Here is a 41,902-nt window from a genome sequence, read left to right as displayed (position 1 = left end):
CCAGTCAGGATAATTAAATTTGAAAATTCAAAAGAATACTTTTCTTTAATTTTAATAACAATATTTTTTTTTGTAAAAATTTGATAAAGTGTATCAATTGCAAAAAATTTATAAGCAGGATTACCAACCTGTAGTGCTAACATAGCAACATAAAAAGGTGCTAATTCTGTTTCCAGAGAAGTAATATCTATTAAGATATCTGGAAATATTTTTAGGAAGTTGTCATTAACTTCTATTTTTAAATAATTCTTCAGAATTTGAGTAATTTCTAAAGATTGACGGATGTGTTTAGTAGGTTTATCACCACTAGCATTCGTCTCATTTTGAAGAACACGGAATTTTATAAGATTTTCTGGAATTATATAAATTTCGTACTTCAGACAAAGACGTATCCAAAAATCTAAATCTGGGAGTTGAGCAAAGCGTTCATCATAGCTACCAATATGGTCATAACATTTTTTTCTAATCAAAACGCTGGGATGACATAAACAATTTAACCTGAAAAAGAAATAATTGAGCCACTCAAATCTTGTTCTATTAGGCTGGATAAAAATATGTTTATAAAAGTGGTTTTCATCCTGAAAATCATTACCATATTCGTCTATAATCTCTGCGAATCCAAAAACAGCGCCAATCTCTGGATTTTTATCCAAAAAGTTAACCTGTTTCTCTAGTTTTTCAGGAGCAAAAATATCATCAGAACTTAACATTGCTATAAATTCACCTTTAGCTTCGCTAATACACTTATTAGCAGCTACACAAGCACCCTGATTTCGTTCAAAACAAAATAGCCTAATTCTGGTATCTGTAAAACTTTTAATAATCTCCACAGTTTTATCCGTAGAACCATCATCTGTAATAACTAGTTCAAAATCTTGATATGTTTGATTTAAAACACTTTGAATTGCTTCACCTACAAATTTTTCGTGATTATAAGATGGAATAATAACTGTAACTCTTGGCATAATCTATTTCCCTGAGATTTCTAGTAAAATACTACAAATTTTTTCTACTTCATAAGTACTTAAATCACCATACAATGGTAATGATAAAACTTGTTGAGAAATTGCATTCGCTATTGGCAAGTTGACACTGCTTGCTGATGGGAGCTGTTTATAACATGGATAGTCACTACACAAAGGATAAAAATATTTTCTAGTAAAAATATTGTATTCTTTAAATTTTTCATAAACGTAGTTTCGTGAACATCCAAATATTTCTTCTTCAATCCTAATTACAAAATATTGATAACTCTTGGTGCAATTGTAGTTTTCTGGTAACAGTTTAATTCCTGGCACATATTCTAAACATTCTTTATATTTACTAATCAATGCTTTCCTTTTATTTCTTTCATCTTGTATATAATCAAGTACAACTAGACCAATAGCTGCCTGAATTTCGTTCATTTTTCCATTTATTCCAGGCATTACTACTTCTTCTTCATTTTTAATACCAAAATTCTTTAAGAAATCGATCCTGGTTTTGAGGTTTGGATCTTTAAACATTAAAGCACCACCTTCAACAGTATGAAATAGTTTAGTAGCATGAAAGCTCATCATTGATATATCGCCAAAATTCCCAATTCCTACACCATCAATTTCAACGTTAAATGCATGTGCAGCATCATAAATTACCTTTAAGCCATATTTATCAGCTATCTCTTGAATTTTCATAACATTGCATGGTGATCCATACACATGTACGCCCAAAATTGCAGATGTTTGGGGTGTAATCATTGATTCAATTTTATGGGCATCAATATTCATAGTAACTGGATCAATATCACAAAATATGGGTTTGATATTATTCCATGTCAATACATGAGGACTTGCTGGAAAAGTGAAAGGAGTGGTTATAACTTCACCCGCAAGACGTAAGCTTTGACAAGCCGTTATGAGTGCTATTGTTCCATTATTGAATAACGAAAGATATGGAACATTCAGCATATTTACTAGTTTACTTTCAAGTAAAGAATGCTGTGGACCATTATTCGTTAACCATTTGCTATCCCATATCTCTTGTAATTTTTCAGTAATTCTATCTAAACTTGGCAGAATTGGTCGCGTTACATAAATTGGTTGCTCAAAAGATTTATTTTGAATACTTATGATTTGCATTATTATTTAAATTTTCCTGTAGAAATTTTTTGTAGTTATTCAAAACACCTATTCTATCTCTTTCTCCTATTTTGCGATTACCAACATATATCCCCCAAGCATCTAGGTTTTTTGTAACAACTGAGCCTGCACCAACTGTAGCTCCTTCGCCAACAGTCACACCTGGTAAAATAACGCTATTTGCACCAATTACACAAAATTTTCCTATGTGTACAGAGGCTCTTTTAGTATTTCTGTATTTTTCATCAATTGTAGGATTGCCAAAACCCCATTCTTGAAAATCTTCTGAGCCAGTAAAAATTCTTACACCAGAAGATATACCTGAAAAATCCTCCATTGTAAAACACTCACCTCCCGTTATTGAAGCGAAAGATGCAATATGTACATAACTACCTATTTTAATAGTTTTTTTAGCGTATATAAACACAAAATCGTCAATTATTATATCGCTACCAAATTCTATATTTTCTAAACCTATTATCTTTGTATACTCGAAAGTTTTAACACCTGCAAGCCTATAATTTTCAAAAGATATTTGCATAATATTTTTCATGAGATTTAGATTTATTTTCGTGTTTCACATATCAATAAATAATCATTTCGAGTTTCTCGATTTCTAAGTTCTTTCGTGTCACTACAACCCCATTCAACATTTTTCACATACATAAATCCAGCCTCATGTAATCGGCGATGTAATTCTTCACTGTCATATAGATACTGATGTCCCCACCATCGAAAGGCGATATTAATCATTTCAGCTCGTGTTTGAATGAACTGATACTCTGGCCATCTAAGCCAGTCTTGATCTCGCCAATTTTCAGAGGTTGCTTTTTTAAGCAATACATCGAGAGACGGCATAGCTACACGTAAAACACCTCCAACTTGAAGTACACGATAACACTCATTAAGAAAAAATATACCTTGTTCCACAGGCAAATGTTCTAGCATATGTTCGTGATAGATCATCTGGCAAGAGTTATCTTTAAAAGGCAGTCTATTACTGACATCCCATATTAGGTCAACTGTGTTTAATGTTGTGTCTATATCTATATTAAGCCAGCCATTAAATTTGACTTTTCCACAACCAAAATGAAGCTTATAGGATTGAAGAAGCTGATTTAATAATATATTTGTATTCTTTTTGTAGCATTCAATATTAGTGTCAAAGACAAAACTAGAAGCTATTTCCTGGATTTGTTTACGAATTATCCAACTCTTTTGGAAGTTAGTCAAAGTTGCTTGCCTTTGAGCTTCTTTATCTAGAATTTCAATCAATTTTTCTGTCCATTCCGCTAGTTCTTCAGGATCTTCCTGAGCCACAGTTGCAAAAACCCAAGTTGCTTGAGCTTCTTCTGGCCGATCCTGTAGAAGGTAGGCTAGTCCTAAGTAGCAGTAATGTATTATATTGTCAGGCTCAGTTTGTATGACCTGTTCATAAAAGCTTAAAATCTGATCATATTGTCCCTTTAATAAAAATTCTTGGGCTTGCTTTTGCCAATTTAATTCTTCAGTTTTCATTTGAAATGAATTAGCCAACCTGTCAGTTTTTAAGCCAAAATATGTAAATATTAAAAAGAGTAATTTGTCTAAGTGATTAGTTATCTTTTATCTTGCAGGGCAAAAAAGTATGCTTGTTTTTATTGAGCGCAGTTCTTAATCCTTCGGGTTATCTTGCTTCTTAATCTGCTCTAATACAACTTTGTAATCTTGCCGATCAGGGTGCAACTTCACCAGCTTCTCCAAAGGTTCCATCGCACCCTTAGCATCCTTCAAGTGCAACCGCACTATAGACAGTTTCTCTAAAGCGAGTTGGTTTTCTGGTTCCCGTTGTAAAATCATCTCGTAGCCCCGTGCCTGTTGCTGTAATTCTGACTCAACAGAAAAAGACGCAGTTACTGGCTTAGGTTGACTAGCCTGTTGGATTGCCGGAATTACTGCAAACACCGTGGAACCAACAAACGACACTAATGACACTATCGTGACGATCTTTTGTCGCCGCTCAATCTGCTTTTTGCGGGAAATTAAGTATTCATCCCCCGAATCAGTCATGCTTCACATACTTGCTGCGGTAAATACTTAGGTAGTAGCAAGCCTCCCGTTATGAGGTTACCCATCTCCCCAACGAAACTAACATCTTCGCTAAAAATTTTTTACACAAAATTCAAATGCTGACTCTGGAGACAAGGAAGCTTTTATGGTGAGCTTATGCTGTACCGACAATTTTGCTATGCGATCGCTCCTATCGTTACAAAGCAAAACCCTTCAAGTCTTATTCATTGGACGAAAAATTAAGATTATATAAAGATTTGCGATGATTCAGCCTAAAGTCAGATGTTTGCGATATTGTAAATAACGTTTAAATAAATAGAAACAGTAGATATTTCTACTCAATTGCAAATTTACCTGTTAGTCAAAAACTTTCAAACTAGCCTGTGTCCATAGTTCTTCAACAAGCACACATTATTTTTTGTGATTAAAACAAATAGAATTTTCCCAGTCGTCCTCAATCAGACTACATAGTGCAACTTCCCAGACGAGTAATTATTTTTCTCGGCGTCCACAATAGATATCTTACAAAAGGTACTGTTGCACTCTAGTGGTTAAAGGTTACAAGGAAAAAGAAGATGGCGAAAGGTTAAAGCGAAAAGGGGAAACAGAAGCATTCTTTACCCCTTCATCCCTTAATCCTTATCCCCTAAACCTTGGCCCAGCTTCTGCAAAAAGTTTAAGGACTGCTTGGTGGAATTGGAGTTTTGTGGTGGTAATTACCGTACAAAAGGGAATTTACCAGTAATTTAGTAGAGTTTGTTATGGTATAGTTAGAAAGTTAAGACTAGCTTTACCAAAATTACACCACTCTACGATCCGGCAACAATTGCAGAATGGGAAGCAGTTTTAATTAAGTATTTACCAACAAAATCTGAATTCAATCGAGGTTATGACTCAGCAAGTGATTCACCCAATGGTGAAATTGCAGCGCAACGTGCAATCACTCATAGAATCGAACATTATCAAGCCAAGCGATAGCATCTGGAAAATCGCTTTGCTCTACGGTAATGAATGGCAGCACTGGAAACAGGAACTGCTTGACTTTGGCTTTAGTATGCAAGACCCAGTTAGTGAATTGCTAGCTGTAGAAACTTGGGATGAAGAGTAGGGCATGGGGACTGGGGATTGGGTACTGGGAATTGGGGATTAGAAAACTTTTTTTAATCCTTAGTCCTCAGTCTCCAGTCCCTAATCCCTAATCCCTAGTCACCAGTCCCTAGAATTAACTGCTAATACTTCAGTACCCAATCCCCAGTACCCAATCTCCAGTACCTAGTCCCCTTATTGACAAGCAGCTAAACCCCCAGCTAACTCCTTTGCAGTTTGATAGCGATCGCGTGGCAATGGTTCCGTAACGCGATCAATCACATCTCTTAATTGGGAACTAATGGTGGGAACTTTTGCCACATCAAACCTAAAGTTTCGCCCTCGTTGGCGGTAATACTTGAAAGGGTTTTCACCTGTGAGCAGAAAAATCACCGTTGGCCCAATTGCATACAAATCAGATTGAGTCAAAGGTTGTCCTCGTTCTTGTTCAGGAGCGCAGTAACCTTCTGCACCAATACGAGTACCGGGCGCTGTGCCAATTTCCTTAACTGCACCAAAATCTAGCACCACTATGCGATTTACTGAACTTCGCACCATTAAGTTGGCGGGTTTAATATCGCGGTGAATCAGTGGCGGCTTTTGGCTATGAAGATAGTCTAAGATATCGCAGGTTTGGATCATCCAAGCGATCGCTTGGCTTGGCGTAACTGGCCCAGTAGTATAGACACGTCTCTCTAAATCTTGTCCGTGGATTAGTTCCATTGCCAAGTATTTTTTTCCGCCTTCTACAAAGAAGTCGTAATACTTGGGAATTCCCGGATGGTTAAGGGATTTGAGAGTATACGCCTCCCGCTCAAATAATTCTTGAGCTTTGGCAATTTTTACCATATCAGCATTCATTTGCTTCAACACCAGCAATTGTGGCATACCCGCAATCTGACCAGCCGCATCCCAAGCGAGATAAGTAGTGCCCATACCTCCTTGTCCGAGAGTTCGCAACACCTGATAATGGCGAATTTTCTGTTGTACTGAGAGAGGTTGGCCGCAGTGGATGCAAAACAGATTGTTTGGGGAGTTGCCTTCATGGGTGCAAGTGTATCTACCTTGGGCTGAGTAGAGTGTTGCAACGGCGTTCTCTTCTGTTTCTTGCATTTGTTGCGATCGCACACCAGTTTCTAGTACTGTTACATCCTGAATTTGGAATTGCAGTATTGGGCCTCCCTGTGCCAGTTGCAACAGTGAATTATCTGGTAACGGACTCTGAATCACAAGGACACCGTTGAGGAAAGTCCCATTAGTACCTTGACTAATCAGCCGCCAACCACCGTCATTGTCGGCAGAATCTACTTGTCTCAGTTCTAGATGATGCCGCGAAACTAAACTATCAGTTAAAACAACATGATTATCTGCCGCTCGACCAATCCGAATTATGGAAGAGTTCTCAAAGCACCACTGCTGGAGGGGCGTTTTCTGTTGCGGTTCTAACAGAGTCAGACTAACCACAATACAACCTACAAGTTAAGAGGATTAGGGATTGGGGATTGGGGATTGGGGATTGGGTATAAAGAATTTTGTCCTAGTTCCCAGTCCCCAGTCCCTAGTCCCTAGTCCCTAATCCCCAGTCCCCATTTTTTCAACTTTCCAAATTTGGGCGTACTTTTGCCCGGACAATTATACCAGTAATATTGTCGTGACCATTGTGTTGGTTCGCCAACTCAATTAAGTCTGTAACGCCCCGTTCTAAGTTAACGCCAGAAGAACTAAGTAAGGGTTCTAAGTGAGTCTGCCAATGGGTTTCTATTAAATCATTATCTGATAGACCGTCCGATGCCAACAGCAGAAGAGTATCTTCATTGATCTCGAAAAAGCCCACATCGGGATTAATCGAGTTTTCGTCACGAGGCCCCAAAGCTTGGGTGAGTTGGTAGGCATCCGGGCGGGCGTAAGCTATGCTTGCTTCCACTCCGCGTGTAATTTCCCGTTGCCCAACTTCGTGATCTACTGTGACTTGTTCTAGTCCCCGCTTGCGCGTTAAGCGATAGAGACGGCTATCTCCCACATGAGCAACTGCTGCTTGAGTGTCTTGAATTAACAGCATTACCAGAGTTGTACCCATGCGCCCAACTCCAGAACGGGCATCTTGTTGATTGAGCTTGTAAATCGCCTCATTAGCTAAAAACACTGCCTCACGAATGCTATCTTCCGTTGGCAGTTGGTTGGTAATCCAGTGTTCTTGAAAGTATTGCCGTAGGGTGTTGACTCCTAACTCACTGGCTATTTCGCCGCCAGCGTGTCCACCCATACCATCACAGAGAATATACAAACCATGCCCTTGCAGAACTCGACTTTTGGGCAACTCCAGCTTTTGAATTTTGGTTTCAATGCCAAAGTAGTCTTCGTTATGATGACGTTGACGCCCTACATCTGTGCCTCCTGCATCTTCTAAGCTACTTAACTGCATCGTCAGCACAACAGTTGGCATATCATCAATTTTGCTAATGATATCTTCCGGCTCATCTGATTGCGGCATAATGGGCACAGCAGTATTTTTCTCCTTTTTTGGGGGTAAAGTTGCGGTTCCTAGTGCTTCCAGTTCAATAGAGATTTCCTCCAAACGCGATCGCACTTGTGCGATCGTCTGAATCTTACCTACCTCTAAATCCCCCAACATCTGGACTACAGGGCCAAATTGAGTGCGTTGAGATTGCCTAAATAGCGCTTGCCAAACCCGCCCCAAAGCTTGAATGCTTAACGGTTGCTCTGGCATAGCAGATGTTTCGGCTTCGGCATCTTCTGGCGACTCGGTGACAGGCAAAGAATTAGATGATTCCACATACAACCTTTGTAGCGCCAGCGTTTGGTCTTCATCCAATCGCAAATTCGACAAATCTAAAAGGCTTTGACGACAACCTACTGGTTCCAATAATGCCCAAAGTTGGGTCATTTCATAACACCAGTGTAAAATTTTTAACGAACTCGTTGTTTCTTCTTGCCATAAATCGAGTAAAAGCTGCCAATGTGAGCGGTCTTCGATTATGACTACTTGCATATTTCCCTGCTGCCATGCATCGTGAATCGGCGGTATCCCCGCCTGACCTTGGCATTCTAAGGCAATATAAAGTTTCGCAAGGTGAGGAATTCCACTTGCTTCCACTGATGGCGTTAGCAAATCTGATTGCTGAGTTGCTAGTATTGCCTCAATGGGTGATATTTGATACGGCTGGCAGTCTAGAACTCTCACACCTACATCAGCAATGGTGGCAGTTTCCGTTTGAGCAGGTAGCGGATCTAATAATTGATAGCGCTCTTGGGAGTCTAAATAGGAGCCTAATGCAATCTGAGAACTATCAAATAGAGGAGATGAGGAAGATATTGCTCTCTCATCTCCCTCTACTCCCACATCTTCTCTTTGATCTTCTTGATCTTTCTCTACTCCCAAAGCTTTCGCAGTCGTTTCCTTAGCAATAATTGCCCAAAACACTGTTCCACATTCCGTGCCACAGTTATGACAACGTAGTGCATTCACAGGTACATCATCGGTACTGCATTCAGGACAGACCTTGTGGGTCAGGGACGTGCCACAGCTTTGACAAAATTTATTGCTATTGGGGTTTTCAAATTTACACTGAGGGCAAATCAGCATAGTGGAAGTTCCTTTATTCCCGTTCCAAGGTGCTTCTAGCCACTAAGATCCAAGGTGCCACAATTGGCTGTCCCTGACTACAGTAGACCTACAAGAGATTGTAGTTTATCAATGAATTTTGGTGGCAGTATTAATTGTGACGCATATTAGATAAATATTTCATATATTGGCAGGCAATTGCTTATAAATGGGGAATGAGGAATGGGGCATAGGAGGACAAGGGGACAAAGGGACAAGAGGACAAGGGGGAATTATTGAATAAGTCTCTCGTCTCTCCCTTGTCTACCCCCTCTTCCTTCCCCAATCCCCAATCCCCTATTGTCAAGAATCTGGCAATTGCGGAGGGTCAACGTTAAACCATTTTAGATAAATTTGCTTGTAAGTGCCATTGGATAACAAAGTCGCTATACCTTTGTTAATTGCATCTAGATGGGGGGAGTCAATAGGAGTAGCAATCCCGTAGTATTCTTGGGTGAGCAGGTCGGCAACAACTCTGATGCCTTGGAGTTTGCCATTTTTAATCGCATACAAAGTAGCGAAAGCATCGCTAACGACAGCATCAACATTGCCATTGAGCAAGTCTTGGAAAAATTCTGGCCCAGAATTAAAAGTACTAATTTTGGCGTTGGGGATGGTTTTGGCAAAATCTGCCCCAGTGGAACCAATTTGTACAGCGATTTTTTTACCTTTGAGACTATTGAAGTCTTTAATATTTTGATTGTCTTCGCGGACAGCGATCGCTAGTCCGGCTTTAAAATAAGGTCGTGAAAAAGCAATTGTTTTCAGGCGTTCGGCGGTAATCGTGATTCCACTAATTGCTGCATCGACTCTTTTGGCTTGCAAGGTCGAGATCATGCCTTCAAAGGGCAGACTTTCAAACTGGACTGCAAAACCTGCTACTTTAGGGATGCCTGCGGCGGGCGACGCCAACGCATTCATCAAATCAATATCAAAACCTTCCAAGTTCCCGCTAGCCCTTTGGATTTCAAAAGGGATAAACGTAGGGTCTGTAGCAACCTTGAGAAGTTTAGCATCTGGGTTAGTAGTGGGATAGAAACTTTTACAGGCAATAATCAGTAGTAGACAGCCTAAGCTTAGAATTAGCTGCTGCCACTTGAGGTTAATTAATTTCACTGTAGTAATTCCCTTCTATCAGTCAATATTCACGATACTTGTGATCATGTTATAAGGAAGAATACATCCGTCAGCAGCCAGAATCCACCATGAATTCTGGGCGACTAACGAAAGTTTAAGACCCCTACTTTCTTGAAAAGTGATGCTCATGCGGATGCTCGTTCCTCCCTATCGCTATACAGATCAAAGGCTTCCTCCGATCTGACTTTTCGCTAATTGCCTTCTTGTGTGTTCTGTATTCTGACTTCCAATTTTGAACTTTTTATGGCTGCCACTACCCCTGCTTACCGAATTGCTGATTTATTCGCCGAACGAGCTAGAAACATCGCACCACCAACCTATAGTACAGAGTTAACCAAAATCGCCACTGTCAGCTTTACATACGGTCTAGCTGATCCAATTCTCTTTCCTCACGCTCACTTGGCTGCTGCAAGTGCCACTGTGCTGGCAGAAGAGGCTCCGATCGCTCTCAATTACGGCCCACCTTCAGCTCAACTATACGAGCAAATTATCCTCCGCTTGCAGGCTAAAGGAATTACTACTGATCGCGATCGCCTGATCATTGGCTATGGTTCTGGTCAGATTCTGGGCTTGCTACCAGATGTGTTTGTCGAACCTGGTGATGTGGTAATTGTGGAAGGCCCAACCTTCCTGGGAGTAGTTGTTAGATTTGTCCACGCTGGCGCACGCATAATTACCGTTCCTGTAGATGAGTTGGGGATGGATGTAGATGCTCTAGAAGTAACTTTGAGCGACTTGAAGAAGCAGGGCATCCGGCCCCGGTTTATTTACACCATCCCCACCTTTCACAATCCCACAGGCACTACTATGCCGTTATTTCGCCGTCAAAAACTGGTAGCATTAGCGGCTGAATATGGCGTGGTGGTAGTAGAAGACGATGCTTATAGCGATTTGCGCTTCCAAGGAGAAACTGTGCCCTCCCTGGCAACCCTCGACAAGGAGGGGTGGGTATTATACGTGAGTACCTTCTCGAAAATTATTGCGCCTGGTATCCGCCTGGGATGGGCTTGTGGCGATCCAGCGATTATTGAGCGGCTAGCAATGTTCAAAAGTGAGGGGCCTGTGGGGCCATTTGTCAGTCATGTGGTCGCCCGCTATTGTGCCACAGGCAAACTAGATAATCACATTCAAGAGTTAATTGCCTGCTACAAGCATAAGTGCAATTTGTTGTTAGAAGCGATCGCTCAAGAGTTTCCCAGTGATATAGTTGCTTTGCGACCAGATGGTGGCTTTTTCGTTTGGTGTAAATTGCCGCCAGACATTAGCGCCAAAGCACTCCTAACTGCTGCCAATGAACAGGGCATCAGTTTTCTGCCAGGGACTCGCTGCTACACCAATGGACAGGGTGATGATGCCATCAGGTTAGCTTTTAGCTTTCAGCCAACACAGAAAATTGTTGAGGGAATCGCTACATTAGGAGCAGTGTTGCGCGGATGGCAACGATGAGCGTACCAATTTTAGATTTTATGGAAAGTCCAATCGAGGGAAATCTTCGCTCAGACTTTCCAATTTATGAGCGGTAACAATTCGCGAACCGCTCTCCCTTTTCCACATCCGATGAAAAGTCGCGCTTAGTACCAGTTAGTGCGGGTGACGACGGTTCCGGTGCCGCAGACTAGGGCAGCGCGGGAGAGGCGACCACTGAGGTTATTGCCGACCTTCGTGTAGGCAAAGTTAATGCCCGGATCGACGGTCTCGCCAACATAGTCCCAGCTGCTGGGGTTGGGGTTACTACTGCGGGTGCGATCGAGGTAGACCTTGCAGTAGGGCGGCGCGTTGTCGATTCGCGCGAATGAACCGCAGCCGTCGCTGTAGAAATACTTCAGTGTGATGGTGCTTCCAGTCCAGGTTGCTTTCTTGCTCTGCAACAGGTTGTAACGGCAGGGCGTAGACTCCGGGTATTTACCTTCGTAGGTATAGTTTGGATAGCCCGGACTGTTGAACGGCGCAGCCTGAGCGGCGGTCGCAAACGCTAGCGATGTGGAGATGAATAGGCCGACAACCCTGGTGATTGTTCTGATCTCCATGAGTGATTTCCAAATTTAATTTTATATTTATTTACTAGATTAATTATTTATAGGAAATAGGCAGAAAAATTTCCAAATATGTAACAAAAATCTAAAGTAATTAACTCTCTTTAATTTCTCTGAAAAAATAAAAATGAGAGCCTATTTTTCAACTGTAAATAAAGCGATAATTAAAGTGTTTATTTTCTAACAGAATCCTAAAATCAAGGTTTTTAGTAAAAGTTTTATACTCAGAACCAGCCCTTTCAAGGTGAATCAGCATTTTTTGGGGAATTTATTTAACTGTATTAGTCGCAGATAACACAAAAATAAGAAGAATTCTTGTCCAAAAATTTTATCCGTCTTGAAAAGGCTAATTTTGAATCTTTAAAAAATTTGCTCCAAGCGCTGGAAATCGCGCTGGACTTCATACCAGAGACTTTTATTATGTGGGTCTGTTTTCAAGGCTTTTTTGAGATAAATTCTGGCTTTGAGTAGTTGTTTTTCGGAAATTAGCGCCCGTCCCCAAATTTGATAGGCGATCGCTAGCCATTGACGGACTTCTGCATCTGTTGACAAACGAGCTGCTAAAGCTTCCGCCAGAGCGATCGCTTGCGGAAATCGTCTTTCTTGCAAAAATCGCTGCAATTGATCGTAAGTCTTCCACTTCAGCCGTTCTTCTATTTCCAATACATTAGGCGGCTTTGGTTTCCCTGGTTCTTGGCTTGTCACCGTTGTTGTCGGTGTTTTCTGCCTATGCGTTGCCTTAGCGTCATCACGCACACCATATGTTGACACCTGAGTTGAATATGTCACAGTTTCCTCTGGCAGTACCACCGTCAGCAGGAGTTTGTACGCCTCTGTCAACGCAATAAACTTATCTTTGGCTTTGTTGTCATCTGGGTTGATATCGGGATGATATTGCTGCGCCAATCGTCGGTAAGACGCTTTGATGTCAGCAAAAGAAGCTCCCGATCTCAAACCTAGTAAACGGTAGCAATCTCCAAGATCCATCTTGAGCTATGAGCTATCGAATATCCAGCAAGAGGTTATCAGCTATCTGCTTCACGCCTGAACTATTAATAATAAGGGCTAATTTGCTATTTTTAAGTTCAATGTTTACAGTTTGTTTGGGGAAGGGAATGGGGAGTGGGGATTAGAGACGCGATTAATCGCGTCTGTACAGGAGTTAGAAGTTAGAATTCTTCTCCTGCTTCCTCATCCCCCCTACTCCCTACTCCCTACTCCCCTGTTATTACCGAGGTTCGGTCTTCAATCACACGGTCAATTAAACCGTATTGTTTTGCTTCTTCGGCAGACATGAAAAAGTCACGATCCATATCTTTTTCTATCTTTTCTATGGTCTGACCGGTTTTATCGGCATAAATACCATTGAGCTGGTGACGAATCCGCAGAATCTCTCTAGCTTCAATTTCGATATCGGTTGCTTGTCCACGGGTGCCACCTGAAGGCTGGTGAATCATAATCCGTGAGTGAGGCAATGCTAGCCGTTTGCCCTTGGTGCCAGCTGCCAGCAGGAAAGACCCCATTGAAGCAGCTAAACCTACGCAAATAGTCACTACATCTGATTTGATATGTTGCATGGTGTCAAAAATAGCCATGCCAGATGTAACCATCCCACCTGGGGAATTGATGTATAAATAAATATCTTTACCTGGATCATCTGAGTCCAGATACAGCATTACAGCGATAATTTGATTAGCAATTTCATCATCAATATCTCGCCCCAAGAAAATAATCCGTTCCCGGTAAAGGCGATCGTAGATGCTAATCCAATCTGTATATTGTCCACCGGGCATCCGGTAAGGAACTTTAGGAACGCCTATAGGCATAATTTACTCCGTTCTTAATAATTTGCGGACGGTAGGAGAGTTAGGAATAACTCATAACTCCTGTAAAGACGCGATTAATCGCGTCTCTCAGCACTCACTAAAGGACACTGGCAGGGAGTGGGGGATTGGCGAGTTCTTCTTTTTCAAAAACTCTGTCAATCAGTCCGTATTCCTTTGCTTCATAGGGTGTTAGATATAACAGCCGATCCATGTCTTTAATAATTTTTTCTGGGGGCTGTCCAGTGGTGTTATGTAAGATATCAACTAACGCCCCTTTATTTACCAAAACTTCCCTGGCGCGAATTTGAATATCCGTTGCTTGACCTTGGGCGTAGCTCTTGGGCTGATGCAGGATAATCGAGGAGTGAGGCAAACTAGCGCGGCAACCTTTTGTACCAGCACTGAGGAGCATCGCTGACATACCCATTGCGGAACCGACGCAGATGGTGTGGATCGGAGGCTTGATATATTTCATGGTGTCATAAATGGCGAAGGCTTCGGTTTCAAAGCCAATGGGTTCGCCACTGTAACCGGAAGTGCCGGTAGAATTGATATAAATTTTAATCGGTTTTTCGGGGTCGTCGGATTGCAAAAACAGCAATTCGGCCACGATTAATTCCGTGACAGCAGGTACCAGTGGCATCCCAATATAGACAATTCGCTCCTTCAATAAGAGGGAAGGTAAATCTGGCGGTGGTGTCCGGTAAAAGTTATCGCCGTAATATGGGGCTTGAACAGCCTTGATTGGGGAAATGTCCATAGCAACTGATCGCCTGAAACTATGCCGTTAACTGTAATACATCCTAGCGCGATGCACGCTTCCCTCAAGGTGCGGATTTCTCCCTAATGCTGAAGGCGGCTTTGCATCTGCCAATGCTTGGCTTCTAAGATATTCTGATTATATTAGTGTATTTGTGTTGGATAGGTTTTCCGTAGAGCTAAAGTGGTGCTTTGAAGTTATTTTTTAGTATGTATATCCGGAATAGGGACTTTGAGTTATGAAGGTTAATTTGCACCCTGCCTTGAATGATGGTAATTTGGACGCAAATCAACTGAACAGTCAACGTCAGTTGGGAATTTCGATTTCCGCGATCGCAGAAAATCAAGACCGCAATGTGCCCCTGAATTTATGCTTAATTCTCGATCATAGTGGTTCTATGAGTGGGCGATCGCTAGAAACGGTCAAAAAAGCAGCGAATCGTCTGGTAGATAGACTTAATCCCGGCGATCGCCTCAGTGTTGTAGTTTTTGATCACCGTGCCAAAGTCTTAGTACCTAGTCAAAGTGTTGAAGATCCAGAAAAAATCAAACAGCAAATTAATCGCCTCGCCGCCGATGGTGGAACTGCGATTGATGAAGGACTGCGGTTGGGAATTGAGGAGCTGGCGAAGGGTAAAAAAGATACTGTTTCCCAAGCCTTCTTATTAACCGATGGGGAAAATGAACATGGTGATAACAATCGCTGTTTGAAATTCGCCCAATTGGCTGCTAGCTATAATTTGACTTTAAATACTTTGGGATTTGGTGACAACTGGAACCAAGATGTTTTAGAAAAAATTGCCGATGCTGGCTTAGGTACTTTATCTTATATTCAAAAACCCGAACAGGCAGTGGAAGAGTTTAATCGCCTGTTTAGCCGTATTCAAACGGTGGGATTGACTAATGCTTATCTGTTATTCTCCCTGATGCCTAATGTCCGGCTAGCAGAACTCAAACCTGTGGCCCAAGTTTCCCCAGACACAATTGAGTTACCACTGCAACAAGAAGCTGATGGACGTTTCGCTGTACGGTTGGGAGATTTAATGAAAGATGCAGAACGGGTAATCTTAGCTAATATTTATTTGGGACAATTGCCAACAGGTGAACAAGCGATCGCTCATGTGCAAGTCCGCTACGATGACCCAGCCGCCAACAAGGTAGGTTTAGTTACACCAAATATCCCCGTTTATGCCCATGTAGTCAAAAATTATCAAGCAGACCCGAATCCCCAGGTGCAGCATTCTATTTTGGCATTAGCTAAGTATCGCCAAACCCAGCTAGCCGAGACGAAATTGCAACAGGGCGATCGCTCTGGTGCGGCGACGATGTTACAAACGGCTGCTAAAACTGCCTTGCAAATGGGAGATACTGGTGCAGCAACGGTGTTGCAAACTTCTGCCACCCAGCTACAATCTGGTGGAGATTTATCTGAAAGCGATCGCAAGAAAACCAGAATTGTCTCCAAAACAGTTTTGCAAGATACCCCTCCTCAGTAAACTCAGGTTTAGATGAAAGTTAAATTGCTCTCGGCGTTAAATGACAATAATGTTGATGTGGCTCAAACAAGTAGCCAACGTCAACTAGCAATGACGATTTTTGCGCTCGCTGGTGAGTTTGACCAAAATCTGCCTCTTAATCTCTGCTTGATTTTGGATAGAAGTGGTTCCATGCATGGACAACCAATTAAAACGGTGATCCAAGCTGTGGAAGGATTAATCGATCGGTTGAAAGTAGGCGATCGCATTTCAGTTGTCGCTTTTTCCGGTTCTGCGGAAGTGATTATCCCTAACCAAACCATCGAAGACCCCGAAAGCATCAAATCTCAAATTAAAAGCAAACTCAGCGCTAGCGGCGGTACAGTCATCGCTGATGGTTTGGAACTGGGAATTACAGAACTGATGAAGGGTACAAGAGGCGCTGTTTCCCAGGCGTTTCTCCTAACGGATGGACATGGTGAAAGCGGTTTGCGGATTTGGAAGTGGGAAATTGGGCGAGATGACAATAAGCGCTGTCTTCAACTCGCCCAAAAGGCTGCCAAACTGAACCTAACTATTAACACTTTCGGATTTGGCAATAGCTGGAATCAGGATTTGCTAGAAAAAATTGCTGATGTCGGTGGTGGGACTTTAGCTCATATTGAACGTCCTGAACAAGCTGTGGATCAGTTTAGCCGACTGTTTGGACGGATTGAGTCGATTGGGTTAACTAATGCCTACTTGCTGTTATCTCTAATGCCCAATGTCCGACTAGCAGAATTGAAACCCATTGCCCAAGTTGCCCCAGACACAATCGAGTTACCATTGGAAGCCGAAGCTGATGGACGTTTCGCTGTACGTTTGGGAGATTTGATGCAAGATGTAGAACGGGTAGTTTTGGCTAACATTTATCTAGGACAATTGCCAGAAGGTAAACAAGCGATCGCGCATCTGCAAATCCGTTATGATGACCCGTTGGTTAACGAACAAGGCTTACTTTCGCTTCTCGTGCCAGTGTATGCAGATGTAGTGCGGGCGTATCAACCAGATTCTAATCCCCAGGTACAACAGTCTATTTTAGCATTAGCAAAGTATCGCCAAACCCAGTTAGCCGAGGCGAAATTGCAACAAGGCGATCGCACTGGTGCAGCCACAATGCTACAAACAGCAGCCAAAACCGCTTTACAAATAGGAGATAAAGGGGCGGCGACAGTGTTGCAAACTTCTGCCACTCGCTTGCAAGCTGGAGAAGAACTTTCCGAAGCTGACCTGAAGAAAACTAGGATTGTATCAAAGACCGTTTTACAGGAATAGTAAAAATTCAGCGTTGCTGATTAACAAGATGAAAGTTTCGCGCCAAAGCGTAAAGCGAGAAAAAATATTTTATTCCTCAATTGAGCAACAAAGTAGTTGCATATTTCTAACTTATTGATTAACAACTACCGAAGAGTTTGACTTGTGCTGATCCAGAAGATTGTCCAAGAATTGCAAGACATTCCTGAAGACAAACTAGCAGAACTTTATGACCTAATTCACTACTTTCGGCTAGGTTGAAGTCAAGAAGGTACACAACCCCGCACCCCTGGTTTATTGAAAGGACAACTCGGCGATGCTTTCTTTGAACCACTACCAGAAGATGAACTCCAGCAATGGGAATGAGCTACCTCATCGACACCCATATCCTGCCACAATGCTACAAATTTTAATTTATTTACACGTAGTTACTTAAGATTTTTTCTGTTTTTTCATTAGCGGAGTTAATTAAACATAAAGTGAATCGGCTGAAAAATTAAATATAAATACGTGATTGAAGTAATATTTAGGTATTAAATATATACAGTAACCAGCTATCGAAGGATTTTTGCTGAATGAAGCGATCGCTACGCCCGCCGCAAGCATCGCAAGCCAACGACTCAACGATATACCAAAATGAATGTGGAAATTACTTAAATAAACAAACTGGGGTTTGAGAAAGCGATATCTCTTTTTACTTGCGGAAAACACCTTTAGGAGAAAGCAAACTGGGGTTTGAGAAAGCAATATCTCGTTTTGCTTGCTAAATCTACTGAAATGAGAAAGCAAACTGGGGTTTGAGAAAGTAATTAAGCATTTTGAGTAAGCAATATGCCTTTTTGCTTATTGAATATGAAGTTTTGAGAAAGCAATAAGCCTTTTTGCTGATTAAATATAAATTTAAGTTAAATTTGTGTTCCTGATAGACGATTGTACTCCAAGCAAAATTTGATAGCAGGTAACAGGAAATAAGGCTTCTGCCACTAAAATAGAAAAATCATTCACGAGCGTTGTAGTTATGGATAATGAAGTTGAACTACTTGAATACTAGCGAGAACTCACACCCCAAAAGCAACAACTTTGCTTTAAAGGTGGGTAAACTTCCGCTACAGTGTACTAGTAAAATTCTGCTAAAAGTGCTAAATGTAAATGATTGGGAGCTTGAGAAGTATACATGAAAACCACTGGTATTCATCATGTAGCAATTATTTGTTCTGACTACGTTCGCTCAAAAAAATTTTATGTAGAAGTTTTAGGCTTTTCGATTATTCAAGAGACTTTTCGTGCCGAAAGAAATTCTTATAAATTAGATTTAAAAGTTGCAGAAAATACTCAAATAGAACTATTCTCTTTCCTAAATCCTCCAGAACGAGTCAGTAATCCAGAAGCTTGTGGTTTAAGACATCTTGCTTTTGAAGTTGATGATATAAAGCAAACTGTTGATTACTTGAAATCTCATGATGTTGAAGTAGAAAATATCAGAGTTGATGAGATTACAGCTAAGAAATTTACTTTCTTTAAAGATCCAGATAATTTGCCATTGGAGATTTATGAGGGTTAGAGGTTTCAGAGATATCTTGCGTAAGTCCTACCCCTTACACAGAGAGCTTTTTAGGTTTTCCATAAAATCCATTTTGAGATAATAATCCATAACCTGATATAGCAATCTTATTTGGTTGTAAAATTAGTTGTAGAGGCAGGTAATAGGCAATAGGCAATAGATTTTTTTCACGAATGACTTAGGATTGCTATCTATAGCAATCCGATTTGATTCGGTGAATTACTCGTAGAGACTGGGGACACAACGACTGCGCTCAGTGCATCGCTCAATACTAGGAAGAAGGAATAAAGGTATACTGAGTTTTTTTCACGCAATCAAATATGAGTCTTATACTATAAACTCCTCTCTTGAAAAGTTTTGCATAAGAATTAAGTATGACAAACGTTGAAGATATTATTAATAAGTGCGATACTGGTTTGAGCAAGGGTCTCAATTTGCAGATTATTGCTGTAATCAACACAATTGTTCCGAATTTACTTGTCAATTTTGACGATCTAGACGTAGATGTGTCAGGTGATCAGATTAACCCATATCTGCAACCTGCTGCTAAACAGTCACTACGTTTGGCGATTAAAGAACGTGGAAAACAACTCGTTGTTAACTCAGCTTATCGAACGGTTGCCCAGCAGTATCTTATACGTAAACAGTATGAGAGGAATCTGTGTGGAATTACTGCTGCTGCTTATCCTGGTTCTAGTAATCATGAAGGCGGTTTAGCATTGGATGTAGAACATGCTGATGATTGGCAACAGTTTTTTGAACGGCACAATTGGTATAGGCTTGGTCGAGATTTTGACTTTCCTCACTATGACTACAAATTTCCTGCTGCTACTCGCAGAGATTTAGGCAAAATTGGCATCACAGCTTTTCAGAAATTGTGGAATCAGTTTAATCCCAAAGATCGCATTCTTGAAGATGGTGATTATGGGCCTCAGACTGAAGCACGACTGGCAAATTCACCTGCTGAGGGCTTTAGAGCTATTCCTGTTAGGACATTAGGATTAACAAACCCACCTATGCAGGGCGATGATGTCAAAAAAGTGCAAGCAGCATTGCTAAATGCTAAAATAGCGAAAATAGATATTAAAGTCACTGGAATTTTTGATGTTGCTACTGAAAATGCAGTTAAGCAGTTCCAAGAAGCAACAAAGCGTTTAAGTGTAGATGGTAGGGTTGGAGAAACGACGTTGATAGCGCTGGGATTATAGCTGAATATTTGGTTGTGCTTGGATAATATTTTTTATGCAACTACTGACAAAATTTGGACAAAAAAGTTGATAACAGCTTTGATAATTTATTTTTGAGCTTCCTCAACTTGTCCCATTGGAATCATTATTTAATATGAGTATCATTTCCTTGAAGCATCTAATTATAGGTGCAAGTATTAGTTTACTTTCCCTACTGTCTAGCTTGAGCGTCCAAGCCCAACAAGAGTCACAAACTATTGAGCTAAAAGTTCATAGCGAAAGCGATCGCAAACAAAGCTGTCCAGACAAAGTTATAGTTACTGAAAAAGCTCGTCCTTATCAAGAAGGTGGTTTTGCGACAGATGGCTCTGTTGACCTGAGTGCATACGCAAGTAATATCTCTGTCAATGGTAGTAATAGATTTAGCGTTACATGGGTTGGTAAGCTAAAGCCAAAATATGCCAAATGTTTGGCATCTGCTGGAATAACAAAGGTTGATGGCAAAGACTACTCTGGAAACACCAATTATTTACGGACGCATTTTTTCAAAGGTAAGGTTTACTTCATCCTGGATTTGGCTGGCGGGCACGACGCTAATGACTATCCTCTGATCGTTCTTAAGAAGAGTTTAAATAATGGCAATCCAGCGTGGAGTTGGGGTGGAACTGATTAGAGTTACGAGTTAGTATACCAGGGATTCAACGCCAATTTAAGTAATATTTTGTCTGGATAATTGTATCATGTCCGCTTGATTAGTTATGATTCCAGACATCTAGTTTTTTGAGCTTTTCACGTTCCACCGTCAACATAAAATGGGTTGTTTTCACTAATAGAAGGCCAACATTCAGAACAGACAAAAATCCACTTGTTACCCTTTTGATATTTCACCCTATACAAAATCGGTGCAGTCAACCTGCACCGATGGCTGCGCCGACGCTGCGCGTACGCACAATTAACTCTAATTGCACCTGGCATTTCCCTCACGCCAATGCAGAAGCTTGGGGTTTGGCAAAAATCATTCTTCCTGCGGTGGTTTGCAAAGCACTGGTGACTACCACCCGCAATTCACCACCCACATAACTACTACCTTCTTCAACAACAACCATTGTGCCGTCATCTAGGTAGCCAATACCTTGACTGGGTTCTTTGCCTTCCTTGAGAATTTTCAAATCAAGGTTGTCGCCAGGTAAATAACTAGGACGAACGGCGTTTACTAAATCATTCACATTTAAAACAGGTACTTTCTGAACGCTGGCGACTTTAGACAAGTTGTAGTCGTTGGTTAGCAGTGTGCCGCTAATTTCTTGAGCGAAACGCACTAACTTGGCATCCACTGTGGGAATATCTTCGTAGTCAACTGCATTAATCAGGATGCGATCAGAATATTCTTCTTTAATGCGGTTGAGAATTTCTAGTCCTCGTCTTCCCCGCACCCGCTTTTGGTCTTTACTAGCATCTGCTACTTGTTGAAGTTCTTGCAAGACAAACTGCGGTACAAGAATTTGCCCTTCCAAAAACCCTGTTTCTAGTAACGCTTCAATGCGACCATCGATAATGCAGCTGGTGTCTAAAACTTTGGTATTAGCGGGTTTTAGCGTTCCTTCCACTACCATTGATTCGACGGTGTTGGGATTAATGAAGCGCAATAAGCCTCGCCCGTGGGTATCTGCCAAATTCATCCCAGTGACGGAGAGGATAATACTGCCGACAACTGCCACTAGTGGCTTAATAAATCCAAAATCTGCCGGTATAGGTAGTAAAAATAGTGGGGCTAGCATGAGGTTAGCTAGTAATAGCCCAATCACTAAGCCGATCGCACGAGTTAAGATCACTTCCAGAGGCATTTCTTTGATTTGTGATTCTAGGCGACGATATGTCGTCTGGAAACTCAGCCCGATCGCACCACCAATAATAGCGGCAAAGACGGCAACAACTAAGCGTAAAGCTTCAACATTTGTTACCTGATCTAGCGTGCCATTGGGTAGTAGTTCAATGCTGTAGAACGCTATTCCCGACGCTGCTAGGATAAATGAGAAAATAATAATGGCGTCAAGCATGGTTGTCTTGTTTTCCTGCAACTGTGTTAACCGATAAAGTTAAGTATTTTTTATTTCATCGGTAAGATAAACTCATCAATATTGACTTACACTAAGGGTTTAGTAGGGCAATATCTGCAATTATTATAACTAATGGCTTTTATCTTCATATTTTTCATTGTTTCGTTGTAAAACGACAAAAACTTGTAATATTCTACTTATTTTCATTGTCTCTAATTCGCAGTTCGCTTAACTTAATCTTTTCTCAAAATGAGTCAAAAATTTAGTATTTCTGGAATTGCGAGTTCTGCGTATGTGCATATTCCCTTTTGCAGACGGCGGTGTTTTTATTGTGATTTCCCGGTGTCTGTTGTGGGCGATCGCTTGCGGGGCGAAACATCTGGTACTATTTCCCAATATGTTGAGGTGCTATGTCAAGAAATTGCCATTACACCTGCATTTGGTCAACCCCTGAAGACAATTTTCTTCGGTGGTGGTACTCCTTCGCTGCTATCAGTAGAGCAGTTACAACGGATAGTAACAGAGCTAGAGAAGCATTTTGGTATTGCGTCTGGGGCAGAAATTTCTATGGAAATAGACCCAGGCACCTTTGATTTAGCCCATATAGCAGGCTATCGGAGTATAGGCGTGAACCGGGTAAGTTTAGGTGTACAAGCCTTTCAAGCAGAATTATTGCAAAGGGCGGGGCGATCGCACTCAGTTGAAGATATTTTCGCAGCTGTGGAACTAATCCACCAAGTTGAGATTCCCGAATTTAGCTTAGACTTAATTTCCGGGTTGCCGCATCAGTCTTTGGATCAATGGCAAGATTCTCTAGCAAAAGCGATAGGACTTGTACCCACTCACATTTCTATTTATGATCTTACCATCGAACCAGGTACAGCTTTTGGTCGTTACTACAAACCTGGCGATACCCCTTTGCCCACGGATGAAGCCACAGTCAAAATGTACCAGATGGGGCAACAGGTTTTGACTAGTGCAGGTTATGAGCATTATGAAATTTCTAATTATGCTCAACCTGGTCATCAGTGTCGGCATAATCGAGTCTATTGGGAAAACCGCCCTTACTATGGCTTTGGTATGGGTGCGGCGAGTTATGTTGACAAAAAACGCTTCACTCGTCCGCGTAAAACTAGGGAGTATTACCAGTGGGTGGAATCTGGCGGTGTGATTGATTGTGATCTGACTCCCCCAAAGGAAGTATTGTTAGAAACGTTAATGTTGGGGTTGCGTTTGGCGGAGGGTGTGAGTTTGGCGGCGTTGGCAAAGGAGTTTGGGGAAGAGAAGGTGGAGGAGATTTGCTGGTGTTTGCAAGGATATTTTGAGAAAGGTTGGGGGGAAGTTGCAGAGGGAAGGTTGCGTTTGATTGATCCCCAAGGGTTTTTGTTTTCTAATGTGGTGTTAGCAAAATTGTTTGAAAAATTGGGGTGATAAACTGCTTATGCAAAAAAATAAAGTTAGAAAAGCTGTGATTCCGGTAGCTGGTTTTGGGACTCGGTTGTTTCCAGCTACTAAAGTTCTGAAAAAAGAACTTTTTCCGATTATTGATCGAGATGGTAGGGCAAAACCCGTGATTTTAGCAATTATTGAAGAGGCAATTAGTGCTGGAATTACAGAAGTGGGGATTGTGATACAGCCGGATGATAAAGAAATATTTGAAGATTTCTTGAAAAAACCACCTAAAAAAGAACTTTTAAATAAACTTTCACCGCAAAATCAAGAATATAGCCAATATCTTGAAGATTTAGGTAGCAGAATTACCATATTATTGCAGGAGGAGCAATTAGGCTATGGTCATGCGGTATTTTGTGCCAAAGATTGGGTGCAAGATGAACCGTTTTTGCTAATGTTAGGCGACCACATTTATGCATCTGATATTGACAAATCTTGTGCTAGTCAAATTTTAGATGTTTATGAACAAGTTAATCAAAGCGTTGTGAGCTTAATTACAAAGCCAGCAGAACTTCTTGATACATCTGGATGTGTAACAGGAGTTTGGCAAGAGTTAAACTCAATTCTGGAAGTTACACAACTCTATGAAAAACCTACCATTGAGTATGCACAACAACATTTGCATGTACAAGGAATGGCAGAAAATGAGTTTTTATGTATATTTGGTTTGTATTTACTAACACCAAAAATTTTTGACTTTTTAGCAGAACACATCAACCAAAATTTCCGAGAACGAGGCGAATTTCAGTTAACATCTTGTCTTGATAGATTACGTCAAGAAGAGAGAATGACAGGATACGTTGTTAAAGGTAAGTGTTTTGATACAGGTTTGCCAGATGCTTATCGCCAGACAATGATTGATTTTAGAAAATTATAGATTAATCTCAGTTCAATTCGTTTGTCTGACAGCATCTCTGCCTCCTTAACAAACTATCTCAAAACTAGCGGTAGTTAGAGCAAGAAAGGAGCTAGCACCCAATTGAGCAAATTTACCCCCCCCAGAATTTATATCAGCAAAATCATCTGCCGAACCATTGGGGTTATAAAAGAGACTACCATTTGCGCTATTATAAACAATCACCGCACTACTACTTGCTGCTAAAGTATCGTTCGTCACTGTGGCAAAGTCTGCGGAATTTAATTCAGTTGGGAAGACTGAGTTACTTAGAGCGGTAAAGGTAGATTTAGATAGTTGGATCTTGTCTTGCTTAGGAGTGAAGTCACCAATAATATCAACTCCCAGTTCCTTAATATCAAACCTTGATCCTGTTGCAAATGCAAACTTATCTGAACCACCGCCTCCTTTTAAGAAGTCGTCCCCACTATCTCCCTGTAGGTAATCGTTGCCTTTGTTCCCGATCAGAATATCTTTTCCACTACTGCCAAAAAGAATATCATTACCCTTGCCTCCCAGAAGGTTGTCGTCACCACTACCCCCATCTATTCTGTCTGCACCAGCTCCACCAATAAGAATGTCAGAACCTGCCCCCCCATCAATGTAATGGTTACCAATAACACCAGAAAGCGAAATATTATCATCACCATCCCCAGCAAAAATAACCTTATTGCCAGCCGAAAAATCCCCCCTACTAAAGGTATCGTTTCCATTTGTCGTAACAACATCAGTACTTATCACATTTCTGGCTCGAGCAACTGCCTCTTTTATGGCGTCAGCAAGATTCTCACTTTTAGAACCAAGAGTCAGTACACCACCTCGACCAAGCTGGGTAACTAGTGTCTCGTAATCGACTGCAACATCACTCGTAGTTAGAAAAATTGGAATAATGTTATTTGCTTCTAGCGCAGTTTTTACTTGTCCAATCTCTGGATAATCTTCATTAGGATCAATTACACCATCTCCATTATTGGCAATAGTATCACTTGGACTAACTGCTGCCCGATCGCCGGCAACATGATAAATACTATCGGTGGCTATTATAACAACACGCAATGAACCGACTCTGTAACCGAGACTGCCACCGCTATCTAAAGCTGCGTACAAGAGTGCGTCTAATTGTGATTCGGGGCCATCATTACCACCAAAAGCTTCAAGGTCAAAGATTTTGTCTTTAATTGTTGTTACATTATTTGTCAAAGCGACTTCTGGTTTATATACATAGTCAGCGTAACCCCCAAAAGGGGGTATTGGCTTATCCTTGAAGGAAGCAATACCAAATTTCAGGTCATTACCAAAGATACTTGCTAACATCGGGTTGGTTAAACGATTTACCGTTGCAGGAAGTACGGCTTTTAACGTGCCCAAATCCTTATATGATGACGATGTTAAGTCTTTTAGCAGAACAATATCAGATATGAAAGTCATTGTTTATCCCTCTGAGTATTTTAATTAATGGGTTGTATTGCAAAGTGCCTGAACACTATTTCAGCTTGATGTTATCAGGGTTAATTAGATTTAAGATAGTACTGAAAATGAAGAAATAATAATCTCTTTCCACAAATATTTGCTGTGTCCTTACTCCGGCTTGATTTTCTTTGTCTGGGGCAAGTTATGCTGAGTTACTTAAAAGATTATAATCGCAGACTTAACAGAGAATGTCACCAGATATGAGTTAAGCTAAAGTGCGTCAATGGGTCAGCAGTGAAGACAATGCTTTGGATTAACGGATGAATCAGTATTTTGCAACGGTTGCTCGTGGATTAGAAACCCTCGCGGCTCAGGAGTTAGAGCAGCTGGGCGCTGATTCAGTGGAGCCTGGGTTTTGCGGTGTAGCCTTTGAGGGCGATCGCACCCTACTTTATCGCGTCAACATCTGGGCTAGGCTGCCGTTCCGAATCTTGGTGAATATCCATGAGTTTCCTTGCCTTGATGCCAAGGATCTCTATCGCGGTATCCAGACTATCGATTGGCAAAACTATCTCACGCCAGACATGACGCTGGCGGTGAATGTCACGGGCAAAAACGATCGCCTCAACCACAGCCACTTCACATCTCTCCAGGTTAAAAATGCGATCGTTGACCAGCAGAAAGAAAATCTGGGCGAACGTTCAAATGTAGAGCTTCATGAACCAGATGTGCGGATCAATGTTCATATTGAACGCGATAGTTGTACCGTTAAACTCGACAGTTCTGGAAATAGTCTGCATCGCCGAGGCTACCGCCCTGCGGTTGGAGCAGCCCCTCTAAAGGAATCTCTAGCTGCTGCCCTCATTCAACTTTCAAGTTGGCAGCCAGACCAAATGTTCTACGACCCTCTCTGTGGATCTGGCACTTTACCCCTGGAAGCTAGCTTAAAGGCACTGAATATAGCACCAGGGCTGTTTCGTGAATGCTTTGGATTTGAAAATTGGCTCGATTTTGATTTATCCCTTTTAGAAAAGCTGCTGCAAGAAGCTAAGGATAGCCAACTGGATACCCTGCGCGCGCCTATTTGGGGAAGCGATCGCGATGAAAATATAATCGAGCAAGCGATTAACAATGCTCAAAACTGCGGCGTTGATAACCATGTATGGTTTTCTCAAATGGAGCTTGCCAATGTTGTCGCTCCCGCAGACAGTGGGGTTTTATTCTGCAATCCACCTTATGGCGAACGGTTGGGGCGAGATAGTGATTTAGGGGCGTTCTACAAACTTTTGGGCGATGTACTCAAACAACGCTTCAAAGGGTGGACTGCGTTTGTCCTGAGTGGCAACAAGGAACTGTCTCAATCGATTGGACTAAAATCATCCCAGCGAATTGCGGTCTACAACGGAACCCTGCCCTGTCAGCTAATGAAATATGAACTGTACTAAGTACAGCATTTCATTAATTTGTCGCGAATTAAATTTGGCAATACCTTGCAATGCCAATGCATCCCAATACAATGTTAATGCATCCCCCTGCAATGCCAATGCATCCCGATACAATGTTAATGCGTCTAAATGCAATGCCAATGCATCCCCCTGCAATGCCAATGCATCCCCCTGCATTAAAAACGCTACGCTTTTACACAAAACTGTATTAAGACAGAATTGCTCAGATTTTGCGATTTCCGGTTTGTAGTATGTTTAAAGCGATCGCTCTCAACTACTTCTGCTCAGTAAAAAATACATTGCCTGAAAATTTAGTGACACTGGGGATGTCGTGTATTGTCGGGGTTTGTGAGAGCCGCGACCTAAATCCGCTCTTGTGTAGCATTGGCTATCTTAATAGACTCATATCAGTCAGTGAAATTTTTAATTCTCTTTCATAAATTTAAGTTGAGCTAAAAAAAACTTCAACCCAACTCTTAGCATAGATTCTGACACTTAAGATCGCAAATGCTTTAAAAAAGTGCCAGTATAATCTGTGATTGACAATCTGCAATTTATTTATTGCTAAAAGGCTATTTATGTCAGACCAATTCACCTTTACCGTTACCAATAAAACTGAACTGACAATTACAGAGTTGTGGGTATCTGTCGATGATGAAGAGTGGGCTTCATTTAACTTGGGTGAGTCAGGGATTCCATCAGGTGAAACAGCAACAATTGCTTGGGCTGAATATACGAATGGTTCGCCCTGTGAATGGTACATCTCTGCTGTATTTGAAGATGAATCAGAAACTGAGTCAGCCCTATTTAACTTCTGTAAAGAACCAGCTTTAACAATCGGATAAATTCCCCACTGCGATCGCCACCGGAAAGGGCGTGTACGCCATCGCGCTTGATACATGATTGCATATCGACTCCAGCCATAAAAACAAAAGCCCTACCTCGAAAGTATCTAGGTGGGGCTTGATATTAGAATTGACATGGCTATTTCGCGATCGCGCAAGCGCTGCTTTAGCAGGTCGCTTTGGATTTGAAACTTGGCTCGATTTTGATCTGTCCCTTTTAGAGAAGTTGCTTGAAGAAGCTAGGGACAGCCAGCGAGACGCCCTGACTGCGCCTATTTGGGGAAGCGATCGCGATGAAAATATAATCGAGCCTTAGTATGAAACAACGCTTCAAAGGGTGGACTGCGTTTGTCCTGAGTGGCAACAAGGAACTGTCTCAATCGATTGGACTAAAATCATCCCAGCGAATTGCGGTGTATAATGGAACGTTGCCCTGTCAGTTAATAAAATATGAGTTGTACTAAGATAGAATCGAGCAGATTTTGCAATCATAAGAGAAATTGTTCAGCAATGCCTCCAAATTGGAAACGAGCAAACAACAAGTTAGGCGATTAAGTAGTTAAAAAGCTTTTTGTGTGGGTAAATAAAAGTAGTAGAAGTAAGCAAATTTGTTTCTAGTCTTTCTTCAAAAACTGGTTTTTGTGTTATCGAAACCCTAGTCCGTTTGCCTACAAGATTATCCCGTTATATTGAAAGGCATTATCCCAAACATAATCAATCACTGCTTTTGCATCATCCAAGGGGAGAACTTGACACGCTCCCTGCTGATTATAGGTTAGTAAAGGGATGTCTCGTACATTGTCTGTTGTTTCGCTGTTTGGAATTACTTGACCACGAATATCTTCTAGATTGCTTAGAGGGCCTTGAATATCAAAGTTAATCTTTGTGCCCAATTTATTCTCCATCCAAGTTTCGATGCGAGAATCTAATTGTTCAGGGCTTAACGGTGTAGGGCTGGTAAGTAAGTGATAGTATGTCAAAATAATTTCCTTACATTCTTCTGCCAATTCAATAAACATTTGAAAAACACTGGTATTGTTAGCTAAATTCTGGAAAAATAACGTATCAGTAACTGTTTTTTGGAATTTAATTTTTTTATTTTTGTAATTAGTGTATTGCTTAAAGGCAAATCCACCCAAAGATATAGTTAATGATAAAGTTGCCACCAAAACTGGCATAAAATTTCTGACTTGCTCCAACTCGACATTTAATAATTCAATTATAAATGACACATTTAGTACTAGCAAAATTGCAGCAACCAGCAATAATAAATTCGGCAATGTTCTTAATATCAAAGGAATTGCTGCACCAACAGCAGGAATTCCAAATAGTAAGCGATCTTTCCAGGTCATACTCGTTTTCACATTGGGGAAGAGTAAGTCAATATCTAGCTTGGGAATATTTTTGTAGCAGTAAACATACATCTTACCGGGAATGAATTTCAAATTTTGGATGTTGGGTTTTTTTGCACGAAAGTAAGCCGCTTCTTTGAACTTGACAAATAAAACAATCCGTTCCAAGATATCAATAGTCTTTTCTTCTCGCCAAAAGAAGAACTTTTTTTCCAAAATTTTTTTATAACTATCACCCCGGTAGTAACAAATAAAGCGGTCAAAATCGTCAAAATCCACTTGAGTTTTCAAATCAATTAGAGATTTCGTTGCCAACGAGCGTTTGACAATCGATTCAGGCAAAAGAATATAATTTGCTCTTTCGACAAGATGCTGAAAGGCATCAACTACATTTAACTCCATTTCATCATATTGCTCGAAGGTTGGTGGAGTTATTGGTTGAATATCTTCATTGGGGTTAAAGGGTACATAATTATCTTTGATAATTTCTAAGGTTTTATGGAAGCGAAAGTGATAGTATGCAGTGAGGATTTTGCAGAAATCTTGAAATTTTGTGGCATCAGCCTCATTCAGTTGATCGTCTTGCAGGCAAAGTTTGATAATATCGCTGCGAGTATAAGGAATGAATGCTTCTCGATTTTTGTCAACAACCATGTTCAAAGATTAATCAGAATCTAACTAATGGGTTTGCCAAGCCCCAGAAAAATGGCGAATATCAGACATTATGTTTTTATTGATAACTAAATTTTAGTATCTTGCGTGGTCAGTCTGACAATTTTTCCTGAGCAGAGAGGGGTAAATAAGTTCTTAGTAAAGACTTTATTCCGGGAATTTTAAGCACGCTTTGTGCTAACTACAAACTCACATTCCTCAAAATACTTAAAGCAACCGCCTCCGCCACTTTAATACCATCGATACCAGCCGAGAGAATTCCACCTGCGTATCCCGCGCCTTCACCAGCCGGATAAAGACCGACTGTATTTAAACTCTGATAATCTTCTTGGCGTTTAATCCGAATTGGTGATGATGTGCGGGTTTCTACCCCAGTCAACACGGCATCATCCATCGCAAATCCCTTAATTTGTTTGTCAAAAGCGGGAAGTGCTTCACGGATGGCGGCGATCGCATAATCTGGTAAACTCTGACTCAAATCAGCCAAATGTACCCCAGGTGTATAAGATGGCTTAACTGTGCCAAATGCTGTCGAAGGGCGATGGTTAAGAAAGTCACCCACTAACTGCCCTGGCGCTTCATAAGTCCCACCGCCCAACTCAAAAGCCCGTTCTTCCAAGCGCCGTTGGAAGTCAATTCCTGCTAACGCATTTCCCGGATAATCTTCGGGTGTGATGCCCACAACGATCGCACTATTGGCATTGCGCTCATTGCGAGAGTATTGGCTCATCCCATTGGTGACAAGTCGCCCCGGCTCTGATGCAGCTGCAACTACCAAGCCCCCCGGACACATACAGAAACTATACACGGAACGACCATTTCGGCAGTGGTGAACCAGTTTGTAATCGGCAGCACCTAAAATCTTATGACCCGCCTGAGTGCCGAAACGACATTGGTCGATCAGAGACTGGGGATGTTCGATGCGAAAGCCGATGGAAAAAGGTTTCGGCTCGATGTAAACTCCACGATTAAATAGCATTTGGAAGGTATCGCGGGCGCTGTGACCTACCGCTAGAACTACATAATCGCTGGCGATATATTCCCCACTGGCGAGGGTAACTCCCCGCACCTGTCCATTTTCGATGTTGATATCTTCCACCCGGCTTTGAAAACGAATTTCACCACCGAGGGATTCGATTTTGGCACGCATACTTTGGACGATTCCCACCAGTTTGAAAGTGCCGATGTGGGGTTTGTTGATATAGAGTATTTCCGGTGAGGCTCCCGCATTGACAAGTTCGGTTAGTACCTTGCGCCCATAATGCTGAGGATCTTTGACTTGACTATAGAGTTTGCCATCGGAGAATGTACCCGCACCACCTTCGCCAAACTGGACATTGGATTCTGGGTTGAAGTCTGATTTTTTCTTCCAAAAGTTAAAGGTATCAACGGTGCGATCGCGAACTTGTTTGCCACGTTCTAAAATGATGGGACAAAAGCCCATTTGCGCGAGCATCAACCCTGCAAACAAGCCGCTAGGCCCTGTACCAATGATGATGGGGCGAATTGCCAAATTGCTAGGTGCTTGTGCCACTGGGCGATAACTCATGTCTGGCGTGGCAATCACATGAGGATCTTTTTTCAGGCGCTTGAGTAAATGAGTCTCGTGAGTCGTTTCTACATCCAGAATATAGACAAGGCTGATCTCTCCTTTCTTACGGGCATCGTAGCTACGCTTGAAGATGGAATAGTTGATCAATTCTTGGGGCGTGATTTGCAGCTTTTTGAGGATAGCAGTCTTGATCTCATCTTCAGGATGATCAAGCGGGAGCTTTACTTCTGTTAGTCGTAACATAGCGAGGAGAAATTCATACTGTCTATGAAAATATTAACAAGAGAGGCAGGAGGCAGGACGAATACTGCCTTCTGCCGAAACCTTACATAAACACTGACTTTTCACGTCATGGAAAAACCCACGAAAAACCTAACCCCCCTCCCGACGCAGTTGCAATGAGTAATAATACGTAGCAAAAATTACCTCAGAGAAACAAGAAAAGTTTAGTTCAAATCAATACCTGTTAAGGTGTAGTTCTAGTGTATTGAGTAACTTGGGCAAGTCCTTTTGAGAAACTTGACGTGTACCCGTCTCGACTGCATCAACCCAGGAAACGCTTTTCCCCATCGTTGTAGCGAAAAATGCTCTAGACCAGCCTTTTGCTTTTCTTGCTTCTCTGATCACATTACCTGATACAGGCTGGATATTGTTTGCACTTAGCTGATTCGAGTCCAGAGTCAAGCGTTCCTGTACTTCTGCTGGTAAATGAAAACGCCATCTAGAATTGAGTATTTGATTCCAGTAACCTATAGGTCTTTTAGCGCTTGTGCTGCTTGTTAACCAAGCTGGGCCTGTTTCCAGTTCTGCTTGCCATCCGGCTTCTTTGACAACTTTCAAATCAGTTTCCAAATCATCAGCCATTTGCCGTCTAAGCTGTCTGTCTTGCTCTGCTGTTGATACTTTGTCTGCACCGTAGGCAATCTCCATCAGAGTCTTGCCCATTACACAATCCTGGAATTCCGGTTGGATTTGGAAGGTTAGCCAAACTAGCATTCTAGCCGCGCCAGCATTTTGTTTACCAATACTAAATAGTTTCTGTACGGTTTTCTTGGTAATAATTCCAGTCTGGTAGTGGTTTTTAGATTTGTTGAGGAAGTATTTTGTCCATACTCCAGCTTGACCGATCACCTTTAAACCCACTAGCTTGTTATTGCCAGCTTTATCTGTTTCAAAATCTCGTATTATGCTAACATCCCAAATCTTTAAATCAGCAACAGTAAAAGCTCCTACTTTCCCCTGTTTAGGCGATGCAATACAAGCTAGTACCTGAGCAGGTTGCCGTAACAAGTCGTACAAAATACTCAATTTTTCATGCTTGCATAAGTCCCTGCGTTTAATAAGCCCTGTGTATTCAAGTAGTTGCTTATCATCAATGACAAAATTGCCTGACCAAGGTTTATCTAGGCTAGCTACTAAGGCACAGTAAATCAGGTGAATAGCACAGGCTCTTGGATCAAATTGGTCTATAACAACTAAAGCTGCCTCTTCTGCCAGAGTTTCTGGTTGTGGAGTTTCGGGATTATCTGTTACATAATAAAAGATTTTTCCTTTTCCAGTTTTAGCTTCTTTTTCGTAACTAAAAGTATTATTTACTTGATTCCATGACAGATTCATTTTTTGAGATAAGACTTCAGCAACTCCATACAAAACTAGCGACAAGGCAGCAACATTAGTCTTACTATCAGGAAATAAAGAAGCTTTTTTGAATTGCCGAGGTTTTGCTGAATACTGGTAATTTAATAGTAAATTTTGCTCATCTTTATTAACTCTGTCTTGAAGAGGAATTTGCTTTGATAATTGAGTAGTTGGGTCTTTTAGAGATTCTTCATCAACAACATTAGTTTCCTTTGAATTTGGATTACGGGAAATGGTAATTCCCATTACCTGGTGAAATAGATGCAGAAGTTTACTATATAATGTTTTTGTAAAATGTTTCATTTTATACAAATTTCCTGTTAACGTAGGTAATTTACAATGATGAAATAAAGCCTGAGTTTCTTCTACTTGACCTTGCTAGAATAAACTCTCAGCCGCTTTGAGTCGCTTTAAACAACCACCAACAATGCAAGATATTTGACACCAGGTTATACCAATCTAATAAAAAGTGGTCAAGTAAAAAAACTGATTTTTACTTGACCAGAATTATCAGTGATGAGTTCAAGCTTTCACTGATTGTAATTACGAATTACAAATTATCAATTACGAATTGCAGCTTTGCTGCTTGACGTTACTAGCGGTACTGTTGGTCAGCCGGATCTCCATACGGGTCTTCGCTAGCTGGGCGGATATTACCATACTGCCCGGAATTTCCTTGGTTGTTTCTTTGCATCAACTTTTTGACAGCTAAGACCGCGATACCACCGATCGCTCCCTTAGCTAATGGATTACTCATAATGTTACCACGTTGACCACCTGTAAAGCTCCCCGCAGCACCACTCATAATTTGACTGAGTATATCTGGTTGTTGCTGGTGAACCCGGCCTGTCGTTTGAGCAAGATAATTTGGGTCTTGAAAGCGATCGTCTATACCATCTTGGTTTAGATCGGGAAAATTCAAGTTTGAAGAGCGCGTCTGCTGTTGAAGAGAGCGACCAAACTGCATCCGCTCTTGTGGTGACATCCGACTAAAGGCTTCTTGTGCAGATTCCTGATATATGGAAAAAAGTTTCTATTAAAAAATAGAATGACGGTTAAACGCCATCTATTTATAATATGTACAAAAATTAATTTGTTGGAACAGTACCTTCACCCAAACCCCTTAAGTCTCGTCCTGTGGGACTGTTATTATATCCTTGAAAGTCCCGGTATTGTTGTGCCTCCGACTGTGGAACACGAATGCCCTCTTGTGGCGCTGTTACCCAGACAGGACGACGTTGAGCATCTCGATAGTAAACACGCCCATTCTTAGAAAGGTAGTATTTCCCCTGCGCTCCTGTTCCTTGGGCATTCTTTCGGTGATTGTAGAGGTAGTAAAGTCCAGCGGCTCCTGCCAAGATTGCCACTTTCTGCCCTGTACTCAATCCCCTCCTAGCTTGGGGTTGATTTACGGGGGCGCGATTATTTAAATTTCTACCAATACTATCGTCAATTGGAGGTGGCGCAGCATTTCGGGAACCTCCGCCGCAGCTATTAAGCAGTGGGAGTGTTAGCAATGTTGAAAGAAATACTGTTGTTGTCAGCGAAGCTAATTTGTTTGTCTTGATCATACATTTTCTTTTCCTGCTAATTTAGCTGACGTGGTATAAGAGTCTACAGTTCTATACAATGGTCAAGTAAAAAGCCGAGTTATACTTGACCAAAAGTTCAAATACACTGTATTCGCCACTATACTTTAGTTAGCTTAAAGTCTGTGATTCTTCTGTGCCTAAAATTTGTTTTTTAAGCAAGCGAATTTCTGCTGTTAATTCTTGCCGAGTGGAATCTTTGAGCAAATAGCGGAAAGTAAACCAAATTGTGTAACCAAGTCCAATTAATTGGAGAAATGGAGAAACTAGTGGAATATCATTTATTGCGTTGAGTACCGCTAGAAAAATTCTTAGTGCCGTAACCGTGATCACAAGCAAAGCAAAGCTGATAATCGGTAATTTGTATTCTTGGTAGAATCTACCTATGTACTCAGGTATTTTTGCCAAAAATATAGAAATCTGTCTACCATTTTTTTGCCATTGTTCTTCATTTTCCAAGGCGGGTGGTAACATTGCCAGGTTTCCAGACTCTGAACCTTTAAGTGCTTCTATCTGCTTTTCGGAGGCAGCATCGACATACTGCTGTTGCTGTAATTCTGTATCCATAATTATCTCCTGATTTTCTGCAATGAGAGCAGTTTTAAAGTTTACACTTAGCCACAATTTATCAACTTATGCAGCGCTTGTTCCGCATCCCGATGATGAGTAAATACGCCTATAGCACGCTGATGTACACTTAAGTCCATTATTTTTCCTTATTGCTCCTTAGCAGCACAGGTAAATATTTGTTTGCGAATTTATTAGGACTTTAATAATATTTAGGCATTTTTAGATTTACTTATCATCAATCTTTTGGAATAAATTCTGTCTTCAACAAGAGTGATAGAGCAAGCATTACAACTTAAGGCAAGAAATCTTTAAGAATGTGAGGATATTTGATTTAAGTGTAAGGTATTAATAAACATATTAAACTAGCTAGGTTTGATGGTATGTATCGATTTAGCTAAATTTAGACTTTAAATTTACTGCTAGTAAGTAGTCACATCAATGCTAGAAACTAGTCACAAAAATTATAAAAATCTATTTATAGTCAATCTCATTGAGAGTAATATATCAATACTAAAAGCCTTGCCCTGTCTCATACTTTTGGGTTATAAAACTATATTTAATTACCTCGATTGATGAAATATCAAGATTATTTAAGTCACTCCTCGGAGAGAAGATTTACCTAAACTAAATTGTGTAATTTATAAAAAAGACACAGCAAGATTTTAAGGAATAAAAGAATGCCACTCCAGAAAATAAGTGAATTTGATGCAGACTACCATAATACTATTGAAGGCAATGACATCAAAGGAATGGGTGTGTATGTTCAAGGAACTGATGAGAAGATTGGCACAGTAAATGATGCTGTAGTAGACGAGCAAGGAGAATTCCGCTATTTAATTGTTGACATCGGCTTTTGGATTTTTGGCAAGAAAGTCTTACTACCAGTTGGAAAATCGCGTATTGACTCTACAGCAAACCGTGTATATGTCGTTGGTATAACAAGAGAGCAAGCGGAAAATTTACCTGAATATCAAGAGCATACAAAACTTGACTACGACTATGAAGAACAGGTGCGTGGAGGATATCGTACACCGTCTGTAGAAAGTTCAGGTGCGCTAGCATCGACAGTTGGTCGCACTACTCCAAGTCCTGACAACTACACCTACGCAGAGGACGCGGATCTGTATGATGTCAGCGCTCACGAAGACCAAACTTTCAAACTTTACCAAGAAAGGCTAGTTGCTAATAAACAGCGCCGAAAAAGCGGAGAAGTAGCGATTAATAAGCGTGTTGAAACCGAAACTGCAAGAGTTGCTGTTCCGGTGGAAAAAGAGCGAGTCGTGATTGAGCGAGTGACTTCTCAAGACACAGGCAAAGTTGTGTCTGCTGAAGCGACTGACTTTGGCGAGGGCGAGGTAGCGCATATAGACCTCTATGAAGAAGTTGCAGACATCCATAAGGAAGCTTTTTTGCGAGAAGAAGTCAGAGTGCAAAAAGTTGTAGACAAAGAAACCGTTGAAGCTCAAGAAACGATTCGACGCGAAGAATTAGATGTTGACACTGATGGAACTCGAATAGAGAATAAAACTGACCGGGGTTAACTTACTTAAACTACAAAGGTGATTGCATTTGAGTTAGTAGGAGTGGGTTTTCTACCTACTTATACTCAAAATACTCTCAGTAGATTGATATTGCAGAAGAGTCATTAGTTTAGATGAGGTGCTTAAATTGAAAATAATTCAACAGTTTCGTCGGGTTTTAACAGCTTTAGTCTTGGTATTAGTATTAACAACGACTGCCGCCTGTAGTGGTACTGTTCAAGCTAAACAACCAACTCAATTACCGCCCGGAATCAGTCGGAGTGGTGACTATGCTTTGTTAGAACGTGGTAACAGCGTACAAGGTCAAGATTTTGGGAATTGGGTTGTTAGTACAGCAAAAGGAATTGTCCAGGATGCCTATGTCCGTGACAATAACAAGTTAGGTGTCGTGATAACGCCTCAAGTGCGTCCGACGGAAGTGCGACCATTAACAAAATCCTTAGTCCAAGGTTTTCACAAAAATTTTCCCAATCAAGACTTGACGATTTTGGTATACGCACCCGATAAAAAACTGATTTTGACAGGTCAGTATGATGTGCAATCCAATAAAATTGAGTATAAATAATTACTCAAATTTCTCAGTTGATGAATTAATTCCGGTGATTTCAAGTATAAAAGGAGACATTTTAAATGAGCAGCAGTGACAAGTATAAACGCGAAATTCTCAATGATTTGGCTCACGGTAATACAGAATCTTTAGATGATGTTTCATCTGATCCAACCAAGGATTACCAAAACTTTGACGATTTTGCTCAACGCTCATCCCACGAAGAACGTCGTCAATTATTTGGTCAGTCTTTAAACCACGATCGCATTCCTCCCAGCCAGATGGAGCCAGAATTGCAGAAGGCGATCGCTCAGATTAAGCCTAACGAACGGGATGATGTTGCACGGGCATTTTTCAAGCACTTAAAGCAAAGAGGTCTAGACGAGCGCCATCTAGAGCGAGATTTGGGACTTTCTACCCACAACCCTAACCACATAAGTGCAGATGACCTGAGCAAGCTGGCATCTTTCACATATCATAGCCATCCTGACATCTTCCAAGAAGTGATGGCTGAACAACCAGCGATTCTTAAGTTTCTCAGTAATCCAGTGGTTGGAGCAGCTTTAGGAGCGATCGCCTCTAAATGGTTTGGTCGTCATAAGTAAGCATTTCCAAACTTGATACACATAGTCCTTTGTCTAGACGCTGCAAATATAAAGGAGACGATGATTATGACTCAGATGGTGATAAGTTAGACATTCCTTAAGGGGGTTAGGGGACTTGCAAAAAATAAAGCATTCCCCTAGAGATAATTAGGACTTACGCAAAAAGGCAGTAAAAGCCTTGATTTACCGTAGGGGCAATTCATGAATTGCCCCTACATATTAGATAAAATGTGAGTCTCTATTTTTATATTCTAACCTCCTGCATTCTTCACACAAGACTAACAGCCGCCTCTAACATTCGTATTGTCCCAAGTTCAGCATTTATTTCCACTTCTACACCGATTGGCAAGGTAAATTTATCCTTAATATGACCAATCATTGAACCGTACCAAGCAGGAATACCTAAAGGAAGTATGTGATCTTGCAATACTTGCATTAAGGTAAATGACGGTTCATCCCCAAGACTACAATTAGTACATTGCCCAAAGATAAAACCAGCAATTTGATTAAGTATCCCAGCGGTTTTTAACTGCGTCAGCATCCTATCTACACGGTAAACATCCTCGCCAATTTCTTCCACAAACAGGATGCTTTTATTCCAGGAAGGCAGGTAAGGTGAACCTACCATCGCTGATAGCACTGACAAGTTTCCACCTACAAGTTTACCCCTTGCCTTTCCCGGTGCTATTATCTCTACCCGCACTTCGCTAGGGTTGAGATTTTGCATAGTTACAGTTTCAGCATTAAATAGGATGCGCTTGAAGTAATCGACTGTAAACTGATTCCAGGTAGACGTAGCAACTGGCCCATGAAAAGTAATCATTTGACTACGGGCATTAATTGCCAACAACAGCGTCGTAATATCGCTGTAACCGATGATAATTTTCGGATGGGAGCGGATTAGCGAGTAGTTGAGTAGGCGTAAAATGCGATTACAACCCCAACCACCACGCATGGGGATAATTGCTTTTATGGTGCGATCGCTAAACATCAAGTTTACATCCTGGGCGCGATCGGCGTCTTTACCCGCTAAATAGCCATAACGGTCTAAAATATGCTTTCCCAGCTTGACTTTTAACCCTAACTGTGAAACTGACTGCTGCGCTGCTTGGATATCTTTAGTGTCAACGATACCCGCAGGAGAAATCAATCCTACGGTATCGCCCACTTGCAGGCGGGGCGGCTTGCGAATGATGTTTGGAGATGGCTTACCTTGGGCGGTAAGTGATGGTATTTGGGTGGCTAAGGTAGCTAGTCCACAGGTTGTGATAAATTCCCGACGTTTGATAGTCATAACCATTAAGTTGGAGACTGAGGACTGTTTTTCTAATACCTAATACCCAGTTTTGTACAGAGTAGTTATAGCAAGCGTAAATCATTTATCAACAACAAAATTCCTGACTCATTGAATAAGTCAGGAATCTAAGCCTTTCGATTTTAAAAAATCAAATAGCATTGCTATAGAATAAAATATCGATGGTATTACTGACTACTTAAAATCTGAGTAGGAATTTCAATTTGGAATTCAGTTCCCTTACCTAATGCAGAGATACATCTGAGTTGTCCTCGGTGCTTTTCGACAACAATTTGATAACTGATTGATAACCCTAAGCCAGTTCCTTGACCAACAGGTTTAGTAGTGAAGAAAGGATCAAACATGTGTTCCTGAACCTCTGAATTCATACCTGGGCCATTATCTTTAATACTAATTAAAACTGTCTTTTTGTCTATAAGTAAAGTTTTAATTTGAATAGTTGGTATCTGATTTGCAGACTGCCAATATTGCAGATTTTTATCTTTTAAAGCATAAATTGCGTTATTGATAATATTCATAAAAACCTGATTCAACTGGTTGACATAATAACTAACCTTGGGTAGTTGACCATACTCCTTAACTATCTGGATCTCAGGTAAGTTGTTGGGTAGTGTCAACAGATGATTCAGAATCATTAATGTATTATCTATGCCTTCATGAATATCTACAGACTTCATTTTTGCTTCATCTAGTCGTGAGAAGTTCCGTAAGCCTAAAACAATTTCTGTAATTCGCTCACTACCTACTCTCATAGATGTCATCAACTTAGGTAGATCATCACACAAGTACTCTAGATCAATAGTTTTTACTTTGGCTGCTATGGTGGGATTTAACTGGGGATATTGCTCTTGATAAACTGCAATTAAATCGAGTAAATCATTGATATAGTGATTTGCATATCCGAGATTACCAGCAATAAAACTAATGGGATTGTTAATTTCATGGGCAACCCCTGCTACCATTTGTCCTAAACTCGACATTTTTTCACTGTGAACGAGTTGAGCTTGTGTCTTTTGTAAGTCAAGCAAAGCCTTTCTTAATTCAGCTGTTCGTTCTGCAACTTTTCGTTCTAACTCGTTGTTAGCGTTTTGTAAAGCTTGTGCAGCTCTGACGGTTTCTGTAGCAATACTGGCAATATGAGTGGCTGTTTTCAGAATTTCTAGATGATGCGGAGTCGGATGACAGGCAAATTTATGAGATATAGCAAATGTTCCTAAAACTTCACCAGTTTGTGAAGTAAAAGGTGATGACCAACAAGCTCTAATGTTGTAACTCAAAGCGAAATCTCGAAAATCAGCCCATAAGACATCAGTAGCAATATCATTAACAAATACTGAATCTCCTCTATAAGCAGCAGTACCACAAGAACCACAACATTCACCAATCATCAAACCATCAACACCCTTAGCATATTCTGGCGGTAAAGTTGGTGCTGCTCCTGCTCGCAGTTGTCGATTTTCTTGATCTACAACTAAAATTGAGCAATACGCTCCTGGTAATTGTTGCTCTAGCAACACACAAAGATTATTAAAAATTTCATGTAGGTTAACTCCAAATGTAACTTGTTCTAAAATTTGGCTTTGGGTGTACATTAATGCTTCTGAACGCTTGCGTTCAACAGCTGTTGCTAAGATATGGGTTACAGATTGTAAAAAGTGAATATCGTCTGGAGAAAAATTCCTCGCCTCCGTAGCATATACTTCTAGGAAACCTAAAGGTTTACTTACACCACGAATTAGCACACTCAAACCAGCAACGCTATCTGGAGGAGAGGCAATAGTTAAATCATCTATTTGCCAATAGGGGGTGTTGAGCTTAATAATTGGCTGAGTATTCTCCAATAGTTTTTGTACTTGCTGATTAGTTGTGATATTAATCTCAGCAGAGTCTGTTTCTAAAGGGTTTTCCCCAATGCTACCTACTTTACTCAAAGAATTACTATCTGAAAGTAGTTGCCAAATTCGACTGTATTTGATATTGAGTATTTGAGCTACTAAAGCAACTGTATCTTGGAACAAATACGACAATTCAATTCCTGAAAGTGCTTTTTGTCCTAGTGCATTCACTGCGGCTTGATAGCTAAAATTCATTGCTGAATTATCGGCTTTATACCAGTTGTTGTTTGACTCAGTTGTTTTGCTTGATGTCTCTAAATTTAAGTTCATAAACAAAGTATCATTTGATTTCTATATCTAATAATTACCTAAAAAAGTTTTAAATAAAACCTGAATTTAATAAATTTAATAAATTATAATTTTTATAAATTAAAGAT

At 40.9% G+C, this 41,902-nt stretch carries 39 protein-coding genes and 1 pseudogene; 17 read left to right on the top strand and 23 right to left on the bottom strand.

Annotated features, from left to right (window positions below; translation table 11 throughout):
* From ACFFAP_RS07160 to ACFFAP_RS07140, 5 genes are all read right to left on the bottom strand, one after another.
* A partial coding sequence (locus ACFFAP_RS07160; protein ID WP_375510572.1) for a glycosyltransferase occupies positions 1–965 on the bottom strand: 965 nt, incomplete at its 3' end.
* A gap of 3 nt (positions 966–968) precedes the next feature.
* Positions 969–2,117 (bottom strand): DegT/DnrJ/EryC1/StrS family aminotransferase, encoded by a 1,149-nt coding sequence (locus ACFFAP_RS07155; protein ID WP_375510571.1) that lies wholly within the window; start codon positions 2,115–2,117, stop codon positions 969–971.
* Positions 2,092–2,670: an acyltransferase gene (locus ACFFAP_RS07150; protein ID WP_375510570.1), complete on the bottom strand. Its 579-nt coding sequence runs from the start codon at positions 2,668–2,670 to the stop codon at positions 2,092–2,094. The genes ACFFAP_RS07155 and ACFFAP_RS07150 overlap by 26 nt, the downstream gene beginning before the upstream one ends.
* An 11-nt stretch (positions 2,671–2,681) precedes the next feature.
* Entirely contained in the window at positions 2,682–3,635 is a 954-nt protein-coding gene (locus tag ACFFAP_RS07145) for a methyltransferase domain-containing protein (protein ID WP_375510569.1), read from the bottom strand.
* Between the two features lie 135 nt (positions 3,636–3,770).
* Complete coding sequence (locus ACFFAP_RS07140) at positions 3,771–4,166, bottom strand: tetratricopeptide repeat protein (RefSeq protein WP_375510568.1); 396 nt, start codon at positions 4,164–4,166, stop codon at positions 3,771–3,773.
* Positions 4,167–4,713: 547 nt separating this feature from the next.
* Here ACFFAP_RS07140 and ACFFAP_RS07135 point away from each other — a divergent pair.
* Together ACFFAP_RS07135 and ACFFAP_RS07130 are read left to right on the top strand one after the other, a co-directional pair.
* The gene (locus ACFFAP_RS07135) at positions 4,714–4,911 is read left to right on the top strand and encodes a hypothetical protein (RefSeq protein WP_375510567.1); all 198 of its coding nucleotides are present in this window, start codon (positions 4,714–4,716) and stop codon (positions 4,909–4,911) included.
* Between the two features lie 144 nt (positions 4,912–5,055).
* Complete coding sequence (locus tag ACFFAP_RS07130) at positions 5,056–5,274, top strand: DUF4327 family protein (protein WP_012407469.1); 219 nt, start codon at positions 5,056–5,058, stop codon at positions 5,272–5,274.
* 173 nt (positions 5,275–5,447) lie between these two features.
* On the opposite strand, the gene ACFFAP_RS07125 is transcribed toward ACFFAP_RS07130, so the two are convergent.
* From ACFFAP_RS07125 to ACFFAP_RS07115, 3 genes are all read right to left on the bottom strand, one after another.
* The gene (locus tag ACFFAP_RS07125; protein ID WP_375510566.1) at positions 5,448–6,716 is read right to left on the bottom strand and encodes a protein kinase; all 1,269 of its coding nucleotides are present in this window, start codon (positions 6,714–6,716) and stop codon (positions 5,448–5,450) included.
* A 130-nt stretch (positions 6,717–6,846) separates the two neighbouring features.
* A complete protein-coding gene (locus tag ACFFAP_RS07120) occupies positions 6,847–8,856 on the bottom strand; it encodes a serine/threonine phosphatase (protein ID WP_375510565.1) in 2,010 nt (669 codons plus the stop codon).
* 321 nt (positions 8,857–9,177) lie between these two features.
* Positions 9,178–9,990 (bottom strand): basic amino acid ABC transporter substrate-binding protein, encoded by an 813-nt coding sequence (locus ACFFAP_RS07115; protein WP_375510564.1) that lies wholly within the window; start codon positions 9,988–9,990, stop codon positions 9,178–9,180.
* A gap of 264 nt (positions 9,991–10,254) precedes the next feature.
* Here ACFFAP_RS07115 and ACFFAP_RS07110 point away from each other — a divergent pair, with 264 nt between their 5' ends.
* The gene (locus ACFFAP_RS07110) at positions 10,255–11,457 is read left to right on the top strand and encodes a PLP-dependent aminotransferase family protein (protein WP_375510563.1); all 1,203 of its coding nucleotides are present in this window, start codon (positions 10,255–10,257) and stop codon (positions 11,455–11,457) included.
* A 125-nt stretch (positions 11,458–11,582) separates the two neighbouring features.
* Here the strand turns inward: ACFFAP_RS07110 and ACFFAP_RS07105 are convergent, their stop codons facing one another.
* The 4 genes from ACFFAP_RS07105 to ACFFAP_RS07090 all read right to left on the bottom strand — a co-directional run bounded on the left by ACFFAP_RS07105 (position 11,583) and on the right by ACFFAP_RS07090 (position 14,630).
* Complete coding sequence (locus tag ACFFAP_RS07105) at positions 11,583–12,038, bottom strand: hypothetical protein (RefSeq protein ID WP_375510562.1); 456 nt, start codon at positions 12,036–12,038, stop codon at positions 11,583–11,585.
* A gap of 366 nt (positions 12,039–12,404) precedes the next feature.
* On the bottom strand, positions 12,405–13,031 hold the full coding sequence (locus tag ACFFAP_RS07100; RefSeq protein WP_375510561.1) for a J domain-containing protein: 627 nt from the start codon (positions 13,029–13,031) through the stop codon (positions 12,405–12,407).
* 227 nt (positions 13,032–13,258) lie between these two features.
* On the bottom strand, positions 13,259–13,870 hold the full coding sequence (locus ACFFAP_RS07095) for an ATP-dependent Clp protease proteolytic subunit (protein WP_375510560.1): 612 nt from the start codon (positions 13,868–13,870) through the stop codon (positions 13,259–13,261).
* Positions 13,871–13,967: 97 nt separating this feature from the next.
* The gene (locus ACFFAP_RS07090) at positions 13,968–14,630 is read right to left on the bottom strand and encodes an ATP-dependent Clp protease proteolytic subunit (RefSeq protein WP_334928315.1); all 663 of its coding nucleotides are present in this window, start codon (positions 14,628–14,630) and stop codon (positions 13,968–13,970) included.
* Between the two features lie 238 nt (positions 14,631–14,868).
* Between ACFFAP_RS07090 and ACFFAP_RS07085 the strand changes: the two genes are divergently transcribed.
* The 6 genes and pseudogenes from ACFFAP_RS07085 to ACFFAP_RS07060 all read left to right on the top strand — a co-directional run bounded on the left by ACFFAP_RS07085 (position 14,869) and on the right by ACFFAP_RS07060 (position 20,818).
* Positions 14,869–16,125, top strand: a complete 1,257-nt coding sequence (locus ACFFAP_RS07085; protein ID WP_375510559.1) for a VWA domain-containing protein — start codon at positions 14,869–14,871, stop codon at positions 16,123–16,125.
* A gap of 12 nt (positions 16,126–16,137) precedes the next feature.
* On the top strand, positions 16,138–17,418 hold the full coding sequence (locus tag ACFFAP_RS07080) for a VWA domain-containing protein (protein WP_375510558.1): 1,281 nt from the start codon (positions 16,138–16,140) through the stop codon (positions 17,416–17,418).
* Positions 17,419–17,562: 144 nt separating this feature from the next.
* Positions 17,563–17,763, top strand: a pseudogene (locus ACFFAP_RS07075) (hypothetical protein).
* Between the two features lie 808 nt (positions 17,764–18,571).
* Complete coding sequence (locus ACFFAP_RS07070) at positions 18,572–18,958, top strand: VOC family protein (RefSeq protein WP_375510557.1); 387 nt, start codon at positions 18,572–18,574, stop codon at positions 18,956–18,958.
* Between the two features lie 374 nt (positions 18,959–19,332).
* Positions 19,333–20,166, top strand: a complete 834-nt coding sequence (locus ACFFAP_RS07065; protein WP_375510556.1) for a peptidoglycan-binding protein — start codon at positions 19,333–19,335, stop codon at positions 20,164–20,166.
* Between the two features lie 133 nt (positions 20,167–20,299).
* Entirely contained in the window at positions 20,300–20,818 is a 519-nt protein-coding gene (locus ACFFAP_RS07060) for a hypothetical protein (RefSeq protein ID WP_375510555.1), read from the top strand.
* Between the two features lie 307 nt (positions 20,819–21,125).
* Here the strand turns inward: ACFFAP_RS07060 and ACFFAP_RS07055 are convergent, their stop codons facing one another.
* The gene (locus tag ACFFAP_RS07055) at positions 21,126–22,202 is read right to left on the bottom strand and encodes a PIN/TRAM domain-containing protein (protein ID WP_375510554.1); all 1,077 of its coding nucleotides are present in this window, start codon (positions 22,200–22,202) and stop codon (positions 21,126–21,128) included.
* Between the two features lie 249 nt (positions 22,203–22,451).
* Here ACFFAP_RS07055 and hemW point away from each other — a divergent pair, with 249 nt between their 5' ends.
* Both hemW and ACFFAP_RS07045 read left to right on the top strand, forming a co-directional pair.
* Positions 22,452–23,633: a radical SAM family heme chaperone HemW gene (hemW, locus tag ACFFAP_RS07050; RefSeq protein ID WP_375510553.1), complete on the top strand. Its 1,182-nt coding sequence runs from the start codon at positions 22,452–22,454 to the stop codon at positions 23,631–23,633.
* Positions 23,634–23,643: 10 nt separating this feature from the next.
* Positions 23,644–24,531, top strand: a complete 888-nt coding sequence (locus ACFFAP_RS07045) for a sugar phosphate nucleotidyltransferase (protein ID WP_375510552.1) — start codon at positions 23,644–23,646, stop codon at positions 24,529–24,531.
* 45 nt (positions 24,532–24,576) lie between these two features.
* Here ACFFAP_RS07045 and ACFFAP_RS07040 read toward each other — a convergent pair whose 3' ends face one another.
* Positions 24,577–25,977 (bottom strand): hypothetical protein, encoded by a 1,401-nt coding sequence (locus tag ACFFAP_RS07040; protein ID WP_375510551.1) that lies wholly within the window; start codon positions 25,975–25,977, stop codon positions 24,577–24,579.
* Between the two features lie 302 nt (positions 25,978–26,279).
* Here ACFFAP_RS07040 and ACFFAP_RS07035 point away from each other — a divergent pair, with 302 nt between their 5' ends.
* The gene (locus tag ACFFAP_RS07035) at positions 26,280–27,404 is read left to right on the top strand and encodes a class I SAM-dependent RNA methyltransferase (protein WP_375510550.1); all 1,125 of its coding nucleotides are present in this window, start codon (positions 26,280–26,282) and stop codon (positions 27,402–27,404) included.
* Here the strand turns inward: ACFFAP_RS07035 and ACFFAP_RS07030 are convergent.
* Positions 27,381–27,581, bottom strand: coding sequence for a hypothetical protein (locus tag ACFFAP_RS07030; RefSeq protein WP_375510549.1), 201 nt, complete (start codon positions 27,579–27,581; stop codon positions 27,381–27,383). The two genes, ACFFAP_RS07035 and ACFFAP_RS07030, sit on opposite strands and share 24 nt — an antisense overlap.
* A 401-nt stretch (positions 27,582–27,982) precedes the next feature.
* On the opposite strand from ACFFAP_RS07030, the gene ACFFAP_RS07025 reads away from it, so the two are divergent.
* Positions 27,983–28,249, top strand: a complete 267-nt coding sequence (locus tag ACFFAP_RS07025) for a hypothetical protein (RefSeq protein ID WP_375510548.1) — start codon at positions 27,983–27,985, stop codon at positions 28,247–28,249.
* 130 nt (positions 28,250–28,379) lie between these two features.
* Entirely contained in the window at positions 28,380–28,565 is a 186-nt protein-coding gene (locus ACFFAP_RS07020; RefSeq protein ID WP_375510547.1) for a hypothetical protein, read from the top strand.
* Between the two features lie 352 nt (positions 28,566–28,917).
* Here ACFFAP_RS07020 and ACFFAP_RS07015 read toward each other — a convergent pair whose 3' ends face one another.
* From ACFFAP_RS07015 to ACFFAP_RS06990, 6 genes are all read right to left on the bottom strand, one after another.
* Positions 28,918–30,255 (bottom strand): TMEM143 family protein, encoded by a 1,338-nt coding sequence (locus tag ACFFAP_RS07015; RefSeq protein WP_375510546.1) that lies wholly within the window; start codon positions 30,253–30,255, stop codon positions 28,918–28,920.
* Positions 30,256–30,454: 199 nt separating this feature from the next.
* On the bottom strand, positions 30,455–32,068 hold the full coding sequence (locus ACFFAP_RS07010) for an NAD(P)/FAD-dependent oxidoreductase (RefSeq protein WP_375510545.1): 1,614 nt from the start codon (positions 32,066–32,068) through the stop codon (positions 30,455–30,457).
* 213 nt (positions 32,069–32,281) lie between these two features.
* Complete coding sequence (locus ACFFAP_RS07005) at positions 32,282–33,766, bottom strand: multiprotein-bridging factor 1 family protein (protein WP_375510544.1); 1,485 nt, start codon at positions 33,764–33,766, stop codon at positions 32,282–32,284.
* 292 nt (positions 33,767–34,058) lie between these two features.
* The gene (locus tag ACFFAP_RS07000; protein WP_375510543.1) at positions 34,059–34,448 is read right to left on the bottom strand and encodes a hypothetical protein; all 390 of its coding nucleotides are present in this window, start codon (positions 34,446–34,448) and stop codon (positions 34,059–34,061) included.
* 103 nt (positions 34,449–34,551) lie between these two features.
* The gene (locus ACFFAP_RS06995; RefSeq protein ID WP_375510542.1) at positions 34,552–35,034 is read right to left on the bottom strand and encodes a hypothetical protein; all 483 of its coding nucleotides are present in this window, start codon (positions 35,032–35,034) and stop codon (positions 34,552–34,554) included.
* Positions 35,035–35,163: 129 nt separating this feature from the next.
* Positions 35,164–35,619 carry a CAAD domain-containing protein gene (locus tag ACFFAP_RS06990; RefSeq protein ID WP_375510541.1) on the bottom strand — a complete coding sequence of 152 codons (456 nt, stop codon included), beginning with the start codon at positions 35,617–35,619 and terminating at the stop codon, positions 35,164–35,166.
* A 680-nt stretch (positions 35,620–36,299) separates the two neighbouring features.
* On the opposite strand from ACFFAP_RS06990, the gene ACFFAP_RS06985 reads away from it, so the two are divergent.
* The 3 genes from ACFFAP_RS06985 to ACFFAP_RS06975 all read left to right on the top strand — a co-directional run bounded on the left by ACFFAP_RS06985 (position 36,300) and on the right by ACFFAP_RS06975 (position 38,315).
* Positions 36,300–37,163, top strand: a complete 864-nt coding sequence (locus ACFFAP_RS06985; protein WP_375510540.1) for a DUF2382 domain-containing protein — start codon at positions 36,300–36,302, stop codon at positions 37,161–37,163.
* A gap of 127 nt (positions 37,164–37,290) precedes the next feature.
* Positions 37,291–37,728 carry a hypothetical protein gene (locus tag ACFFAP_RS06980; protein WP_375510539.1) on the top strand — a complete coding sequence of 146 codons (438 nt, stop codon included), beginning with the start codon at positions 37,291–37,293 and terminating at the stop codon, positions 37,726–37,728.
* Between the two features lie 65 nt (positions 37,729–37,793).
* Positions 37,794–38,315 carry a hypothetical protein gene (locus ACFFAP_RS06975; RefSeq protein WP_375510538.1) on the top strand — a complete coding sequence of 174 codons (522 nt, stop codon included), beginning with the start codon at positions 37,794–37,796 and terminating at the stop codon, positions 38,313–38,315.
* A 268-nt stretch (positions 38,316–38,583) separates the two neighbouring features.
* Here ACFFAP_RS06975 and ACFFAP_RS06970 read toward each other — a convergent pair whose 3' ends face one another.
* Positions 38,584–39,609 (bottom strand): LD-carboxypeptidase, encoded by a 1,026-nt coding sequence (locus ACFFAP_RS06970; RefSeq protein WP_375510537.1) that lies wholly within the window; start codon positions 39,607–39,609, stop codon positions 38,584–38,586.
* Positions 39,610–39,797: 188 nt separating this feature from the next.
* Positions 39,798–41,795, bottom strand: coding sequence for an ATP-binding protein (locus ACFFAP_RS06965; RefSeq protein WP_375510536.1), 1,998 nt, complete (start codon positions 41,793–41,795; stop codon positions 39,798–39,800).
* Positions 41,796–41,902 lie beyond the last annotated feature (107 nt).

The organism is uncultured Nostoc sp. (assembly GCF_964245575.1).
Taxonomy (GTDB): domain Bacteria; phylum Cyanobacteriota; class Cyanobacteriia; order Cyanobacteriales; family Nostocaceae; genus Nostoc.
Note: the sequence above shows the minus strand (reverse complement) of the source record. Positions and strands in the feature narration are given on the sequence as shown.

Excerpts from the sequence above, each read along its gene's own strand:
- ACFFAP_RS06985 (WP_375510540.1), top strand. The coding sequence starts at position 36,300 with ATGCCACTCCAGAAAATAAGTGAATTTGATGCAGACTACCATAATACT.
- ACFFAP_RS07145 (WP_375510569.1), bottom strand. The coding sequence starts at position 3,635 with ATGAAAACTGAAGAATTAAATTGGCAAAAGCAAGCCCAAGAATTTTTA.
- ACFFAP_RS07120 (WP_375510565.1), bottom strand. The coding sequence starts at position 8,856 with ATGCTGATTTGCCCTCAGTGTAAATTTGAAAACCCCAATAGCAATAAA.
- ACFFAP_RS07000 (WP_375510543.1), bottom strand. The coding sequence starts at position 34,448 with ATGTCACCACAAGAGCGGATGCAGTTTGGTCGCTCTCTTCAACAGCAG.
- ACFFAP_RS07090 (WP_334928315.1), bottom strand. The coding sequence starts at position 14,630 with ATGGACATTTCCCCAATCAAGGCTGTTCAAGCCCCATATTACGGCGAT.
- ACFFAP_RS07030 (WP_375510549.1), bottom strand. The coding sequence starts at position 27,581 with ATGCAGGGGGATGCATTGGCATTGCAGGGGGATGCATTGGCATTGCAT.
- ACFFAP_RS06970 (WP_375510537.1), bottom strand. The coding sequence starts at position 39,609 with ATGACTATCAAACGTCGGGAATTTATCACAACCTGTGGACTAGCTACC.
- ACFFAP_RS07065 (WP_375510556.1), top strand. The coding sequence starts at position 19,333 with ATGACAAACGTTGAAGATATTATTAATAAGTGCGATACTGGTTTGAGC.
- ACFFAP_RS07005 (WP_375510544.1), bottom strand. The coding sequence starts at position 33,766 with ATGAAACATTTTACAAAAACATTATATAGTAAACTTCTGCATCTATTT.
- ACFFAP_RS07130 (WP_012407469.1), top strand. The coding sequence starts at position 5,056 with ATGACTCAGCAAGTGATTCACCCAATGGTGAAATTGCAGCGCAACGTG.
- ACFFAP_RS07085 (WP_375510559.1), top strand. The coding sequence starts at position 14,869 with ATGAAGGTTAATTTGCACCCTGCCTTGAATGATGGTAATTTGGACGCA.
- ACFFAP_RS07070 (WP_375510557.1), top strand. The coding sequence starts at position 18,572 with ATGAAAACCACTGGTATTCATCATGTAGCAATTATTTGTTCTGACTAC.
- ACFFAP_RS07055 (WP_375510554.1), bottom strand. The coding sequence starts at position 22,202 with ATGCTTGACGCCATTATTATTTTCTCATTTATCCTAGCAGCGTCGGGA.
- ACFFAP_RS06975 (WP_375510538.1), top strand. The coding sequence starts at position 37,794 with ATGAGCAGCAGTGACAAGTATAAACGCGAAATTCTCAATGATTTGGCT.
- ACFFAP_RS06995 (WP_375510542.1), bottom strand. The coding sequence starts at position 35,034 with ATGATCAAGACAAACAAATTAGCTTCGCTGACAACAACAGTATTTCTT.
- ACFFAP_RS06990 (WP_375510541.1), bottom strand. The coding sequence starts at position 35,619 with ATGGATACAGAATTACAGCAACAGCAGTATGTCGATGCTGCCTCCGAA.
- ACFFAP_RS07025 (WP_375510548.1), top strand. The coding sequence starts at position 27,983 with ATGTCAGACCAATTCACCTTTACCGTTACCAATAAAACTGAACTGACA.
- ACFFAP_RS07045 (WP_375510552.1), top strand. The coding sequence starts at position 23,644 with ATGCAAAAAAATAAAGTTAGAAAAGCTGTGATTCCGGTAGCTGGTTTT.
- ACFFAP_RS07105 (WP_375510562.1), bottom strand. The coding sequence starts at position 12,038 with ATGGAGATCAGAACAATCACCAGGGTTGTCGGCCTATTCATCTCCACA.
- ACFFAP_RS07150 (WP_375510570.1), bottom strand. The coding sequence starts at position 2,670 with ATGAAAAATATTATGCAAATATCTTTTGAAAATTATAGGCTTGCAGGT.
- ACFFAP_RS07040 (WP_375510551.1), bottom strand. The coding sequence starts at position 25,977 with ATGACTTTCATATCTGATATTGTTCTGCTAAAAGACTTAACATCGTCA.
- hemW (WP_375510553.1), top strand. The coding sequence starts at position 22,452 with ATGAGTCAAAAATTTAGTATTTCTGGAATTGCGAGTTCTGCGTATGTG.
- ACFFAP_RS07100 (WP_375510561.1), bottom strand. The coding sequence starts at position 13,031 with ATGGATCTTGGAGATTGCTACCGTTTACTAGGTTTGAGATCGGGAGCT.
- ACFFAP_RS07080 (WP_375510558.1), top strand. The coding sequence starts at position 16,138 with ATGAAAGTTAAATTGCTCTCGGCGTTAAATGACAATAATGTTGATGTG.
- ACFFAP_RS07010 (WP_375510545.1), bottom strand. The coding sequence starts at position 32,068 with ATGTTACGACTAACAGAAGTAAAGCTCCCGCTTGATCATCCTGAAGAT.
- ACFFAP_RS06965 (WP_375510536.1), bottom strand. The coding sequence starts at position 41,795 with ATGAACTTAAATTTAGAGACATCAAGCAAAACAACTGAGTCAAACAAC.
- ACFFAP_RS07110 (WP_375510563.1), top strand. The coding sequence starts at position 10,255 with ATGGCTGCCACTACCCCTGCTTACCGAATTGCTGATTTATTCGCCGAA.
- ACFFAP_RS07140 (WP_375510568.1), bottom strand. The coding sequence starts at position 4,166 with ATGACTGATTCGGGGGATGAATACTTAATTTCCCGCAAAAAGCAGATT.
- ACFFAP_RS07015 (WP_375510546.1), bottom strand. The coding sequence starts at position 30,255 with ATGGTTGTTGACAAAAATCGAGAAGCATTCATTCCTTATACTCGCAGC.
- ACFFAP_RS07155 (WP_375510571.1), bottom strand. The coding sequence starts at position 2,117 with ATGCAAATCATAAGTATTCAAAATAAATCTTTTGAGCAACCAATTTAT.
- ACFFAP_RS07060 (WP_375510555.1), top strand. The coding sequence starts at position 20,300 with ATGAGTATCATTTCCTTGAAGCATCTAATTATAGGTGCAAGTATTAGT.
- ACFFAP_RS07095 (WP_375510560.1), bottom strand. The coding sequence starts at position 13,870 with ATGCCTATAGGCGTTCCTAAAGTTCCTTACCGGATGCCCGGTGGACAA.
- ACFFAP_RS07035 (WP_375510550.1), top strand. The coding sequence starts at position 26,280 with ATGAATCAGTATTTTGCAACGGTTGCTCGTGGATTAGAAACCCTCGCG.